The sequence below is a fragment of the Brevundimonas vesicularis NBRC 12165 genome (genome assembly GCF_001592205.1).
In the GTDB taxonomy this organism is placed as follows: domain Bacteria; phylum Pseudomonadota; class Alphaproteobacteria; order Caulobacterales; family Caulobacteraceae; genus Brevundimonas; species Brevundimonas vesicularis.
In genome coordinates this window covers 275,027-316,142 of record NZ_BCWM01000001.1, presented here as the reverse complement: position 1 = coordinate 316,142, position 41,116 = coordinate 275,027, and the positions used below count along the sequence as shown (strand labels likewise).

The following is a 41,116-nucleotide window of genomic DNA, read 5'->3' as shown; positions in this document are numbered from 1 at the left end:
CACCCTTCGTCGAAACGGTACTTACAAATTCACACTCCGGGCGAAGGCCCGGCGCTCCGCCCAGCCCTCCATCCCTCCGCCCGGTAAAAGGCAGGAGCGCCGAATCATGCCCGGATTTACGCCCTCAGTTCGTCCGGCGGATCAGTTCGTCCGCCAGCGCCGGCGTCAGATAGCCGTCGGCGATCCGGTTGTTGGCGATCTGCCAGCGACGAAGGGCCGCGCGGGTGTTGGAGCCGATCACCCCGTCGACGCCCTGGGTATCGTAACCCAGCTGCGTCAGGGCGCGCTGCGCCCCAATCCGCTGATCGCGCGTCATCGACGGGTCGTTGGGCCAGGCCTTTGTCAGTCCCGGCTTGCCCATGATCCCGTCCGCCGTCAGACCGATGGCCAGGGCGTAGGACACCGAGTTGTTGTAGCGGCGGATCACATAGTGGTTCGGCAGGGCCAGGAAGGCCGGACCGTTCGCGCCCTGCGGCAGCAGGATGGTCGCCTCTTCCAGCGCCTCGGCGCCGTTCGGTGTGCCGCCTTGCGCCAGGCGCACGCCCTTGGCCGCCCAATAGGCCCAGTTGTGTTTCGGGCCTTCCGCCTCGGCATAGTCGAAGCCCGAGGGCAGGGTGACTTCATACCCCCAGCTCTGACCGCGCTTCCACCCGGCCTGGGCCAGCAGGTTGGCGGCGGACGCCAGGGCGTCGGCGTCGTCGCGCCAGATGTCGACCTTGCCGTCGCCGTCCTGGTCCACGCCCAGGCGCAGATAGTTGTCGGGCATGAACTGGGTCTGGCCCATGGCCCCCGCCCAGCTGCCCTTCAGACCCGCGCGCTCGCGCCGGCCGTCCACGATGATGTCCAGCGCGTCCTTCAGCTGCCCCTCGGCCCAATCGCGCCTGCGACCGTCATAGGCCAGGGTCGCCAGCGAGCGGATCACGTCATAGTCGCCCTGCACCTGACCGAATGCGCTCTCCTGGGCCCAGACGCCGACCAGGATTTCGCTGGGCACGCCGAAGCGTTGAACCACCGACCACGGCACCCGGTCGATGCGCTGTTTGGCCTGGGCGATTCGCACCGGGGTCACCGCATTCTGAACATAGGCGCCGGCGGGTTTGGAGAATTCAGGCTGGTTGCGATCCAGGCGGATCACCGTCGGATCGGGCGTCAGGCCCTCCAGTTCTCGCGCGTAGTCCGCGCGGCGGGCGCCGCCCTTGCGCGCCAGGAATCCCTGTTTCCAGCCCTCGAAACCCTGCTGGTCATAGGCGGCCAACGGCGGCGTCTGGGGGGCAGGGGCCGGCGTCGTGACCGGCGCGCCCGCCTGGGGCTGGGGTTGCGGTGTGGGCAGATTCACCTGCGGCTCGGGCAGCATGGGCGCGCAGGCCGAGACGCAGCCGATTAGGAGAAGGCGGTAGGAAAAGCGCATGAGATTCAAACTAAAGCCCCCGGGGTCAGACACGAAATGACATCCGCGCGAACGGCCATTTCGACGCCCTAAAGCGCGCGCGGCGCGAATGCGTTGCCTCGCCGTTCCCCGCTCGGGTGTAAGGCGCGCTGTTAACCACCTTTGTATTGGACGCCTTATATGTGTGTGTCGTAATGACGCACCAGCTCTGACGGCCTGATGGCGGAGCGGCGACGCGGCGGGCGTGCAACCCCGTAAACCCTCCGTTCGACTCGGAGGTCAGGCCTCCATAGTTTTTTGTCGTGCTATCGCGCTTTGCGCTACTTGAGCACGAGAGGCCGGTGCGGCCTTCGGGCAGACGGGGACTGGGTTTTCTGCGGTTTTGGGCTTTGGCGGCTTGACCTTCCGAACCCCTCTCTCTATACGACCGCCTCCGCCGCGATCCGACCGGGTCAGCGGCTTTCTTATTGGTTTCTTTCAGGACGTCCGACCATGAAGGTCCGTAGCTCGCTCAAGTCGCTGAAGACCCGCCACCGCGACTGCAAGGTCGTGCGTCGCAAGGGCGTTGTCTTCGTCATCAACAAGACCGACCCGCGCTTCAAGGCGAAGCAGGGCTAAGCAGCGTTCGCTGCGCGCCGCTTCGGCGGCGTGCGCACGCTGGGTCGCGCTCAAGCAGCCCGAAGGGCGATAGCGCGCTTGAAAGATGACGATCCACAGGCTGCGGATTTCTGTCCGCGGCCTTTTTCGTGTTCGCGGTTGTCGCGCGCCTGTCCGCATGGTTAGCGTCCGCGCCTGATTTCTGGAGTATTCCCCATGGCTGACGACGCCTCGTTCGACGGTGGTTCCGACGTTCTCACCGCCACGGCGCAGGGCCGCCTTCGCACCATCATCGAGCGCCTTGAGCGCCTCGAAGAGGACAAGCAGGCCGTCATGACCGACATGAAGGAGGTCTTCGCCGAAGCCAAGGGCGAGGGCTACGACGTCAAGATCCTGCGCAAGGTCATCCGCATCAGAAAGCAGGACAAGGCCAAGCGTCAGGAAGAGGACGCCATCCTGGACCTCTACCTGTCGGCGCTCGGCGAGATCTGAGACTGACCCGGCTTGAAGCGCACCCCCTTCAAGCCAGGAGGCGGGCTGTCGCGATCCGGCGGCCCAAAGGGCGATGGCGCATCCAACCTGCGCTCAAGCAGCCCGAAGAGCGGTAGCGTTTCAAGCCTGCGCTCAAGCAGCCCGAAGGGCGGTACCGCGGCAAAAAAGCCCGCGCCAAGCCCCTTCGAGCAGCAGCGCGAGGCCGCCAAACGCGCCGCGCTCAACGCCCTGAAACGCGCTCGCCGCGCGGCGGACAAGGCGGGCGTCTCACTGTCCGAATGGGAAGGCGAGTTCATCGATTCTGTCAGCGAGCGCGTGAAAACCCACGGCCGCGCCTTCGCCGACCCCGAAAAGGGCGCGCCGGGTCAAGCCCTCTCGGCCATGCAGGGCCGCAAGCTGAAAGAGATCACTGCCAAGGCCAATGGCGTAGAGCCGAAACGGCGGTGGGGCAGGAAACCAAAAGAGCCATAACCGTTCGTCATCCTCGGGCTTGACCCGAGGATCGGCCTGTCCACAACTCAGCGTTTATGAGCGAGCGCCGCCCTATCATCGCCACCTATATCCAAGCCAGCCGCCCGCACGGTGTCATTTACACCGGCATGACGTCGAATCTCTATGAACGCGGCCATCAGCACAGGACCGGGGCTTTCGAAGGTTTCGCCAGTCGTTACGGGTGCGGAATGTTGGTTTGGTACGAGCAGTTCGAACTGGTCACGAACGCAATCCGGCAGGAGAAGGCGCTGAAATGCTGGAATCGCGTCTGGAAGCTGGAGCTGATCGAACGGACGAACCCTGAGTGGGTTGATCTCTACCCAAGTCTATGCGGCTGGGCGCCTGATCCTCGCGTCAAGCCCGAGGATGACGGAGAGGGGAGTGTGGCTGCGTTTCTCAAAAGCTTGGAGTCAGGCGCGTAACCCTCAACCCGCTTCCTTCAGCTGACCTTCCAGCCCCTGTTCCCGGACCTTGCGATACAGGGTCGAGCGGCCGATGCCGAGGCGGCGCGCGATCTCGCTCATGTGCCCGGCATAGACCTCGATGGCGTGCTGGATCAGGTCGCGTTCGATGTCCTCGAGCGTGCGCAGATGGCCGCGCTCGTCCAGGATACGGATCGGCTGATCGACCTGCGCGGCGGCGTCGGTCTGGGCGCCGGCGGCTGTGGCGACCTGCAGGGGCTGGGCGTCGGGCATGGGCGCGGCGACGCCGGAGATGGCCGGGAAATCGTGCGGCTGAAGGAAGGGCGCGTCGGCCAGCACGATGGCGCGGAACACCGCATTTTCCAGTTGTCGCACGTTTCCGGGCCAGTCGAATCCTTGCAGCAGGGCCAGGGTCTCGGGCGCGCATCCGGCGATCCGCTTGCCCTCCTCGGCGTTGAACCGGGCGATGAAGTGATCGACCAGGGGCGCGATGTCCTCTCGTCGGTCACGCAGGGACGGGGCCTCGATCGGGAAGACGTTCAGGCGGTAGAAGAGGTCCTCGCGGAAGGCGCCGTCCTTGACCTGCTGGGCCGGGTCGCGATTGGTCGCCGAGACGATGCGCACGTCGATCTTGACCGGGCGTTTGCCGCCGACGGGATCGATCTCGCCTTCTTGCAGCGCGCGCAGCAGCTTGACCTGCATGTCCAGCGGCAGTTCGCCGATCTCGTCCAGGAACAGGGTGCCGCCGTCCGCCTCGCGGAACTTGCCCAGCGTCTTGTCCACGGCGCCGGTGAAGGCGCCCTTCTCGTGTCCGAACAGGATGGATTCGATCAGATTGGCGGGCAGGGCGCCGCAGTTGACGGCGACGAAGGGTTTGCCGGCCCGGTCGCTGGCGCCGTGCAGGGCGCGGGCGATGACCTCCTTGCCGACGCCGCTCTCGCCGGTGATCAGGACGGGGATCGAGGATTTGGCGGCCCGGGCGCCCAACGCCTTGACCATGCGCATCGGCGGGCTGTCGCCCACGATATCGTCGAAGCTGGTGCGGCCCTGGACGCGCTTGGTCAGGCGCCCGACCTCGGCGGTGAGGCGCTTCATCTGCATGGCGTTGCGCACGCCGACCAATAGGCGTTCCGGGCCCACCGGTTTGACGAAGAAGTCCTGGGCGCCGGCCTGCATGGCCTTGACCACCATGTCGATGCCGCCGTTGGCCGTCAGGACGATCACCGGCTCATTGATCCCGGCGCTGCGTAGTTCGGCCAGGCATTCCAGCCCCGACATTTCGGGCATGACCATGTCCAGCAGGATCAGGTCGGCGCCGCCGCCGCGCGTCATCCGGTCGATGGCCTCGCCGCCGCTGGCGGCATGGACCACGGCGTTGCCGTCCCGCTCCAGCACGGCCTGGATCAGCCGGCGCTGGGTCGGATCGTCGTCAACGACCAGGATGGTCTTGGCCATGAAAATCCCTTGTACTGTCGCCCAACCCGTCACGGATGGATCGTTTCGGGACGATTCCTAGGGTGGCGAGGTGAAAATCGGGTGACACGGCGTGGTGAGCGTCCCGTTAACGCGGCTCTGTCGCGTCACATCGCACCTCGGGGCTGGCGCGCAATCTCTGGCCCTCGACAACCAGGTCGGGAAGGGCGGCCGGGGCCGTCGCGACGCTCTTCGACAGGCCCGCATTCATCCGCTCGGCACTGCGCCCGCAGGTGAAGCCGTATCGACCCGTCACGCGCCACTGGCCCTGGGCGTCCTGATCGAAGGCGACGATTTCGCGAGCCGTGGCGACCAGCAGATCGGTTCGTGCGTCGCCATTCAGGTCCGTCGATCGCACGACACAGGGGGCTTCTGCATTGCAACTGAACAGCACATCGACCTGCGCGTCCAACTGATCGACGAAGCTGGCGGGCACGGATTGGCCATCGGCGGCCTTCAGGCGGATGGCGGCCTTGCGCTCTTGCAGTCCTTGCGCCGTATCGCCGGATGGCCAGGGGCGGGCCTGGGCGGCGCGGGCGTTTCGCGCGATGCGAGGGTTTGTGGATGCGGCCAGATGACGGAGCGCCGCTTCGCCGGCCTTGCCGCTCTCGAACCGCAGGAAGTCATAGTCGAATATGTCGGCCGACACCGCCCCACGCTGCAACCGTGCGACCTGATCCTGAACCGAGAGGCGGGCGGGATCCGCCAGCGGGCTGAACAGGGCCAGGATGACCAAGACCGACAGGACCGCCGCGACGACATTGGTCCGCTCCAGCGGCTTCATCCAGCCGGCCGGCTTGACCGCCGCCAGCAGATAGCCCGCGCCATAGACCGCGCCGACCAGGGTGCAGGCGGCGGCGATGATCCGATCGGGCGTCAGGCCGTGCTGGCCGATCCGCAAGCCTAGGCCCCAGGCGGCCAGAACGATCAGCGGCGCGATCAGGACAGACGCCGCCCGCGCGCCGTATCGCAGAACGACCGGCGGCAGATTGTCTGCGCGCCCATCCTGATAGCCCGTGTTGATCAGCACGATCAGGGCGGCGGCGGCCGACAACACCAAGGCCGTTGCGCTGCGCGTCTCCCACAGGCCGTCCAATCCGGTGAAGGGCAGGGCGAGAAGGAAGCCGCCGACCAGGACCGTGATCACCAAGAGCAGCCAAGACAGCAGCATCAACGCCACCGTCCGCACCCCCCGGATCAGGCCGTCGCGCACGTCGGTCAGCTGGACGGCGGTTGCGAAGACCAGGGCCGTGACCGGAATGGCGAACCACGCCTCGCTGAGCAAATGCTGCAGAAAGCCGAGGCCGATCATCTTGAACAGGGCCGCGCCCAGATGCAGCAGGATCCAGAAGGCGCCGGTGAAGCCCAGCGACAGGGCCAGTTGCACCCCCGCCTTCCAGGCGATGTCGAAATAGTCGGGATAGTCGACGATCCAGCGTCTTTCGCGGATCGCGGGCACGATCAGGTGGTGGGCGATAAACAGAGCCGCCGCCCCGAAGGCCAGCACGGGGAAACTCAGGAAAGGCGGCTCCTCATGCGGCTTCAGCACCTGGCGGGCGACGTCGTGGGCGCCCAACAGAGCCAGCACGCCGGCCGCGGCCGCCGCCCACAGGATCAGGGCCAGCGCTTTGACCCGACCGACGCCGGCGAGAACCACCACCGGCACATAGCCGGCCGCCAGGGCCAGAGCGCCGAACACCACCGGCTGGGTTTCGGGCCAGACGCGGCTGTCGGCCGCCAGATACAGCAGATAGAGCGCCAGCCCCTGAACCAGACCTGTCGCCAGGCGAATCGCAAACAGGGCCGAGGCCCCGCCAAGGCCCGTCCGGCCGGTGTCATGTTGCAGGGTTTCGGTCATTCACGCGTCTCCAAAAGGCAGGATTGCACGGGCCGTGACGCCGAGAAAGCGCAAGGGACGGTTGCGGCCGTCGTCGCGCATCCCCAGAACAGGGACATGAACGCTCCCTTCAAGACGCCCAACACCGAAGCCCCGCTATGGGACCTGACCGACCTCTATGCGTCGCGCGACGACGCCAAGGTGGCCGCCGATCTGGAAAAGGCGCGGGGTCTGGTCGAGGCTCTGAACGGGCTGAAGGGGCGGCTGGCGGCGGATCAGGACGCCCAGGCGCTGGGCGAGGCGCTGGACCGCGCGATTCAGCTTTATGAGCAGGCGTCCGATGTGCTGGGTGCGCTGGGCGCCTACGCCTTCCTGTCGGCCTCGACCGCGCGCGACGATGCGACGGCGCAAGGGTTCGAGGCCGATGTGCGCGAGAAGATCACCGCCATCGCCACCCCGACCGTCTGGCTGACGCTGGAGATCAACCAGATCGACGATGCGGCGCTGGAAGCGGCGCTGATCGCCCATGCGGGCGCGGCGCGCTGGCGGCCTTGGCTGCGGCGCGTGCGGGCGATGAAGCCGCATGAGCTGTCGGCCGAACTGGAGACCTTCATCGCCGAGCGCGGCCCGATCACGGCCCAATGGCCGCGCCTGTTTGATGAGCAACTGGCCGCCCTGCGCGCAAAGGCGGGCCACGAGGAACTGACGCTGGCTGAGGCGCTGAACCGCCTGTCGGACGCCAAGCCCGCACGCCGCAAGGCCGCCGCCGAGGGTCTGTCAGAGGCGCTGGCAGCCCGCGCCCCGACGCTGGCCCTGGTGCTGAACACCGTCGCCGCCGACAAGGCGATGGAGGATCGCTGGCGCGGTTTCAAACGTCCCGCCGATAGCCGTCACCTGGGCAACGAGGTGGATGGCGAGGCCGTGGATGCGATGGCCGAGGCCGTCGCCGCTGCCTATCCGCGCCTGTCGCACCGCTATTATGCGCTGAAGGCCAAGGCGATGGGAAAGGCGCGCCTGGACCACTGGGACCGCAACGCGCCTATCGAAACCACGACGCCGCGCGCCTTCACCTGGACCCAGGGGCGCGAGATCGTGTTGGACAGTTTCTCGGACCTGGGCGGCGATTTCGCCGACCGAGCCGGCGGCTTCTTTGATAAGCCGTGGATCGACGGCCGGGCGCGGCCGGGCAAACAGTCGGGCGCCTATGCCCACCCCGTCACCGCCGACCGTCACCCCTATGTCTTCCTGAACTGGATGGGCGAGCGGCGCGACGTGCTTACCCTGGCGCATGAGCTGGGTCATGGCGTCCACCAGACCCTTGCGGCCGATCAGGGCACGCTTCTCGCCGACACGCCCCTGACTCTGGCCGAGACGGCGTCGATCTTCGCCGAGGGGCTGACGTTTGATCGTCTCCTGGCGACCGCACCAAAGTCCGAGCAGCGCGGTCTGCTGGCCGGTCGGATCGAGGATGGTCTGAACACCGTCGTGCGCCAGATCGCCTTCCACCGGTTCGAGACTCGCTTCCACGACGAGCGCCTGCAGGGCGAGGTCTCGCAACAGCGGATCAACCAGCTTTGGCTTGAGGAAATGGGCGCCTCGCTGGGGCCGTCGGTCAAGCTGAACCCCGGCTATGAACACTGGTGGGCCTATGTCAGCCACTTCGTCCATTCGCCCTTCTATGTTTACGCCTACGCGTTCGGCGACCTGCTGGTGGCGGCGTTGATGGAGGCGCGTCGCAACGATGCGGCCGGCTTCACGCCCCTTTATCGCGAGCTTCTGGCCGGCGGCGGATCGCGAACCTACGTCGAGGCGTTGAAGCCGTTCGGTCTGGACCCGCGCGACCCGGCTTTCTGGAGCGTCGGCTGTCAGAGGCTGGAGCGGCTGGTCGATCAGTTCGAGGCGCTGGCCTGACCAGGGCATGATTGCGGGCTTGAGCGGGGCGGTCGCCTCGGTGTAAGTCCGCGATAACGACGAGGGGATTCCACGAATGGCCGACCTGCACGACACCGCCAACGCATCCGCCGACGCCGATGCGCAAGCCTATCTGCACGGCCATATGGAAGTGCGTGAACAGGTCTCGACCTACCGCCTGTTCCTGAACCTGGCCAAGTGGGGCAGCCTGGCCATCGCCGTGCTGCTGCTGTTCCTGACTTTGTGGTTCCACCCGGGCGGCAGCTTCATGGCGGCCGTCATCGGCGCGGTTGTTTTGGGCGGCGTCGGATTCGTGGCGCTGAAGTCCAAGCCCGGCGCTGCGCACTGAGGCTTGCTTGGGATCGCCCTCGGGCGGTCTGAAATCACGCGCCCTCGCCAAGCTTTGGCATAACCGTGCTTTGACGGCCTGCGCCGGAAGGGCCTAACCTTCGTTCAACGAAAAGAACGAGGGGATTCGCTTGGCCGTCGCTATCGCCGTCACCCGTGAACGTCGCGAAGGCGAGACGCGCTGCGCCGTCACGCCCGAGACGGTCAAGAAGCTGATCGCCTTGGGGGCGACCGTCACGGTCGAGGCCGGGACCGGTCTTGGCTCCTCCATTCCCGACGCCGACTACGCCGCCGCCGGCGCGGTGGTGAAGCCGGACACCCGCGCCGTGCTGGACGGCGCCGACATCGTGCTGAAGGTGCGCGGCCCTACGGCGCAGGAAACCAGCGCGCTGAAGCCCGGCGCCATCGTTATCGCCATGCTGGACGCCTATCGTGACAAGGCGACCGTCGACGCCCTGGCCGGGGCCAACGCCACCGCCTTCGCCATGGAGTTCGTGCCCCGCATCACCCGCGCCCAGGTCATGGACGTCCTGTCTTCCCAGGCGAACCTTGCGGGATACCGCGCGGTGATTGAGGCGGCCTATGCCTATGGCAAGGGCTTCCCGATGATGATGACGGCGGCCGGCACGGTCGCCGCCGCAAAGGTCTTCATCATGGGGGTGGGCGTCGCGGGCTTGCAGGCCATCGCCACCGCGCGTCGTCTGGGCGCCGTCGTCACCGCCACCGACGTCCGTCCCGCCACCAAGGAACAGGTCGAAAGCCTGGGCGCCAAATTCCTGGCCGTCGAGGACGAGGAGTTTAAGAATGCCCAGACCGCCGGCGGCTACGCCAAGCCCATGTCGGCAGAGTATCAGGCCAAACAGGCCGAACTGACCGCCAGCCATGTGGTCAAGCAGGACGTGGTCATCACCACGGCCCTGATCCCCGGCCGCGCCGCCCCGGTGCTGCTGACCGCCGCCCATGTCGCCTCGATGAAGCCCGGCTCGGTCATCATCGATCTGGCGGTTGAGGCGGGCGGCAATGTCGAGGGCTCCAAGCTGAACGAGGTCGTGACCACCGCGAACGGCGTCACCATCGTCGGCTGGTCGAACCTGCCCGGCCGCATCGCCGCCGACGCCAGCGCCCTCTATGCCCGCAATCTGACCGCCTTCGTCGGCCTATTGATCAAGGACGGCGGTCTGGCGGTCGATCTCGAAGACGATATCCTGAAGGCGGCGGTGGTCACCAATGCCGGCGCGGTGGTGCATGAAGGTCTGAAGGGAACACACTGATGGAACACGTCGATCCCACCGTCTTCCGCCTGGCCATCTTCGTGCTGGCGATCTTCGTCGGCTATTACGTCGTCTGGAGCGTGACGCCGGCCCTGCATACGCCGCTGATGGCTGTGACCAACGCCATTTCCAGCGTCATCATCGTCGGCGGCCTGATCGCGGCGGCGGCGGTGTCCGGTGACGCGACCGGCCCCAGCGCCTGGATCGCCAAGGGCGCGGGCGTGCTCGCCGTCACCCTGGCCAGCGTCAACATCTTCGGCGGCTTCATGGTCACCCGGCGAATGCTGGCCATGTATAAAAAGAAGGAGCGGCCGGCTGCTCCAAAGGCGTCTTCGTGACCGACGCTGCGCAGATCGCCATCACTGGGTCTTGGGTCGCGACCGGCATCGGTTTCGGCCTGTGGCTGTACGGCTGGTTCGGGGCCAAGACTCCAATCAAGCGCCAGCGGCTGCATGACTGCGGCATCGCCCTGGTCTTTTCGGCCATTCTGGTTCGCGTGGTGACGCAGGACCGGCCGTTGGGCGTCTTCGAATGGGCCCTGTTCTTCATCGGTCCGCTGTTCATCGCCGCCGCCCTGTGGCGGCTGGCCCGCACGTCTTAAGGGGAGGGGCGTGATGAACGCATCGCTGGCCGCACTGGCCTATCTGGTTTCGGGCGTCCTGTTCATCCTTTCGCTGCGGGGGCTGTCCAGCCCGGAGACCAGCCGTCAGGGCAACACCTTCGGCATGGTCGGGATGGCGTTGGCCATTGGGGTGACCCTTCTGACGCTGGGCACGACGGGGGCGCTGGATGCCGTGACCCTGGCCCTGATCGCGGGCGGCGTCATCGTCGGCGGCGGGGCGGGCGCCCTGATCGCCAAACGCGTGGCCATGACCGACATGCCGCAACTGGTCGCAGCCTTCCACAGCCTGGTCGGCATGGCCGCCTGTCTGGTCGCCATCGGCGCCATTTATGCGCCCGAGGCGTTTGGAATTCTGTCCGACGATGGAAACGGCATCAAGACGCTGTCGATCATCGAACTCAGCCTCGGCGTCGCCATTGGGGCCATCACGTTCACCGGTTCGGTCATCGCCTTCGCCAAGCTGAATGGAAACATGAGCGGCGCGCCGATCATCCTGCCGGCGCGGCATCTGATTAACGTCGGCCTGGCGCTGGGTCTGGTCTTCCTGATCGGCATCCTGATCGGCACGAACGGCGCGGCGACCTGGGCCTTCTGGGGCGTCTTCCTCATCGCCCTCGTTTTGGGCGCGACCCTGATCATTCCCATCGGCGGGGCCGACATGCCGGTCGTGGTGTCGATGCTGAACTCCTATTCCGGCTGGGCGGCGGCGGCGCTGGGCTTCACGCTGGAGAACATCGCCCTGATCATCACCGGCGCCCTTGTCGGATCGTCGGGCGCGATCCTCAGCTACATCATGTGCAAGGGCATGAACCGCAGCTTCGTCTCGGTCATCCTAGGCGGCTTCGGCGGCGGCGATGCGGCGGCTGGTCCCGGCGGCGCCAAGGAAACGCGCCCGGTCAAACAGGGCTCGGCCGAGGACGCGGCCTTCATCATGAAGAATGCGTCCAAGGTCATCATCGTGCCCGGCTACGGCATGGCGGTGGCCCAGGCCCAGCACGCCCTGCGCGAAATGGCCGACAAGCTGAAGGAGGAGGGCGTCGAGGTGAAATACGCCATCCACCCCGTCGCCGGCCGCATGCCGGGCCATATGAACGTCCTGCTGGCCGAGGCCAACGTTCCCTATGACGAGGTGTTCGAGCTGGAGGACATCAACGCCGAGTTCGCCACCGCCGACGTCGCCTTCGTCATCGGCGCCAATGACGTGACCAACCCGGCGGCCAAGACCGACCCGACCAGCGCCATCTACGGCATGCCGATCCTGGATGTGGAAAAGGCCGGCACGGTGCTGTTCATCAAGCGCGGCATGGGCTCGGGCTATGCCGGGGTCGAGAACGAACTCTTCTTCCGCGACAACACCATGATGCTGTTCGCCGACGCCAAGAAAATGGTCGAAGGGATCGTGAAGGGGCTTTGAGCTATGGCCAGCACGCCCAAGACCGGCCCCACCGACGCCTCTGTCGATGCCTTCCTGTCTGCAATCGACGACCCACGCCGACGGTCTGATGCTCATGCCCTCTCCGCAATGATGGCTCAGATTACGGGTGAACCGGCCGTGCTCTGGGGATCGTCCATCATCGGGTTCGGCAATGACGGCGGCCCCAAGGGCGGCTGGCCGCTGATCAGCTTCTCGCCGCGAAAAGCCAATCTGGTGCTCTATGTCGCTGGGGATTTCCCTGACCGAGCCGAGCTTATCGCCCGCCTGGACAAGGTGAAAACCGGCGTGGGCTGCCTCTATGTTTCGCGTCTGGAAGATGTCGATCAGGCGGTTCTGCGCGATCTTTGCGGTCGTGCTGTTCGCGCGGTCAAAGCCGACTCGCACTGAAGTCTCTTCAGACCCCTATCGCGCAACCTTGACCGGCGCTATCACGCGTCCGTGAACACGCTGTCCGGACCCCTTCCTGCCGCCCATCGCCGTTTCGAGGCTCTGGATTCCCTGCGGGGCGTGTGCGCCATCCTTGTCGTGATGTTCCACATGCCCGTCGCAAGTCATTGGCGCGACTGGGGTTTCATTCAGCACGCCTATCTGTTCGTCGACTATTTCTTCGTCCTGTCGGGCTTCGTCATCGCCCATGCCTATGCGAACCGATTGAAGTCGGGACGGGACGCCGGACGGTTCATGGTGCGGCGCTTCGGGCGGATCTGGCCGCTGCACCTCCTGATGCTGGCGGCCTTCATCGGGCTGGAGCTGGCGCGGCTTGTCTTCCATTTTGACAGCGCGCCGCCTTTCACGCGGGATCGGTCGATCGAGGCGATCTTCACCAATCTGGCGCTGATCCAGGCCTGGCATGTGCATCCCTATTTGACCTGGAACGGGCCGTCGTGGACGCTCAGCGCCGAATGGGCCTGCTATCTGATCTTCGCGGGGTTGGTGCTGATTGCGCCCAAGCGGTTCCGCTGGATCGGGTTGGTGCTGGCGATCATCGGCGGCGTGCTGGTGCTCAGCTACGCCCGGCGCTGGATGAACACGACCTATGACTTCGCCGTGCCGCGCGCGGTCTATGGCTTCTTCCTGGGCTGCCTGCTGCAGGGGCTCTGGACCCGCATTCCGCGGCTCAAGGGCGGCGCCGCGACGCTTTTGGAGATCGCGGCCATCGTCGCGGCCTGCGTCTTCATCGGCTATGCTCAGGGGCCGATCACCGTGGCCGTCACCTTGATCTTCGTGGCGCTGATCTGGGTCTTCGCCGGCGAGGAGGGGGCGCTGTCACGCGTGCTGGACCATCCAGCTCTGGTCACCCTGGGGCGGTGGTCGTTCGCCATCTACATGGTCCACATGTTCATCCTGACCGTGATGATGATCGTGGCCAGGAAGCTGGACCTGGTCCCGGTGCGACGCATCGACTTCGGCTCTGTCTGGCTGAACGACCTGTTCGCCGTCGCCATGTTCGGCTTCATCGTCGCCGTCGCCGTCGTGGCGCACCGACTGGTCGAGCAGCCGGCCCAGCGCATGATCGACCGCTGGACCAAGCCGAAGGCGGCCTGAGTTCAGGCGGCCATCCGCCATTCGGGGGCCATGTCGCCGGCGCGGCCTTCGTCCCACAGCATGTCCTCGTCTGAATAGCGGCTGCTGGCGGCGGCCGAAATGACGTCGACCACCTGTTCCTCCAGGCGGTCCCAGATCACGGCGAGGTCGGACGACCCATCGGCTTCGCACGGCACGATGATGTAGCGGCTGGCGTTGACGGTCTGGGCGGGTTGGAAATGCGCCATCTGATGATCTCCTGAAGCGGGGGCCTCTTGTCGATGATGTCGTTATGAAGCAGTGTTGCGTCAGAAACGGACGTAGGGATCGGCGAAAGCATTGAGACACGACAAGGCGGCGATGGTGATCGATCTGGCGCGCCGCATGGCCGCCAGCGCCGAAGGGCTGAGCCTGGACGAGATCGCGCGCGACATGCGCGTCGGCCGCCGCACCGCCGAACGGATGCGCGACGCGGTTCTGATGCTGTTCCCCCAGGTGGACGAGGTCTCGGACCCGCCGTCCAAACGCTGGCGCATCCGGGGCGGCCTGTCGGCCTTCGAACAGGCTCCGACAGCGACCGAAATGCTGGAATTGTCCAAGGCGGCGACGGCCCTGCGCGCCGCCGGCGAACCGGCGCGCGCCATGGCGCTGGAGGGGCTGGAGCGCAAGCTGAAGGCGGCGATGCGTTCGACCACGCTGAATCGGATGGCGCCGGATCTGGAGGCCCTGGTCCGGGCCGAGACCATTGCGGTCCAGGCCGGGCCGCGCCCCTCCGCCGACGAGGCGATGCTGACCGCTATCCGCGCGGCGGTGCTGGCGCAGCAGCCCTTGGGCTTCACCTATTCCCGTCCGGGCGCCGAGCCGCGTCGGCGCAGCGTGGCGCCGTGCGGCGTCATGTTCGGCCGGGCCAACTATCTGGTCGCCGCCGATCGCGAGACCGGCCGCATCCAGACCTTCCGCCTTGACCGGATGAGTCATGTCGCCCCGCAGGAGGGGATGGCCGTGCCGCCCGCCGATTTCGACCTCGGCGTCTTCGCCAGCCAGTCCTTCGGCATCTATCAGGACGAGATCGAGGACGTCGTGCTGCGCATTACGCCCGAGGGCGCGGCCGAGGCCAAGAGCTGGCGCTGGCACCCCACCCAGTCGTTCGAGGATCAGTCGGACGGCGGCGTGATCGTGCGGTTCCGCGCCTCGGGCATGCGCGAGCTGGCCTGGCATCTGTTCACCTGGGGCGAGCAGGTTCAGATCCTGGCGCCGGAGCGGCTCAAGGCCGTAATGGCCGGCGAACTGGCGGCGGCGGGCCGCGCCTTGGAATGGGCCTCAGCCTGACGAAACCGTAAGCTGACGCGGCGCGTTGACGACCGCTAGGCTTCGCGCCCAGCGCCCTTCAGGAGATCGCCCTTGCGCGTCCACGCTTTCGCCTCGTCCGCCGTTTTGGCCCTCGCCCTTATGAGCGGCGCCTGCGCCGCCGGACCCATGTCGGCGCCGGCGACCTTTCAAGAGGAAGGCGGACCCCAGGTGACGGTGACCCGCGACGGCGATCACCTGAACATCGATTATCGCTTCGGGCGCGACGTGCCGGTCTGGGCCTTCCAGGATTCGGCGCTGGAACAGGATTCGCGCCAGCCCTGGCGACCGCGCCAATGGACGGTCGAGACGCCCGGCGTCGTCATGGAGCGACGCGGCCATTACGACATCATCCGCAGCACGGACGGCGGGCCTGTGCCGCGCGAGGTCCGCTTCCGCGTTCGACCGCAGGCGGTGGATCTTGAGGCCGAGTATCCGACCCTGCTGTTCTCCAACGGCGCGGTGGCGCTGCCGACCCGGCAACTGGACATCTTCGCCCTGCCGTCGGCCCAGGCGGCTGAACAGGTGCCGGACGACCTGAACCGGATCCGGCTGGATGGCGGTCCCTCGCGCGTGACGTGGCGGGACGAGAACGGACCCGTCCTGTTCAACGGGCGCCGCCGCGACGAACTGACCACGACGGACGAGCGCAGCTATGTCCTGCTGGGCGAGGCGACGGTTACGCCGGGGGATGGCCTGTCGACCGTCATGGACCCCAATCTGCCGCCGTGGATCGGCGAGGAAATCCGGGGCTTTGCGCCGCGTGTCGGTCACTATTATCGCGATCGCCTCGGCGCGCCGGGCTCCGGCGGTGATACGCCCATCGTCATGGTGGCCTGGAACGGGCCGACCGAAAGCATGACCAGCATGGGCGGCAGCGTCCTGCCGGGCCTGATCGTCATGTCGTTCGAGGGGCGGGGCGTGACCTCGCCTCAGCCGGAAATCGTGGAGCGTTCGCGCTGGTTCATCGGCCATGAGGGGGCGCATTTCTGGCTGGGACAGACTGTGCGATACGCCTTCGCCGACGAGGCCTGGATCACCGAGGGCGGAGCCGACCTGATGGCTGTGCGCGCCCTGAAGGCCCTCGATGCAAACTATGACGACCGGGCCGAGCTTCAGTCCGAGGTGGACGACTGCGTCAACCTGGCTCGCCAGCCAGTCGCCCAGGCCGGCGCCCGGGGCGAACACCGCGCCTACTACGCCTGCGGAGCTGTCTTCTCCCTGGCGGCGGAAGGCGCGCAACGCCAGCGGACCGGCGGCGACTGGTTCGACTTCCTCAGACCCCTGCTGCGCCAGCCGGACGGCGTGCTCAGTCGCGAGGAATGGCTGACGGCCCTGACCCGGACATCGCGCGACCCGTCACTGCGCGGCGATGTCGAGCGGCTGCTGGACCAAGGCGCGCCCGATCCGTCCGCCGTCATCGCCCGCCTGTTCCAGCGCACCGGCGTGGCCTTCCGGATGATCGACGGCCGCGTGATCTTGAGCTGAATCGCAAAACGGCGACCGGATGAACCGGCCGCCGTCCCACGCTCCGCGCTGGGGATGGTCAGCGCGGCGTCGTGGCCTCGGCGATCAGGGCGCGGGCCTTGGCGATGGCCTCGACCTCGGTCGTCTTGCCGTCTGCGATCTGTTGCGCCAGATCCATCAACGGCCTGCCGGTGACGGAGCCCGTGTCTCCGGCCTCCTGCAGATGGACGCCGTTATGGGCGGCTATGGCGGCGTCCCAGGCGTCGCGCACGGCGGACCAGAAACCTTGGGTCTTGATCCAGTAGTCGTCGCCGGCTTGGGGCGAATAGCTGGTGGACCGGTCATAGGTGTTGATCACGTCTTCCTGCACGATGGCGATGGGTTCGCCGCCGGCCCTGCCCGACATCTTCATATTGTCCTGGATATGCACCCAGCCGTCCGGCTTCAGGATATGGCGGTTGGTGCCGAGATACCGGTCATAGACGGGATTGCGAACCGCATCGCGACGCGCCAGAGGCCGCCACGTGGCGTTCGAGGTCCAAGCCGATAGGCCGTTGTCATAGGTCCAGCGGCCGACGCCGCCGTAGCGAGGCGAGTCATCGGTCTGCCATACCGTTTGTGACCAAGCGCCGGCGCGCTCGGCCTCTGGCACCGCCGTCAACGTCCACTGGTTCGGCCCGGCATAGGTCAGGACCGTCTGGGGCTGATAGACCCAGTCATGACGCCAGTGTTTGATGACCATCACCTGGCCCTCATGCTCCATCACCAGGATGTGCTGAAGGCTGATGCGGTCGCCTTTGTCGTAGACGACGCGCACGATCTCGCTGCCGCCCGACAGCTTCTCTTCCAGCGGGTCGTAATCGGCGCGGAAGCTCACGTTTTCGCGCATGTCGAAGTGGACGCGGTACTGACCGGCCTGGGCCAGGATTGACTGGCGATCCCGTTCGAAGGCGTTGGCCGGCGTCGCAGTCGCCGTGGTCGTGGCGGTCGCCTCCTGGGCCAGCGCGACCGGAGCCGTCGTCGTCAGCAGGGCAGCGGCGATCAGAATGGCGCGCATCGGGCGGCTCCTTGAAGTAGGGGAAGATTTCATGGTCGCTTACAGGCGCAGGGTCAGGGAGACGCCGAAGTTGCGGCCGGGCTGGGTGTAGGCATCCTTGACGGTGGATGTGGCGGACAGACCGCGCACATCGCTCCACCAGCCATAGGTCTCGTCGAAGACGTTGAAGGCGCCGGCGCGCAGCGTCGTCCGCTCCGTCACATTCCAATAGGCTGTCAGGTCCAGCAGGGTGAAGCTGTCGCCCAGATAACAGGCGTTCGCACACGACAGATTATAGGTCGTCTGGTCCTTCTTGCCCGACCAGGTGACGGTCGCCGATCCGCCCCAGGCGCCAGACGGCGCAGCGTAGTTCAGGCCCGCGACCACCTTCACCGGATCGAGGCTGCCAAGCGCCGTTCGACGGCCATCGGTGGTCTGTTCGCCCTCGGCGTAGGCGGCAGAGCCGATCAGGCTGAAGCCGTTGTCCCAATACAGGTCGGCGCGCGCTTCCAGGCCCCGGATGTCCACCTCGGTCAGGTTCACGTACTGATAAACCAGCGGATCAACGCCGGGGACGCCCGTGCCGCTGACTGCGACCTGATCGATGAAGTCGTCGTAGTGGGTGGCGAAGGCGGTGGTGTTCAGGCGCAGCTTGCCGCTCGCCACGTCGATATCGCGCAGACGGAAGCCGGCCTCGACGCTCTCGCTGGTCTCGGGCGACAGGTTCGGGTTCGGGATCGAGCGATAGCCGAAGACCGGATTCTCGAAATAGTTGTTCACCTGCATCGGCGACGGCGCGCGAAAGCCCAGGCTGTAGTTGGCGAAGACGCCCAGGTGTGCCCCGGTCCAATAGACCACGCCCAGCTTGGGCGAGATGTGATCGTCGCTCTGGCCCGAAGCCGCCGCAGGGAATTGGGCGTCGACCTTGGGTGACAGATCATACCAGTCATAGCGGACGGCCGGAATGATGCTGAGCGCCCCATCCAGCAGTTCGATCTCGTCCTGCAAGAACAGGCCGGCCAGCTGGAACTCGGTCTTGGGGAAGGCGCGGATGGGGAAGGTCTCGCCCACCGGCGGGGTCACGCCGTCGCGGAGGCCTTCCTGTTTCGTCATCGACCAGTCGCCGCCGAAGGTGACGCGGTGCTGAACCGCGCTTCCCTCGCCGAAGACGCGGGCGCCTTGGGCGGCGAAGCCATAGACGGTGTTGTCGAAGGTGGTGTCGCGCACGCGGTCGGCCAAGGTCGCGCGATCCTCGAAGGTGTACTGACGCGTCGTGGCGTCCTGCCAATAGACCGAGACCGAGCCGTCGCTGAGGCCGGCAAAGTCCTGGAAGCGCCAGTCCGTACTGACGCGGTCGCGCTGGGTCTCGTCGTGGGCGGTGACGGCCAAAACGGTCGCCGAGCGGCTACTCAGCGCGTCGCCGTCCATCTCCGAATCCAGATGGTCATAGGTCAGGCGCAGCGTGTGGTTCGGGTTCACCTCCCACACCAGCTTGCCGAGATAGGCGTTGGAGCTGAAATCCTGAGGGTTGGGTTCGGTACGGGTCGCGCCGACGCCGGCGACCGATCCCTTGTTCTCCGTCTCCTGCGCATCGCGACGCGTATAGGCCAACAGGCCCGACAGCGATCCTGACCGACCGGCAAAGGCCACGCCCTCGGTCCAGCCTTCGTCCGCAGAGTTGTAGGCCACGCGTCCGCGGGCGTCGAAGGTCTGATCTCCGACCAGGAAATCCGACGGATCCTTGGTGGTGAAGGCTACGGCGCCGGCGATGCCGTCAGAGCCGTAAAGCGCGGAAGCCGGGCCGCGCAAAATCTCGACCGACTTGACCAGATCCAGATCGTTGTAACCGCCACGACCGACCGCCTGCGCCCCGAAGGAGAAGCCCGCCGGCAGACGCACGCCATCGTTGATGATCAGCACCCGGTCGCCGCCCATGCCGCGAATTGTGAAGCCGGAATTGGCGTCGCGGCCCGCGCCGGACAGGGCCAGGCTGAAGCGCGCAGGGGAGGTGGGGACGCTGACGCCCGGCTCGAACCGGATCAGGTCCTTGATGTCCGTCGCCAGCAGGGTCTCGATCTGCTCGGCGTCGATGACGCTCACCGTGCCGGGGACATTGGACGCCAAGCGCCGCGAACGGGTGCCCAGGACGACGACCGGATCGACCTCTGAGGCGGGCGAGACGGTGACGGACGTTTCGGCGCGAACGGGCTGGGCGATCAGGGCCGACCCAATGGCGGTCGCGGCGGTGGAAAGGAGGAAAAGAGTACGCATCAATAGCCCCGCTTAGTGATTGACAGGGTGGTAATGCGAACGACTATCAGAATCAACCGCAATAATTAGGTGCGTTGAACCTGAACCTTGGCCGTTGCGTTGTGGGGAGATGAAAACGGCCCTGCTTGCGGCGCTTGGCGCCTTCGCCCTCCTTGCTGCCTGTGGAGACGATCGGGTCAATCCGCCGAATGAACCGGCCGCGCCGCTTCGCACGCCGGAAGCCATGCAGCCGGTCGAGGCGCCGGGACCGTCGTCGCTGGCGTCTCGCGGGCCCCGCAGTTTCGTGGGCGTGTGGGCGGCCAATCCCGCCTGGTGCGCTCAGCCTCAGGGCCAGAACAGTCCCATCACCATCACGCCGATGCGGTTCGACGCCTATGACCGCAAGTGCGACATCGCGCGAATTGACGAGCGGGGCTCAGGCTATGTCGCCACCCTGTCGTGCATGGCGCAGGGCCGGGCCGTGAGCGAGCGTGTGCACATGGGTGCAGCCGGGGATGTGCTGACCCTGACCTATGTGGATCGTGATATGCTGACGACCAAGCTGGCGCGCTGCCCCGGTTCGCCGCGCGCGCCCGATCCCGCCAATCCGCTGGAAATGATGATGAAGAAGGACGGGGCCGAAACCCCGCCTGCCGCGCCGCCTAGTTGAACAGAAAGTTCATCACGTCGCCGTCCTTGACGACATAAGACTTGCCTTCAGCGCGCAGCTTGCCGGCCTCGCGCGCCTTGGCTTCCCCACGCAGAGCGACAAAGTCGTCGAAAGCGATGGTCTCGGCGCGAATGAAACCCTTTTCGAAGTCGGTGTGGATCACGCCGGCCGCCTGGGGCGCGGTGTCGCCGACATTGATGGTCCAGGCGCGGGCTTCCTTGGGCCCGACCGTGAAATAGGTCTGCAGGCCCAGCAGCTTGTAGGCCTCGCGGATCAGACGATTCAGGCCGGGCTCTTCAAGACCCAGGGTCTCCAGGAACTCCTTCTGTTCCTCGTCGTCCAGTACGGCGATCTCGGATTCGATCTGGGCCGAGATGACGACCGAGTTGGCGTTGTCCTGGGCGGCGCGGGCCGCGACCTTGTCCGACAGGTCGTTGCCCTTGTCGGCCGAGCCTTCCTCGACGTTCGAGACATAGAGGGCGGGAAGCGCCGTCAGCAGTTGCAGCATGTGCCAGGCCTTGATGTCCTCCTTGGACACTTCGGCGGTGCGAGCGGGCTTGCCGGCGTTCAGCTGGGCCAGGGCCAGATCGACCAGCTTCAGCGTCAGGACGGATTCCTTGTCGCCGCCCTTGGCGCGCTTCTCCAGCTGCGGCCGGCGGCGCTCCAGGCTCTCCATGTCGGCCAGCATCAGTTCGGTTTCGATGATCTCCAGATCGGCGATCGGATCGATGCGATCCTCGACGTGGGTGATGTCGTCATCGACGAAGCAGCGCGCCACGAAGGCCACGGCGTCGCAGTCGCGGATGTTGGCCAGGAACTGGTTGCCCAGGCCCTCGCCCTTGGACGCGCCGCGCACAAGGCCGGCGACGTCGACAAAGGTGATGCGGGCTGGGATGATCTCTTTCGATCCGGCGATCTCGGCCAGGGCGTTCAGACGCGCCTCGGGCACCGCCACGTCGCCGGTGTTCGGCTCGATGGTGCAGAACGGATAGTTGGCCGCCTGGGCCGCCGCCGTCTTGGTCAGGGCGTTGAACAGGGTGGACTTGCCGACGTTGGGCAGGCCGACGATCGCGACTTTAAGAGCCATGGTATTCCTCGTGAGGCGCGAGCCTTAGAGCCTGATCCCGAAAAGTGTAAGCGGTTTTCGGAAAGATCAGGCTCCGAATTTAAGCGAGAACCTGATTCACGTCCTCGGTGGCGAGGCCACCTTGAACGATCAGGTTCTTGCGGGTTCAGAGCCGTTTGTCAGGCTCGCGCTTCAACTGAGGTCAGTGGGCGCTGTGATCCATGCCGTCCATGGCCGGTTGGCGAACCTGAGCCTGAACCGTGATCGCCGGCGCCGACGCGAACTGGAACGTCAGCGGCACCGTCTCGCCGGCGACCAGAGGCGCGGTCAGGCCGATCAGCATCAGGTGGTTGCCGCCCGGCGCCAAGGCCACGGCCTGACCGGCGGGCAGGGGCAGGCCCGCCGTCAGCTCGGCCATCTTCATCATGCCGTTCTCGGTCTTCATCTCGTGGACCTGAAGCGATGCGGCGCGCGGGGTCGATCCCCCCGTTAGCCTGTCGTCGGTCGCGGCGGTCAGGGTGACATAGCAGCCGCCGGCCTTGGCCCCGTTCGGCGACGGGCGGCACCAGGCGTCGGTCGCGCTCACGGCGGCGGTCGCCGTCGGCGTCTCAGCCGCGGGCGCCTTGGCCGGCTGGGACGGATTGCAGGCCGCCAGCGACAGGGCGGCGGCGGCGAGGGCGAGTTTGGTCTTCATGGCGTCAGGTCTTTCACGAGGCGGCGGAACGGCGCCGGATCATCGGACGCAGGGCTCGGTCGAGCAATACGGCCGCGATCAGGCTCAGTCCCGTCAGGGGATAGAGGATGGCGAGGGGCAGGACGATGCCGAGGACAGCGGCGCGCGCACGCGGTCCCGGCGGGGCGGGCGGCGCGCCCAGGCGGCGGCGCGACAGATTGGGCGGGCGGCGCTTCCACCACATGGCCAGGCCGCTGATCGCCAATAGCCACACGCCGATGCAGCCCAGCAGCATGACGATGCGGTTCGCCTGTCCGAACTGCGTGCCCTGGTGCGTATAGATGCCGAACTCGATGGCCTTGGCGCCGACGCCGAACTGGTCATAGCCGATGTCGCCCAGCAGCCGCCCGGAGGCCGCATCGACGTAGAGCGACCGGCTGTCCTGAACCCGTGTCGCCTGGGTCGTCAGCGTATAGGCGGTGTCATCGGCCTTGGGGATGTTCACCGTATAGGGGCGCGCCAGACCGGCCTGATCCGCGACTCGCAGAACCTGCGCCAGGCCGCCATGGCCGGCGTGGTCGTGGGTCATCACCATCCCCTCCATGGTCCAGCCGGCCCCGACCGGCGCATCGTGGTGCTGCGCCCTCTGCCAGGCGCCGGCGACGGGTGCGGGCGGCCGACCGAGCCCCGTCTCCTTGACCGCCCCCATGACCTTGTCGCCCCAGACCGCGGACCACGGCATGCCGGTCACGGCCAGAAACAGCACCACTCCGCCGACATAGAAACCCGTCAGCGCATGCAGGTCGCGCCAGAACGGTCGGCGGCGGCTGTCGGTCGTTTGCGGTGCAAAGGTCGCCACGCCCCGGCCGCGCGGCCACCACAGATAAAGCCCCGTGGCGAACAGAATGATCGTCCAGCCGGCGACGATTTCGACCAGGATGTTGAACGGCCGCCCCAGCAGGGTCAGGCTGTGCGTCTTCTTGACCAGCTCCATGAACCCGCCGGCCGGAATGACGCCGGTGGCCCGGCCGGTGTGCGGATCGACGAAGACCGTCTTCTGCATCCCATCGGGTCGATCGACCCGCAGCCGGATCGCCTGATCGTCGCGCGCAGGCATGACCAGATTGGCGACCCGCCCGCCGCCTGCGGCCTGGGCGGCCGAAGCCACCCACGCATCCGGCGCCGCTTCGGCCTGAACCGCCGGCACGCGGATCATGTCGCGATACAGAAAGCCGTCGATCTCGTCCTTGAATAGATAAAGCCCCCCCGTCAGGGCCAGCAGCATCAGCACCGGCATGACGAAGACGCCGGCATAGAAGTGCCAGCGCCAAACCGCGCGATAGGAGCCTAAAATTGAGGCGTCGCCAGACTCAGAACGCATAACGCAATCCCACATAGGCCGAACGTCCTTCGCCGGGCACAAAGACGGCAGTCGCGACTTTAGTGGCGTCCGTCACGGCGTTGACGGTCGAAATGTAGCGCTCGTCGGTCAGGTTGCGCGCATCCAAGAACAGTGAAACTCCACCTCGCAAACTCCAGCCCGCATTGAACGACAGAATGGCGTAGTCAGGCGCCGTCAGCGGCGTTCCATCTGTGGCGCTGCGCGTGTTGGCGTAATCGATCAGCACGTCCGTCGGCGACCATTCGACGCTAGGCGCCACGAACCAGCCCGCCGGATGGGCATATTTCAACTCGGCCCGGTAGAGATGCTCCGGCACGACCGGCAGACGATTGTCGCCGTAGACACTGTCGTTCTTGAAGAAGAAATCTGACCAGGCGTAAGTTTGGCGCAGCGTCAGGCGACCATCGGTGCTGTCGATAATCCGCCAGTCCAGCCCCGCTTCGATGCCCTGATGGACGGTATCGTTAGCATTGAAGGTCGCGGCGGGAATGTTCAGGGTCGGATTGACGCTGTAGTTCAGCAGTTCGCCTTCGATCTGGGCGCGATAGGCCGACAGATCGTAAGTGAAGGGACCGCGACGGCCGCGGGCGCCGACCTCGGCTGTCCAGGCATCCTGGATGTCGACGGGCACGAACTTCGGCACGTTGCCCTGCACCAAGGCGCCATAGCTGGGCGCCTCCACCGAGCGCGTAAGATTAGCGTAAATCTGGGCGCCCATCTCATTTTCCCATAGCAGGCCGATGCGCGGCGCGAACCAGTCAAAGGTCGCGTCGGCATTGTTGGCTGGGACCAGGTTGTTTGTGTAGTCCCGCTCCGCACGGCCGTAGCTGCCGCCCGCGACCAGAGCCAGACGGTCCGTGACGAACAGGCGGCCTTCGGCGAAGATGTCGATGCCGGTCGCGTCCTGAACCGAATCGCCGATCTTGGCGCCTGGACGTGCGCCACCTGCCGCCACGAAGGTGAAGGCGTCCGTCGTCCCGCCGCGATAGCTGATCCCCGTATAGGCGTCAGCCCTCATGCCGCCCAGCCGACCGTTCCAGTCCAGTCGGCCATAGCCGCCCCACTGCAGGCTGTTCTGATCGATGACGATGGAAATGGGGTGATAAAGATCCTTGTCCACTACATAGACGGCCCCTTCAAACGACAGGCTGTCATCCACGCGCCAGCGACCCAGAAGGGTGCTTCTCAAGGATTTCACGTCGCGCGCAAAGGCCAGCGTGTTATTGTTCGCCGGTACGGCGGTCGGGTTGGTAAGGGCCTGCTGACGGGTGACGGCGGAAGACACCGACTGGTCCAGATCATTGCCCTGAACGATCAGCCGCAACTCACGACCTTCGCCGAACGACCGGCCCAGATTGAGCGTCAGGCGTTTTGAATCTGAGCTTTGATTGTCCCGGAACCCGTCCGAACTGGCCACGGTGGCGGCCGCGTACAGGTCCCAGTCGCCCCAGTCGCGCGCCAGGGCGACATGGCCGCGCAGGGTATCGAACGATCCGCTCTCGACCCGGATCAGGTTCCGGCTCGCGGCCGTGCGCCCAGTCGGCGTCACGACATTGATCGCACCGCCCAGGGCGGCGCCGCCGAAGCGCAGGGCGTTGCCGCCCTTGAACACATCGATGTGGCGCGCGATCAGGGGATCGATCTCCTGAAACTCGCCAAAACCGTCGGGCGCATTGAAGGGCACGCCGTCCTGGGCCAGCAGCACGCCGCGCAGGTGCGCGCCGTTGCCGATGCCCGAGCCGCGAATCGACAACCGCACCTCCTCGCCCCAGCGGCGTTGTGCGAAGACGCCTGGCACGCTGCGAAGCGTATCGGCGAAGGTCAGGGCGTAGCGGTCCTGATAGGTTTCAGAGGCGACGACCGCAACGGCGCCGGGCGTGCGAGACAACAGGGCGCGGGCTTCTGCAACAACGGTGGGATCCTCGGCGTTGCGGCGGCCGGTGACGATGACGCTGTCCAGCAAAGCCGGTTCGGGCGTCTGCCGGGCCAGGACGGGGCTCGTCCAACCGGCGTTGGAAAGGGCGGCGAGCAGCAGCGCGCAGGGCGCTGCGGTAGTCTTGAAGGACATGGATTGAACCTGAAATCAGAACGAGACGGCGCGCGGGCGCTGAGGCCGGCGCGCGGGTTTGGGGTCTGGTTCAGGCGTGGGGTGGGGCGGTGGACGGCGGACGCGGCGGCGCGCGCGCGGGCGGCGGCGGGCTGACGCTGGCGGCGACATAGACGACGCGCTCGACGGTGCGGACCACCGGCGCCGGCTCGGGCGCAGGCGGGCAGGGCAGGGCGGCGGCCAACGGCATGACGCAGGCGGCGCATTTGGCCCCGACGTGCTTATTGACCGGGCCGTCCATGCCGCCGGACTGGATCGTCTGGGGGCCTTCCGCCGAACAGATGACCAGCGGGTGGCCCGGCTGGACCGCCGCGAGAGCCGCGAACGGCAACAGGGTTCCAAGCACGAGCGCAAACACCGCCGCCAAGAAGGCGAGCGATTGCGAGATCGACCAATTGTCGGCCTGGGCGCGGGTCACGTCTGGCCTCTACGGCGTTTTGCGACGACGCGATAGGCGGCGGTTTGTCCTAAAGCTCGCCGCGCGCGGCCTGGCGGGGGCTGAACTTGGGCGCGGGGGCCAGGCGCATGACCTCGCCCTGATAGCGTTCGTCATCGCCCGCCACCGCGAAGGGCAGGGCGTCGGCGCAGGCTTGAAGCATGGCGTCCAGCCAGGGCTGTTCCGCCTTGTGGAAGTCGCCCAGGACGTGGGGCATGACCAGTTCCTTTTCGCCCGGATGGCCGATGCCCATGCGCGCGCGTCGGAAGTCGGCGCCTAGATGACTGATCAGGGAGCGGATGCCGTTCTGGCCGGCCGCGCCGCCGCCGGTCTTCATACGGAACCGCCCAGGGGCCAGGTCGATCTCGTCGTGGAAGACGATGATTTCGCTCGGCTTGATTTTGTAGAACCGCGCCGCCTCGCCGACCGCCCGACCGCTTTCGTTCATATAGGTCTGGGGTTTCATCAGCAGGACCTTGGTCCCGTCGATCAGACCCTCGCTGACGATCGACTGGAACTTGGCGCGCTCTGGACCGAACCGCCACCGGCGCGCGATCTCGTCGGCGGCCATGAAGCCGATGTTGTGTCGGTTCTTTTCGTATTTCCCGCCCGGATTGCCGAGCCCCGCGATGATGATCATGGCGTCCTCTTGCCGTTTGCGTCAGGCAAAGAAAAGCCCCGCACGGCGAACCGGGCGGGGCGTGATCTTGTCGAAGCGACGAAGGATCAGTCTTCGGTCTTCTCGGCCGGGGCGGCCTCGGCGTCAGCGGCTTCGTCAGCAGCTTCCGACAGGGCGGCCGACGAGATCTTGACCGTGGCGATCACGAAGTCGCGGTCGGTGATGGTGGCTTCCGCGCCCTTGGGCAGCTTGATGTCCGAGATGCGGATGGTGTCGCCGATTTCGGCCTTGGCCAGATCGACAACCAGTTCTTCCGGGATCTGGTCGGCGCGGACCAGGATCTCGACGGCGTGACGGACGATCTCCAGCGAGCCGCCCTGACGCGAGTAGGGCGCTTCATCGGCGTTCAGGAAGTGCACCGGCACTTCGATCTTGACCGGAGCCTTCTCATCGACGCGCATCAGGTCGAAGTGCAGGGGGCGGTCCGAAACGGGGTCGAACTGCACGTCCTTGGCGATGACCGGCTGGGTCTCGTCGCCGTACTTCAGGGTCACCAGATGGCCCAGCAGCTTGCCGGTGTAGAGCGACTTGCGGAAGTCCTTCTCGTTCACCGAAATGGCGACGGGGGCTTGCTCGCCGCCGTAAAGGACGCCCGGCACGAAACCGGCGCGACGCGCAGCGCGAGCGCCGCCGGTGCCGACGCCATCGCGGACGTCCACGTTCAGAATGATCTCGGCCATGTGGCTCGCCTCAACAACAACGGAAACGCCGCGCCAACCCGGGGCTCTCGCGGCGGGGGTGATGAACCCTCGAATTCAAGAGCGCGGGCTATTACACGCATCAGGTCCAAGGCGCAACCGTCAAAGGTTCCGCTTCACGCCGCCCTCGCGCGATCCTTCATCAGCGACGTAGGCGCCGCGACGATGCCCAGCAGCTCGGCGGCGTTGAACGGCTTGGCCAGGTGGTGGTCCGCCCCGGCCGCGCGTCCGGCGGCGACGTGCTCTGGCATGGCGTTGGCGGTCAGCATGACGATCGGCGTGCGATCCAGGCCCATCGTCGCCTCGTGCAGGCGAATCTCCTGCGTCGCGGTCAGCCCGTCCATGATGGGCATCTGCATGTCCATCAGCACCAGGTCGAAGGTGTCGGCCCGGAAACTTTCCAGCGCCTGGGCGCCGTTCTCGGCGATCACGATCTGCGTCGGCGTCTGCGCCAGAATCAGTTCGATGACGCGGCGGTTGGTCGGATGGTCGTCGGCGACCAGCACGCGGATCGTCCGCGCCTGCTCCACGACGGCGGGTTGGGCCGGCGCCGGCTCCTTGCGCGACGGGGCCTGGGTCTGTCTAAGCGGCAACGTCAGGATAAAGGCCGCGCCGCCGCCGGGTTCGCTCTCGCAGCCCAGGTCGCCGCCCATCATCTCGGCCAACTGACGACAGATGGACAGGCCAAGACCCGAGCCGCCGAACTTGCGCGTGATGCCGCCGTCGGCCTGTTCGAACCGGCTGAACAGGCGCGCCCGCGTCGCGGCGTCAAAGCCGATGCCGCTGTCCTCGACGGTGAAGCGCAGCACGGGCGAGCCATCGCGGTCCGCGCCACGCTGCACGATCAGGCCGACAAAGCCCTTGCTGGTGAACTTGACGGCGTTCGAGATCAGATTGGTCAGCACCTGCTTCAGGCGCACCGCATCGCCCAAGATCCAGACGTCGTCCTCAAGATCGATATCCACATGGAAGTCGAGATGCTTCTCACGCGCGTTTTCGGCATAGAGCTGAGCCGCCTCGCGCACGACCGTCGCCAATTCGAAGGCGTCTTCGGTCAGTTCCAGCTTGCCCGATTCGACGCGCGCCAGATCCAGGATGTCGCTCAGCAGGGTCTGCAGTGTCTTTCCCGACGCCTGCATCAAATCCAGCATCTCACGCTGCTCAGCCGTCAGATCGGTCTTGGCCAGGGCCTGGGACAGGCCGATCACACCGTTCAACGGCGTGCGGATCTCATGGCTCATGTTGGCCAGAAACTGGCTCTTGGCGACATTGGCGGCCTCGGCCGCGTCACGTGCTTCGGACAGGGCCTCGGCGTCGCGCTTCAGATCGGTGATGTCGTTGCAGACCGTGACGGTTCCGCCCTCGGACGTACGGCGGTCCTGAATACGCAGCCAACGCCCGCCGGCGACCTGTTGCTCGCTGTTCGATGACAGCTGACGACGCGCCTGCATGCGCTCGTTCAGCCACTCCTCTTCGCGACCAGCCGCCTCCTGATAGCGGCCTTCGTCGATGCCGATCCGCAGGGCCTCGCGGAACGTCAGGCCGACGACCAGATGCGGCTCGAGCTCGGGGTTCACCTCGGCATAGCGGGCATTCCAAAGCACCAGCCGATCCTTGGAATCATAAAAGCCCAAGCCGTCGGGCATGGCGTCCACCGCTTCGCGGATACGGCGCAGCGCGGTGGCGCGCGAAATGTAGGCCATCATGCCCAGGACAGCGGCGGCCGTGCAGATCATCAGCAGAATGGCGGCCAGCAGCAGTCTCATCGCCTCGCTCGACAGCCCCTGGTCGGCGGCGACGGTCGGGTCCGGCGTCACCGTGATGGCCGCCATGCCGATGAAGTGAAGAACGATGACGGTCGCGGACAGTCCCGTAGTCGTCGCCAGCAGGCGCAGCAGGCCGCCTCGACGATAGAAGAAGGCCGTCGCACCGCCGATCGCCAGAGCCGCGATGATGGACAGGGCGACAAGGCCGGGATCCCAACTGATGTGCGCGGGCGCCTTGATAGCGGCCATACCGAGGTAATGCATGGCTCCGACGCCGGCGACGGCGATCACCGCGGCGAGCACGCGCCACATGCGGCCCTTGCCCATCAACGTCGAGCCGATCGTCAGGCCGATCATGGCCAGCGCGATCCCCAGGGAGGCGACCGTCAGGAACGGATTGTAACGCACCGGCACGCCGGCCACGAACCCCTGCATGGCCACGAAATGGGTCGCCCAGATCGACAGGGCCCCGATCATGACGGCCAGCAGGATCGCGCGGCGTCGTCGATCGGGGTCGCGCCGGCCCATCTTGTGCATGACATGGGTCGACACGCCCAGACCGGCCATGCAGATCAGCGCAGCGAACACCGTGATCCGCCAGTCGTGATCGTGCGCAATGCAATGGATGATGCGGTCCACGAGGCCTCCCCTTGGGTGTACGATAGGCGACAATCCTAAAGAAACCGTGCGGCGAAGCTTATGGGCGCCTCAGGCTGTCGGCACGCCGTCACAGAATCCGTGCAAGGATCGGAATCGTTCTTCAGTTCGAGGTCGCCCGGACCCATGCCTTACGAAGTCTCGCCATCGCCTGTCGCGCCGGTCTCCACCTCGCGGCTGTGGACGGTCGGCGCCAGCATCGGCATCGCCATCGTGACCCTGCTCGTGCTGGCGATTCTGCATCCCGAACTTGCGAACTGGCTGGTCGGCGGGGCGGTGATCGTGGCGGCCTCGGCCTGGCTGTTGAACATGAACGAGGCGGCCAGGGCTGAGCCGGCGGCCAACCAGGGCGCTGCGACCGAGCCCGCCATCGACATGGTGACAGGCGATCTTCTCGACCGGGTATTCGAGGCGCTGGACGATCCGGTGCTGGTGGTCAGCGGCGGCGAGCCGGACGACATCGCCGGGCGACGCATCGTCATGGCCAACAGCGCGGCGCGCGACCTGCTGCGCATTCAGCGACAGGGCGCCTTGCTGGTTCAGGTCATTCGCGAACCGGGCGTGCTGGAGGCGGTGGACGAGGCCCTGTTCGGCGGGACGGCGCGAACCACGGATTATGCGACAGGCGGTCAGCGCGACCGACGCTGGCGCGCCTGGACCCGGCCGCTTTCACTCGAAGAGTCAGCCAAGGCCGGGTCGGAGCTGGCCCTGCTGATCCTGCGCGACGAAACGGACTCGCGCCGCATCGAGATGATGCGCGTGGACTTCCTGGCCAACGCCAGCCACGAATTGCGCACGCCATTGGCCTCGCTCAGCGGCTTCATCGAGACCCTGAAGGGCCACGCGCGTGAGGACGTGGTCGCGCGGGACCGCTTCCTGGACATCATGTCGGCCCAGGCGGACCGGATGGGGCGGCTGGTCGCGGATCTGCTGTCGCTCAGCCGGATCGAACTGAACGAGCATATTCCGCCCTCCGGCCGCGTCGATCTGGACCGCGCCGCCTCCGACGTGGTCGACGCCATCAGCGTTCTGACGCGCGAAAAGGAGATCGCCATCACCTTGGATCAGGGCGAGGCGAGGGCGTCGATCAGCGGCGATCGGGACGAGATATTACAGGTGGTGCAGAACCTGCTCGACAACGCCGTCAAATATTCGTCACGTAACGGCACGGTCGAAATCTCGGTCCGTTCGGATCTGTCGTTCGATGAGGCCTGGGCCTCGCGCATGCCTGGCGCCACACGACTGCCGCTGGTCACGCCGGACCGCACGGCCGGCGTCTCCTATGCCGCCGTCACGGTGCGTGATCATGGGCCCGGCATGGCGCGCGAACACCTGCCCCGCCTGACCGAGCGCTTCTATCGGGTCGAGGGTCAAAAGAGCGGCGAGCGGCAGGGAACGGGGTTGGGCCTGGCCATTGTCAAACACATCATCAACCGTCACCAAGGCGGTCTGGTGGTCGAAAGCGCGCCCGGCATGGGCGCCGCCTTCACCGCTTGGTTTCCCCAGCCGATAGAGCGACGCTGAGGGCGCGACGGACGGTCGCTGTCACCCAACTGTCATCGACCCGTCGTAATCCGCTGACCATTCGCAGGCAGTAGTCGCGCCGCGTTGGTCCCGATGTTCAGGACCGTCGTCGATTCGCGCACGGCGCTTCGGACTTCTGAATGATCTGGATTTATCTGCTGATCCTCGTCGCCTTGAGTGCGGCCGCCTTCTTGGGCGGACGCACGTTGGCGCGTCGTCGTGCGATCGGCGCAAAACCCCATTCCCGCCCCGGCCAGCACGGCGCCTATGCGCTGATCTGGGTCGCCGCGCCGGCTCTGCTGGTCTTGATCCTGGCCTCGGTCTTCGCCGCCCCGCTTCAGCGTCAGCTGACCGCCGTCGGCACGCCTGATGCGGTCGCGGCGCTGGAGCCGTTCCGTCGCGACGCCTTCTTCGCCGACGCCCACCGCGTGGGTCGCGGAGAGGCAGCGCTCCAGATCTGGGAACGCCCGCTGGCCGAACAGCTGCCGGTCGAGGCGCGCCGCATGGTTCGCATCGAACGCACCCTGTCGTGGGGCGGCGGTGTCGCCGCCATCCTGGCCGCCATCCTGGGCGGCCTGTTCGCCCTGACGCAGATCAAGCCTCAGACGCGCGCCCGCAACCGGGTCGAGGGCTGGATCTACGGCGCCCTGTTTATCTGCTCGGCCATCGCCGTCCTGACGACCCTGGGCATCATCGCCTCCCTGGCCTTCGACAGCTTCCGCTTCTTCCAGAAGGTGCCGGTTCTCGACTTCCTGTTCGGCACGCAATGGAGCCCGCAGATCGCCATCCGCGCCGATCAGGTCGGGTCCTCGGGCGCCTTCGGGGCTGTGCCGCTGTTCGCCGGCACCCTGCTAATCATGGTCATCGCCATGTGCGTCGCTGCGCCCATCGGACTGCTGTCGGCTATCTATCTGTCGGAATACGCCGGCCGCACGACCCGCGCGGTGATCAAGCCGCTCCTGGAGATCCTCGCCGGCGTGCCGACCGTCGTTTACGGCTTCTTCGCCGCCCTGACCGTCGGGCCGTTGCTGCGGGTCTTCTTCAACGAGATCGGCCTCTTCCTGATCGGCGGACCGCTGGACGGGCTCGGCCAATACCTGGCTCTGGTTCAGAACCAGATGGCCCTGACGGCCGGCGCCGTGATGGGCATCATGCTGATCCCGTTCGTGTCGTCCCTGTCCGACGACATTCTGAACGCCGTGCCTCAGTCGCTGCGTGACGGCTCGTTCGCCATGGGCGCGACCAAGTCCGAGACGGTGAAGCGGGTTCTTCTGCCCGCCGCGCTGCCGGGCATCGCCGGCGCCCTGCTGCTGGCGGTGTCGCGCGCCATTGGCGAGACCATGATCGTGACCATGGCCGCGGGCCTGGCCGCCAACCTGACCTTCAACCCGCTGGACACCGTCACCACGGTCACCGTGCAGATCGTGACCCTGCTGACCGGCGACCAGGAGTTCAACAGCGCCAAGACCCTGTCCGCCTTCGGCCTGGGCCTGACCCTGTTCCTTGTGACCCTGATGCTGAACATCATCGCCCACCGGATCGTGCAGACCTATCGGGAACAATATGACTGACGCGACCCCCGATCAGATCGACGGCGCGGCCGCCAAAGGACGTCTCGACCGCCTGCGTGCAGGTCTGAAGCGTCGTCACGCCAAGGAAACACGCTTCAAATGGTATGGCCGCCTGGCCATCGCCGCCGCCATGCTGTTCCTGGCCGTGCTGCTTGTCCGCATCGTCGAGCAGGGCCACACCGCCTTCTACACCCACACCGTCACCGTGCCGGTCTTCATGGACCCGGCGCGCGTGGATCGCGCCTATCCGCAGGGCTCAAACTTCGAGCAACTGGCCGCCGAGCAGCAGCTGGCCCGCATGGGTATTCAGGACGACGCGGCCGGGACGAAGGCCGCGCAGATGAAGCGGTTGTTCTCGTCGGAGCTGAAGTTCGTCGCCGCCGATCTGGTCGCCAAGCGTAGCGAAGTCATCGGCGAAACCGTGCCCCTGGCCGTGCCGCTCTCCGACGACGCCGATCTGTATCTGAAGGGCGAAATCTCTAGGGAGACGCCTGAGGATCAACGCCGCCTGACCGACCAGCAGATTGCCTGGCTGGACCGGATGCAGACCGAAGGCGTGATCGGCTCGCACTTCAACACCGCCCTGTTCACCAACGGCGATTCGACCCAGCCCGAGCTGGCGGGCGTCCTGGGCGCCGTGGTCGGTTCGGCCCTGATGCTGATGGTCACGGCCCTGATCGCCATTCCGCTGGGCGTTGGCGCGGCCATCTGGCTGGAAGAGTTCGCGCCCAAGAACAAGCTGACCGACATCATCGAGGTCAACATCAACAACCTCGCGGCCGTGCCGTCGATCGTCTACGGCCTCTTGGGTCTGGCCCTCTTCATCAACTGGATGCATCTGCCGCGCGCCAGTCCCATCGTCGGCGGTCTGGTCCTGGCGCTGATGGCCCTGCCGACCCTGGTCATCGCCACCCGTTCGGCGCTGAAAGCCGTGCCCCCGTCGATCCGCGAGGCCGCCCTGGCTATGGGCGCATCCAAGACCCAGACAGTGTTCAGCCACGTCCTGCCGCTGGCCATGCCCGGCGTCATGACCGGCGCCATCATCTCGATGGCCCACGCCCTGGGCGAGACCGCGCCGCTGCTGCTGATCGGCATGGTCAGCTTCGTGCCGGGCGTGCCGCACGCCATCGACCAGCCGGTCGGGGCGCTGCCCTCGCTGATTTACATCTGGGAGAACGCCTCGGAGCGGGCCTTCCACGAACGCACCGCTGCGGCGATCATCGTCCTGCTGGTCTTCATGATCATCATGAACGCGGCGGCCATTATCCTGAGGCGGCGCTTCGAGCGTCGGTGGTAAGAGAATGAAATTCCGTATTTTCCGCTCCGCCGAGGACCAAACCGGCGCCGGTTCGGTCGATCCGACCGAAGCGCCGCGCATGGGCGGTCAGGTCCTGCCCGAGATCGCCCCGTCCAAGAGCGCAGCCGCCGAACCGCGCGTCGAGGACGCCACGCCCCGGTCTGGCCCCGCCGTGGTCGACAGCCCGCCCGTCGGTCCGATCAAGATCGCCGCGCGCGACGTCTCGGTCTTCTATGAGGGCAAACAGGCGCTCTACGACGTCTCGCTGGACATCCCGGACAAGACCGTCACGGCCCTGATCGGCCCGTCGGGCTGCGGCAAGTCCACCTTCTTGCGGACCATGAACCGCATGAACGACACCATCGCCGGCGCCAAGGTCACGGGCCGCATCGCCATGGACGGCGAGGACATCAACGACCGTTCCATCGACCCGGTGCTTCTGCGCGCCCGCGTCGGCATGGTGTTCCAGCGTCCGAACCCCTTCCCGAAATCGATCTACGAAAACGTCGCCTACGGGCCCAAGATCCACGGCCTGGTGTCGTCCAAGGCCGAGATGGACGAGGTCGTTGAAAAGGCGCTGAAGCGCGCCGGCCTGTGGGAAGAGGTCGCCGACCGCCTGCAATCGTCGGCCATGGGACTTTCGGGCGGTCAGCAGCAGCGTCTGGTCATCGCCCGCGCCATCGCCGTAAACCCCGAAGTCATCCTGATGGACGAGCCCTGTTCGGCGCTGGACCCCATCGCCACAGCGCGGATCGAGGAGCTGATCGACGAACTGCGCGAGCGGTTCTGCATCGTCATCGTCACCCACTCGATGGCCCAGGCCGCGCGCGTGTCGCAACGCACCGCCTTCTTCCACATGGGCCGTCTGGTCGAGACCGGGGATACGGAAGACATCTTCCAGAATCCGCGCGAACGGCGCACGCTCGACTACATCACGGGACGCTTCGGCTAATCCGATGAACCAGCACACCGTCAAAGCCTATGGCGACGAACTGAACCAGATCACGGCCGAGATCGCCCGCATGGGCGGTCTGGCCGAGGCCCAGGTCGCGGACGCCATCGACTCCGTCGCCCGGCGCGACATCGCCCTGGCCCGCGCCGTGGTGGAACGCGATCTGAAGCTGGACGCCCTGCACCGCGATATCGAGAAGAAGGCGATCCGCCTGATCGCCCTGCGCCAGCCGGTCGCCAGCGACCTTCGCCGCACCCTGGGCGCCATGAAGATCGCCACCGATCTGGAGCGCACAGGCGACCTGGCCAAGAACATCGCCAAGCGCGCGCTGATCCTGGCCGAAGCCCAACCGATGCAGCCCCTGACCCGTTCGATCGAGCGGATGGGACGGCTGGTCTCGACCCGCCTGCGCGATGTGTTGGACGCCTATACGGCCTCGGAACTCGATCGGGCCGTCGCCGTCTGGCAGACCGACGACGAGGTCGACGAGCACTACAACGCCCTGTTCCGCGAACTGCTGACCTACATGATGGGCGATCCGCGCACGATCGGCGCCTGCACCCATCTGCTCTTCATGGCCAAGAACCTGGAGCGGATCGGTGACCACGCGACCAACATCGCCGAGACCGTTCACTACGAGATCACGGGCGAGGACATCGTGGGCGAACGCCCGCGCGCCCAGCCCACGGCTGAGGATTCCGATCCGACGCCGAACCTTTCGACGCACTGACCCGAGACCGGAGACCCGACGTGCAGCCCTATATCCTTGTGATGGAAGACGAGGACGCGCTGGCGACCCTTCTTCAGTACAATCTCGAAAAGGAAGGCTACGACGTCGCCGTCGCCGCCGACGGCGAGGAGGGCATGCTCCAGATCGATGAGCGTTTGCCCGATCTGGTGCTGCTGGACTGGATGCTGCCCAAGCTGTCGGGCATCGAGGTCTGCCGTCGCATTCGCGGCAAGGCCGAGACCCGCAACCTGCCGATCATCATGCTGACGGCGCGCGGCGAGGAGAGCGACCGGGTTCGCGGTCTGGACACCGGCGCCGACGACTATCTGACCAAGCCTTTTTCGATGGTCGAGCTGATCGCGCGCATCCGCGCCGTCCTGCGACGCATTCGTCCGGGCCTGGCCGACGACCGCTTGAACCACGGCGACATCGTCGTGGATCGCGTCTCGCACCGGGTGAAGCGCAACGGCAAGGAGGTCCATCTGGGCCCGACCGAGTTCCGCCTTCTGGACCACTTCATGCAGCACCCCGGACGGGTGTTCAGCCGCGAGCAGCTGCTGGACGCGGTCTGGGGCTCGGACGTCTATGTCGAGGCCCGCACCGTCGACGTCCACGTCGGGCGCCTGCGCAAGGCCCTCGCCATCGCCGACGAAAGCGCCAATCCCATCCGCACGGTCCGCTCGGCGGGCTATTCGCTGGATCTGGAAGGCTAAAAGAAGAAGGGCGGCTCCCGGAGCCGCCCTTTTCAAATTAGATCTGCTCTGCGACGACCTCGTCGGGGTCCAGCGCATAGACCGTGGCGCAGTATTCGCAGGTGACGCGGATCTTGCCGTCGTCCTCCAACATGTCGGCGCGCTCGGCGGGATCGAACGAGGCCAGGACCGAGGCGATCCGTTCGCGCGAGCAACGGCAGACGGCCGTCAGTTCTCGCGCGCCCTCCAGCCGCACGCCGTCCTCGTGGAACAGACGGAACAGCAGCGTCTCGGGCGAGATCGTCGGATCGACCAGCTCGTCATCGCCCAGCGTGCCGAACAGGGCCCGCGTGCGGTCCCAGACCTCTTCGGTCGAACCGCGGGCCTCGTCGCCGGCGATGATCTGGATCATCGCGCCGCCGGCGCGCCATTGCGATCCGGCCCCGGTCTGAACCTGGCCGACGGCCAGACGCACCTTGGTCGGCACCTGTTCCGACTGCTGGAAATAGTGTTCGGCCGCCAGCGACAGGCTCTCGCCTTCGATCGGCGTGATCCCTTGGGTGCGCTCGAAGTCGGGGCCCCGATCCAGCGTCATGATAAAGACGCCCTGGCCCAGCAGCGATCGGGCGCCGGGACGGGCGAAGCCCTGCGACGCCTCGGCCACCTCGGCCTCGTCGTAGCGACAATAGCCGCGCAGCGACCCGTCGGTGCCATAGTCGGCGACGACGTAGCGCACGGGGCCGTCGCCCTGAGCCTGGACCAGCAGGCGGCCCTCGAACTTCAGGCTGGAGCCGATCAGGGCGGCCAAAGCGCAGGCCTCGCCCAGCAGGGCGGCTACCGGCTCGGGATAGGCGTGGGCGGCCAGGATCTTGTCGATGGTCGCGCCCAGGCGAACCAGGCGACCGCGCACGGGCCAGCCTTCGATCTGGAAGGCGGCGGCCAGATCGTCGGAAACGGGAGTGTTGGACGCGTGATCGGTCACGGCGAGGTCCTTTGGGGCGTCATTTCGGGATCGCGGCTATGTAGGCGCCCGCGGGCGGCTTGATAAGGGGCTAATCCGCCCGCTCTGGGGGAGGGCGACGGAACCGATTTCGGCGCGGATCGCTCTTTTGGCTCAAGCGGAGCCGTCGCTCTGTTCATGAAACCAATAACTGAAGAGGTTCCGCCGATGATCCGCGACATCGATCCGATCGAAGAGATTCGCAAACACCCCGGCATCACCGCCGGCAGCCTCCTCGCGGTCGCGCTCGGCGCCGTCGCCGTCGTCTATCTGACGCAACGCAGCGGCCCCACTCGTTACCAGCGCATCAAGTCGCGTATCGATCCGCGCGGCTGGGTCGATACGTCCGAACTGCGCGACCGTTTCCATGACGCCGTGGACGCCTTCCGCCACCGCGCCGAGGATGTCGGCGAACGCGCCGGCGCGCTTTCGCGCGACGCCCGCCACCGCGCCGCAGACACCGCCTATGACGTGCGCGACCGCGCCGACGACTGGTTCCGTTCGGCCCGCAAGGACGGCAAGAAGGCGCTGAAGAAGCATGGCAAGACGGCACGCCGCTATGCTGACGACGCCGGTCAATATGCGCGTGACCACGCCCGCGAAGGTGGCGCGCTGCTAGCGGTGGCGACCATCGCCGCCGCCGTCGGCGCAGCGGTTCTCGAAAGCCGTCGTCCCGACAGCCACGTGCGTCGCATCGCGCGCTTCTGATATTTTCGTGCCGCTCGCCCTGTGAAACTCGCGGCGGGCGGCAAACTTTTAGCGCATCTGCCCACAGTGAGCAGCATCGCTCGGCTTTGCCGCAGGCGCGAAGGCCGCTAAGACGCCGCCCATGAGCGCGCGCCCCACCCTGATCTTCGACTTCGATTCGACCCTGGTCGATTTCGAGACCCTTGAGGCTTTGGCCGACATCGCCCTGGCGGACGCGCCGGGCGCATCCGACACTCGCGCCCAGATCGCCGCCCTGACAGATCAGGCTATGGCTGGGGAGATCGAATTCGGCGAGGCTTTGCGCCGCCGGCTGGCGCTGCTGCCGCTGACCCGCGCCCATGTCGCCGCCCTGGCCCAGAGCGCGTCGGACCACCTGACGGCGTCGGTGCGACGCAACCTGAACTTCTTCCAGCAGCACAAGGGCAAGGTCGTCATCCTCTCCGGCGGCTTCCGCGAGGTGATTGCGCCCGTCGCCGAAGAGCTGGGCGTCTCTGCCGATCGCGTGCTGTGCAACGATCTGATCTATGACGCCGACGACCGCGTGGTGGGCGTTGACGACGCCAACCCCTTGTCGCACGCTAACGGCAAGCCGACCGCCATTCACGGCCTGAACCTGTCCGGTCGCGTCGTCATGGTGGGCGACGGCTGGAACGACGCCGAGGTCAAGATCGCGGGCGCCGCCGACGCCTTCTACGCCTTCACCGAGGTCGTGCGCCGCCCGCCGGTGGTCCAGGTCGCCGACGCCGAGGCCGCGTCGCTCGACGAGGTGCTCCATGCCGAAGGCCTGGTCGGCCGCTGGTCCTTCCCGCGCAGCCGCATGAAGATGCTGCTCCTGGAAAACATCCACCCCGCCGCCGTCGAGCGGCTGGAAGAGGCGGGCTATTCGGTCGAAACCCAGAAGGGCGCGCTGGACGAGGACGATCTCATCGCCGCCATCAAGGGCGTCCATGTCCTGGGCATCCGCTCCAAGACCACGGTCAGCCGTCGTGTGCTGGAACACGCCGATCGCCTGATGGCCGTCGCGGCCTTCTGCATCGGCACCAACCAGATCGACCTGGACGCGGCGTCGGATCACGGGGTGGCGGTGTTCAACGCCCCCTATTCGAACACCCGCTCGGTGGTCGAGCTGGCCATCGGCCTGATGATCGTCCTGATGCGCGACGTGGCGGACAAGTCCTCGGCCATGCACGTCGGCAAGTGGAACAAGTCGGCGACCGGCTCCAAGGAGCTGCGCGGCAAGACCCTGGGCATCGTCGGCTATGGCGCGATCGGCAGCCAGTTGTCGGTGTTGGCCGAAAACCTGGGTATGCGGGTGCTGTTCTATGACCTGTCAGAGCGCCTGGCCCTGGGCAATGCACGCCGCATGCGCTCGCTGGACGCGCTGCTGGCCGAAAGCGACGTGGTCACCCTGCATGTCGATGGCCGCAAGGAGAACGCCAACATCTTCGGTGCGGCCCAGTTCGGCCGGATGAAGGAAGGCGCGTTGTTCCTGAACCTGGCGCGCGGCCATGTGGTCGATGTCGGCGCCCTGTCCCAGGCCATCGGCTCGGGCCGGGTCGCCGGCGCCGCCGTCGATGTGTTCCCCGAAGAGCCGCGCACCAACGCCGACCCCTTCGAGAGCCCGCTTCAGGGCTTGCCCAATATGATCCTGACGCCGCACATCGGCGGCTCGACCGAAGAGGCGCAGGAGGCCATTGCCGAGTTCGCGGCCGAACGCCTGCTGGGCTATCTAAACCGGGGCGACACGACGTTCAGCGTCAACCTGCCCAACGTCCAACTCTCCGAGGTGTCAGGCGCGCACCGCATCCTGCACATCCACAGGAACCAGCCGGGCGTCCTGGCCGAACTGAACCGCGCCCTGGCGTCGGCGGGCTTGAACATCCTCGGCCAGCACCTGAAAACGGACGAGCGCACGGGCTATGTCATCACAGACGTGGACCGCGACTACGATCCAGAGGCGCTGCGCGAACTCAAGACGGTGCCGGGCACGCTGAAGTTCCGCACGTTGCAGTGATACGTCGCTCGCAAATATCTTCTCAAAGCTGACCTCGCGGCATCTTGCGCTCTGCGCGAACTGGCGCATCCTCACGTCGAACGGCCGCGCAACGACGGCTGCGGGAGGAATTTCATGTCACGCTTCATCACCGGCGGCGCCGTCGCCGCTCTGGCGCTCGCCGCCTGCGCCTTTGCCGGCTCGGCCTCGGCCCAGACCTACAACCGTCTTGTCGTCTTCGGCGACAGCCTCAGCGACAACGGCAACCTGTTTCTGATCTCGGGCGGGACCCAGCCGCCGTCGCCGCCCTATGCGCGCCGCTTCTCGAACGGTCCGACCTTCGTTGAACTGCTGGGCTTCAACGCCGCCAACTTCAACGGTTCGGTCACGGGCAGCATCAACTACGCCTTTGGCGGCTCGCGCACTGACGCCTCGGCCGGCGTACCGTTCGGCATGCTGAACCAGCTGTCGCGCTACACCGCCGCAGGCGGCCGCTTCAGCTCGACCGATCTGGTCAGCGTCCTGGGCGGCGCAAACGACATCTTCCAGGGCCTGCCCGCCGCCGGCCTCACAACCAATCCGGT

At 66.5% G+C, this 41,116-nt stretch carries 39 protein-coding genes (1 of these 39 only partly in view); 24 read left to right on the top strand and 15 right to left on the bottom strand.

Going from position 1 to position 41,116, the window contains the following annotated elements:
• Window positions 1–124: 124 nt before the first annotated feature.
• The gene (locus BVE01S_RS01590) at window positions 125–1,408 is read right to left on the bottom strand and encodes a lytic murein transglycosylase (RefSeq protein ID WP_066623292.1); all 1,284 of its coding nucleotides are present in this window, start codon (window positions 1,406–1,408) and stop codon (window positions 125–127) included.
• 471 nt (window positions 1,409–1,879) lie between these two features.
• On the opposite strand from BVE01S_RS01590, the gene ykgO reads away from it, so the two are divergent.
• From ykgO to BVE01S_RS01570, 4 genes are all read left to right on the top strand, one after another.
• Window positions 1,880–2,005: a type B 50S ribosomal protein L36 gene (ykgO, locus tag BVE01S_RS01585; RefSeq protein WP_008263184.1), complete on the top strand. Its 126-nt coding sequence runs from the start codon at window positions 1,880–1,882 to the stop codon at window positions 2,003–2,005.
• 195 nt (window positions 2,006–2,200) lie between these two features.
• Window positions 2,201–2,476 carry a nucleoid-associated protein GapR gene (gapR, locus tag BVE01S_RS01580; RefSeq protein ID WP_017505946.1) on the top strand — a complete coding sequence of 92 codons (276 nt, stop codon included), beginning with the start codon at window positions 2,201–2,203 and terminating at the stop codon, window positions 2,474–2,476.
• Window positions 2,477–2,602: 126 nt separating this feature from the next.
• On the top strand, window positions 2,603–2,947 hold the full coding sequence (locus BVE01S_RS17130) for a hypothetical protein (protein ID WP_370667547.1): 345 nt from the start codon (window positions 2,603–2,605) through the stop codon (window positions 2,945–2,947).
• A gap of 56 nt (window positions 2,948–3,003) precedes the next feature.
• Complete coding sequence (locus BVE01S_RS01570) at window positions 3,004–3,390, top strand: GIY-YIG nuclease family protein (protein ID WP_066623286.1); 387 nt, start codon at window positions 3,004–3,006, stop codon at window positions 3,388–3,390.
• A 3-nt stretch (window positions 3,391–3,393) separates the two neighbouring features.
• Here the strand turns inward: BVE01S_RS01570 and BVE01S_RS01565 are convergent, their stop codons facing one another.
• Together BVE01S_RS01565 and BVE01S_RS01560 are read right to left on the bottom strand one after the other, a co-directional pair.
• Window positions 3,394–4,845: a sigma-54-dependent transcriptional regulator gene (locus BVE01S_RS01565; RefSeq protein WP_066552108.1), complete on the bottom strand. Its 1,452-nt coding sequence runs from the start codon at window positions 4,843–4,845 to the stop codon at window positions 3,394–3,396.
• A gap of 106 nt (window positions 4,846–4,951) precedes the next feature.
• Window positions 4,952–6,721: a DUF4153 domain-containing protein gene (locus BVE01S_RS01560; RefSeq protein WP_066623285.1), complete on the bottom strand. Its 1,770-nt coding sequence runs from the start codon at window positions 6,719–6,721 to the stop codon at window positions 4,952–4,954.
• A 96-nt stretch (window positions 6,722–6,817) separates the two neighbouring features.
• Between BVE01S_RS01560 and BVE01S_RS01555 the strand changes: the two genes are divergently transcribed.
• The 8 genes from BVE01S_RS01555 to BVE01S_RS01520 all read left to right on the top strand — a co-directional run bounded on the left by BVE01S_RS01555 (window position 6,818) and on the right by BVE01S_RS01520 (window position 13,832).
• On the top strand, window positions 6,818–8,611 hold the full coding sequence (locus BVE01S_RS01555) for a M3 family oligoendopeptidase (RefSeq protein WP_066623283.1): 1,794 nt from the start codon (window positions 6,818–6,820) through the stop codon (window positions 8,609–8,611).
• A 76-nt stretch (window positions 8,612–8,687) separates the two neighbouring features.
• A complete protein-coding gene (locus BVE01S_RS01550) occupies window positions 8,688–8,960 on the top strand; it encodes an aa3-type cytochrome c oxidase subunit IV (protein WP_066623280.1) in 273 nt (90 codons plus the stop codon).
• A 130-nt stretch (window positions 8,961–9,090) separates the two neighbouring features.
• Window positions 9,091–10,230: a Re/Si-specific NAD(P)(+) transhydrogenase subunit alpha gene (locus BVE01S_RS01545; RefSeq protein WP_066623277.1), complete on the top strand. Its 1,140-nt coding sequence runs from the start codon at window positions 9,091–9,093 to the stop codon at window positions 10,228–10,230.
• Window positions 10,230–10,568, top strand: coding sequence for an NAD(P) transhydrogenase subunit alpha part 2 (locus BVE01S_RS01540; protein ID WP_066623275.1), 339 nt, complete (start codon window positions 10,230–10,232; stop codon window positions 10,566–10,568). The genes BVE01S_RS01545 and BVE01S_RS01540 overlap by 1 nt, the downstream gene beginning before the upstream one ends.
• Complete coding sequence (locus tag BVE01S_RS01535) at window positions 10,565–10,831, top strand: hypothetical protein (RefSeq protein WP_055755025.1); 267 nt, start codon at window positions 10,565–10,567, stop codon at window positions 10,829–10,831. The genes BVE01S_RS01540 and BVE01S_RS01535 overlap by 4 nt, the downstream gene beginning before the upstream one ends.
• Before the next feature lie 13 nt (window positions 10,832–10,844).
• Window positions 10,845–12,266: an NAD(P)(+) transhydrogenase (Re/Si-specific) subunit beta gene (locus BVE01S_RS01530; RefSeq protein ID WP_066623273.1), complete on the top strand. Its 1,422-nt coding sequence runs from the start codon at window positions 10,845–10,847 to the stop codon at window positions 12,264–12,266.
• Window positions 12,267–12,269: 3 nt separating this feature from the next.
• A complete protein-coding gene (locus tag BVE01S_RS01525; protein WP_066623272.1) occupies window positions 12,270–12,674 on the top strand; it encodes a DUF1801 domain-containing protein in 405 nt (134 codons plus the stop codon).
• 51 nt (window positions 12,675–12,725) lie between these two features.
• Complete coding sequence (locus BVE01S_RS01520) at window positions 12,726–13,832, top strand: acyltransferase family protein (RefSeq protein ID WP_066623269.1); 1,107 nt, start codon at window positions 12,726–12,728, stop codon at window positions 13,830–13,832.
• A gap of 2 nt (window positions 13,833–13,834) precedes the next feature.
• Here the strand turns inward: BVE01S_RS01520 and BVE01S_RS01515 are convergent, their stop codons facing one another.
• Window positions 13,835–14,059 carry a hypothetical protein gene (locus BVE01S_RS01515; protein ID WP_045810302.1) on the bottom strand — a complete coding sequence of 75 codons (225 nt, stop codon included), beginning with the start codon at window positions 14,057–14,059 and terminating at the stop codon, window positions 13,835–13,837.
• A gap of 91 nt (window positions 14,060–14,150) precedes the next feature.
• Here BVE01S_RS01515 and BVE01S_RS01510 point away from each other — a divergent pair, with 91 nt between their 5' ends.
• Window positions 14,151–15,140: a helix-turn-helix transcriptional regulator gene (locus tag BVE01S_RS01510; RefSeq protein ID WP_066623267.1), complete on the top strand. Its 990-nt coding sequence runs from the start codon at window positions 14,151–14,153 to the stop codon at window positions 15,138–15,140.
• 72 nt (window positions 15,141–15,212) lie between these two features.
• The gene (locus BVE01S_RS01505; RefSeq protein ID WP_205678483.1) at window positions 15,213–16,646 is read left to right on the top strand and encodes a hypothetical protein; all 1,434 of its coding nucleotides are present in this window, start codon (window positions 15,213–15,215) and stop codon (window positions 16,644–16,646) included.
• Between the two features lie 58 nt (window positions 16,647–16,704).
• Here the strand turns inward: BVE01S_RS01505 and BVE01S_RS01500 are convergent, their stop codons facing one another.
• On the bottom strand, window positions 16,705–17,682 hold the full coding sequence (locus BVE01S_RS01500) for a DUF6607 family protein (RefSeq protein ID WP_066623266.1): 978 nt from the start codon (window positions 17,680–17,682) through the stop codon (window positions 16,705–16,707).
• 39 nt (window positions 17,683–17,721) lie between these two features.
• Window positions 17,722–19,932 (bottom strand): TonB-dependent hemoglobin/transferrin/lactoferrin family receptor, encoded by a 2,211-nt coding sequence (locus tag BVE01S_RS01495; protein ID WP_066623264.1) that lies wholly within the window; start codon window positions 19,930–19,932, stop codon window positions 17,722–17,724.
• Window positions 19,933–20,041: 109 nt separating this feature from the next.
• Here BVE01S_RS01495 and BVE01S_RS01490 point away from each other — a divergent pair, with 109 nt between their 5' ends.
• Complete coding sequence (locus BVE01S_RS01490; protein ID WP_066623263.1) at window positions 20,042–20,581, top strand: hypothetical protein; 540 nt, start codon at window positions 20,042–20,044, stop codon at window positions 20,579–20,581.
• Here BVE01S_RS01490 and ychF read toward each other — a convergent pair.
• From ychF to BVE01S_RS01450, 8 genes are all read right to left on the bottom strand, one after another.
• Window positions 20,574–21,668, bottom strand: a complete 1,095-nt coding sequence (gene ychF, locus BVE01S_RS01485) for a redox-regulated ATPase YchF (protein WP_066623261.1) — start codon at window positions 21,666–21,668, stop codon at window positions 20,574–20,576. The two genes, BVE01S_RS01490 and ychF, sit on opposite strands and share 8 nt — an antisense overlap.
• A 181-nt stretch (window positions 21,669–21,849) precedes the next feature.
• Window positions 21,850–22,341 (bottom strand): copper chaperone PCu(A)C, encoded by a 492-nt coding sequence (locus tag BVE01S_RS01480; RefSeq protein WP_066623260.1) that lies wholly within the window; start codon window positions 22,339–22,341, stop codon window positions 21,850–21,852.
• Between the two features lie 13 nt (window positions 22,342–22,354).
• Window positions 22,355–23,701: a PepSY-associated TM helix domain-containing protein gene (locus BVE01S_RS01475; protein WP_066623258.1), complete on the bottom strand. Its 1,347-nt coding sequence runs from the start codon at window positions 23,699–23,701 to the stop codon at window positions 22,355–22,357.
• On the bottom strand, window positions 23,691–25,790 hold the full coding sequence (locus BVE01S_RS01470) for a TonB-dependent receptor family protein (RefSeq protein ID WP_066623256.1): 2,100 nt from the start codon (window positions 25,788–25,790) through the stop codon (window positions 23,691–23,693). The genes BVE01S_RS01475 and BVE01S_RS01470 overlap by 11 nt, the downstream gene beginning before the upstream one ends.
• Window positions 25,791–25,860: 70 nt before the next feature.
• On the bottom strand, window positions 25,861–26,247 hold the full coding sequence (locus BVE01S_RS01465; protein ID WP_045810295.1) for a hypothetical protein: 387 nt from the start codon (window positions 26,245–26,247) through the stop codon (window positions 25,861–25,863).
• A 49-nt stretch (window positions 26,248–26,296) separates the two neighbouring features.
• Complete coding sequence (gene pth / locus BVE01S_RS01460) at window positions 26,297–26,905, bottom strand: aminoacyl-tRNA hydrolase (RefSeq protein WP_066623254.1); 609 nt, start codon at window positions 26,903–26,905, stop codon at window positions 26,297–26,299.
• Window positions 26,906–26,991: 86 nt separating this feature from the next.
• Entirely contained in the window at window positions 26,992–27,624 is a 633-nt protein-coding gene (locus tag BVE01S_RS01455) for a 50S ribosomal protein L25/general stress protein Ctc (RefSeq protein ID WP_045810293.1), read from the bottom strand.
• 134 nt (window positions 27,625–27,758) lie between these two features.
• A complete protein-coding gene (locus tag BVE01S_RS01450; protein ID WP_084375232.1) occupies window positions 27,759–30,047 on the bottom strand; it encodes an ATP-binding protein in 2,289 nt (762 codons plus the stop codon).
• Window positions 30,048–30,191: 144 nt separating this feature from the next.
• On the opposite strand from BVE01S_RS01450, the gene BVE01S_RS01445 reads away from it, so the two are divergent.
• The 6 genes from BVE01S_RS01445 to phoB all read left to right on the top strand — a co-directional run bounded on the left by BVE01S_RS01445 (window position 30,192) and on the right by phoB (window position 36,852).
• Window positions 30,192–31,589, top strand: a complete 1,398-nt coding sequence (locus BVE01S_RS01445; protein WP_066623252.1) for an ATP-binding protein — start codon at window positions 30,192–30,194, stop codon at window positions 31,587–31,589.
• A 140-nt stretch (window positions 31,590–31,729) separates the two neighbouring features.
• Window positions 31,730–33,160, top strand: coding sequence for a phosphate ABC transporter permease subunit PstC (gene pstC / locus BVE01S_RS01440; protein WP_066623251.1), 1,431 nt, complete (start codon window positions 31,730–31,732; stop codon window positions 33,158–33,160).
• Entirely contained in the window at window positions 33,153–34,457 is a 1,305-nt protein-coding gene (pstA, locus tag BVE01S_RS01435) for a phosphate ABC transporter permease PstA (RefSeq protein WP_066623249.1), read from the top strand. The genes pstC and pstA overlap by 8 nt, the downstream gene beginning before the upstream one ends.
• A 4-nt stretch (window positions 34,458–34,461) precedes the next feature.
• Entirely contained in the window at window positions 34,462–35,409 is a 948-nt protein-coding gene (pstB, locus tag BVE01S_RS01430; protein ID WP_066552072.1) for a phosphate ABC transporter ATP-binding protein PstB, read from the top strand.
• A 4-nt stretch (window positions 35,410–35,413) separates the two neighbouring features.
• Window positions 35,414–36,139, top strand: a complete 726-nt coding sequence (gene phoU, locus BVE01S_RS01425) for a phosphate signaling complex protein PhoU (RefSeq protein ID WP_017505976.1) — start codon at window positions 35,414–35,416, stop codon at window positions 36,137–36,139.
• A gap of 20 nt (window positions 36,140–36,159) precedes the next feature.
• A complete protein-coding gene (gene phoB / locus BVE01S_RS01420) occupies window positions 36,160–36,852 on the top strand; it encodes a phosphate regulon transcriptional regulator PhoB (RefSeq protein ID WP_017505977.1) in 693 nt (230 codons plus the stop codon).
• 37 nt (window positions 36,853–36,889) lie between these two features.
• Here phoB and BVE01S_RS01415 read toward each other — a convergent pair whose 3' ends face one another.
• Window positions 36,890–37,813, bottom strand: a complete 924-nt coding sequence (locus tag BVE01S_RS01415; RefSeq protein ID WP_066623245.1) for an Hsp33 family molecular chaperone — start codon at window positions 37,811–37,813, stop codon at window positions 36,890–36,892.
• 186 nt (window positions 37,814–37,999) lie between these two features.
• Here BVE01S_RS01415 and BVE01S_RS01410 point away from each other — a divergent pair, with 186 nt between their 5' ends.
• The 3 genes from BVE01S_RS01410 to BVE01S_RS01400 form a co-directional block, all read left to right on the top strand.
• On the top strand, window positions 38,000–38,539 hold the full coding sequence (locus tag BVE01S_RS01410) for a hypothetical protein (RefSeq protein ID WP_055755006.1): 540 nt from the start codon (window positions 38,000–38,002) through the stop codon (window positions 38,537–38,539).
• 121 nt (window positions 38,540–38,660) lie between these two features.
• Window positions 38,661–40,553, top strand: coding sequence for a phosphoglycerate dehydrogenase (gene serA / locus BVE01S_RS17505; RefSeq protein WP_066623242.1), 1,893 nt, complete (start codon window positions 38,661–38,663; stop codon window positions 40,551–40,553).
• Window positions 40,554–40,667: 114 nt separating this feature from the next.
• A protein-coding gene (locus BVE01S_RS01400) for an autotransporter domain-containing protein (protein WP_066623240.1) crosses the window boundary here: on the top strand, window positions 40,668–41,116 show its 5' end (the start). Its footprint extends 1,354 nt past the window's final position; 449 of the gene's 1,803 nt are visible here — the first part of the coding sequence; its start codon is at window positions 40,668–40,670; its stop codon lies off the right edge, out of view.

Bases quoted from the DNA above. Each gene is read 5' to 3' on its own strand.
- BVE01S_RS01590 (WP_066623292.1), bottom strand. From the start codon at position 1,408: ATGCGCTTTTCCTACCGCCTTCTCCTAATCGGCTGCGTCTCGGCCTGC.
- ykgO (WP_008263184.1), top strand. From the start codon at position 1,880: ATGAAGGTCCGTAGCTCGCTCAAGTCGCTGAAGACCCGCCACCGCGAC.
- gapR (WP_017505946.1), top strand. From the start codon at position 2,201: ATGGCTGACGACGCCTCGTTCGACGGTGGTTCCGACGTTCTCACCGCC.
- BVE01S_RS01570 (WP_066623286.1), top strand. From the start codon at position 3,004: ATGAGCGAGCGCCGCCCTATCATCGCCACCTATATCCAAGCCAGCCGC.
- BVE01S_RS01565 (WP_066552108.1), bottom strand. From the start codon at position 4,845: ATGGCCAAGACCATCCTGGTCGTTGACGACGATCCGACCCAGCGCCGG.
- BVE01S_RS01560 (WP_066623285.1), bottom strand. From the start codon at position 6,721: ATGACCGAAACCCTGCAACATGACACCGGCCGGACGGGCCTTGGCGGG.
- BVE01S_RS01555 (WP_066623283.1), top strand. From the start codon at position 6,818: ATGAACGCTCCCTTCAAGACGCCCAACACCGAAGCCCCGCTATGGGAC.
- BVE01S_RS01550 (WP_066623280.1), top strand. From the start codon at position 8,688: ATGGCCGACCTGCACGACACCGCCAACGCATCCGCCGACGCCGATGCG.
- BVE01S_RS01540 (WP_066623275.1), top strand. From the start codon at position 10,230: ATGGAACACGTCGATCCCACCGTCTTCCGCCTGGCCATCTTCGTGCTG.
- BVE01S_RS01530 (WP_066623273.1), top strand. From the start codon at position 10,845: ATGAACGCATCGCTGGCCGCACTGGCCTATCTGGTTTCGGGCGTCCTG.
- BVE01S_RS01525 (WP_066623272.1), top strand. From the start codon at position 12,270: ATGGCCAGCACGCCCAAGACCGGCCCCACCGACGCCTCTGTCGATGCC.
- BVE01S_RS01515 (WP_045810302.1), bottom strand. From the start codon at position 14,059: ATGGCGCATTTCCAACCCGCCCAGACCGTCAACGCCAGCCGCTACATC.
- BVE01S_RS01500 (WP_066623266.1), bottom strand. From the start codon at position 17,682: ATGCGCGCCATTCTGATCGCCGCTGCCCTGCTGACGACGACGGCTCCG.
- BVE01S_RS01495 (WP_066623264.1), bottom strand. From the start codon at position 19,932: ATGCGTACTCTTTTCCTCCTTTCCACCGCCGCGACCGCCATTGGGTCG.
- BVE01S_RS01490 (WP_066623263.1), top strand. From the start codon at position 20,042: ATGAAAACGGCCCTGCTTGCGGCGCTTGGCGCCTTCGCCCTCCTTGCT.
- ychF (WP_066623261.1), bottom strand. From the start codon at position 21,668: ATGGCTCTTAAAGTCGCGATCGTCGGCCTGCCCAACGTCGGCAAGTCC.
- BVE01S_RS01480 (WP_066623260.1), bottom strand. From the start codon at position 22,341: ATGAAGACCAAACTCGCCCTCGCCGCCGCCGCCCTGTCGCTGGCGGCC.
- BVE01S_RS01475 (WP_066623258.1), bottom strand. From the start codon at position 23,701: ATGCGTTCTGAGTCTGGCGACGCCTCAATTTTAGGCTCCTATCGCGCG.
- BVE01S_RS01470 (WP_066623256.1), bottom strand. From the start codon at position 25,790: ATGTCCTTCAAGACTACCGCAGCGCCCTGCGCGCTGCTGCTCGCCGCC.
- pth (WP_066623254.1), bottom strand. From the start codon at position 26,905: ATGATCATCATCGCGGGGCTCGGCAATCCGGGCGGGAAATACGAAAAG.
- BVE01S_RS01455 (WP_045810293.1), bottom strand. From the start codon at position 27,624: ATGGCCGAGATCATTCTGAACGTGGACGTCCGCGATGGCGTCGGCACC.
- BVE01S_RS01445 (WP_066623252.1), top strand. From the start codon at position 30,192: ATGCCTTACGAAGTCTCGCCATCGCCTGTCGCGCCGGTCTCCACCTCG.
- pstC (WP_066623251.1), top strand. From the start codon at position 31,730: ATGATCTGGATTTATCTGCTGATCCTCGTCGCCTTGAGTGCGGCCGCC.
- pstA (WP_066623249.1), top strand. From the start codon at position 33,153: ATGACTGACGCGACCCCCGATCAGATCGACGGCGCGGCCGCCAAAGGA.
- pstB (WP_066552072.1), top strand. From the start codon at position 34,462: ATGAAATTCCGTATTTTCCGCTCCGCCGAGGACCAAACCGGCGCCGGT.
- phoU (WP_017505976.1), top strand. From the start codon at position 35,414: ATGAACCAGCACACCGTCAAAGCCTATGGCGACGAACTGAACCAGATC.
- BVE01S_RS01410 (WP_055755006.1), top strand. From the start codon at position 38,000: ATGATCCGCGACATCGATCCGATCGAAGAGATTCGCAAACACCCCGGC.
- serA (WP_066623242.1), top strand. From the start codon at position 38,661: ATGAGCGCGCGCCCCACCCTGATCTTCGACTTCGATTCGACCCTGGTC.